Source organism: Murinocardiopsis flavida, assembly GCF_003014485.1.
Taxonomy (GTDB): domain Bacteria; phylum Actinomycetota; class Actinomycetes; order Streptosporangiales; family Streptosporangiaceae; genus Murinocardiopsis; species Murinocardiopsis flavida.
Genome location: NZ_PYGA01000035.1, coordinates 1 through 56069 on the forward strand (window position 1 = coordinate 1; position 56069 = coordinate 56069).

Sequence of the window (56069 nt, forward strand, 5' to 3'; positions counted from 1 at the left end):
TCGTTGCCCCAGGCGCGGGTGGGGGTTTCGCCTTCCAGCCACAGGGCGGTGAAGGCGCGCCGGGCGCGGGAGATCAGCGAGTAGAAGCTGGACACGGGAAGGCCGAGGGATTCGGCGGCCGCGGTGTAGTCGCCGTGGTCGTAGAGGGCGCGGATGAGTTCCTGGTTGCGGGGGGTGAGTGCGGCCCAGATCTGGTCGAGGGCGAGGCGTTCCACGACGCGTTCTTCGGGGCTTCCGGTGGGGGTGGCGGCGAGCATCCAGTAGCGGTGGAACTGGGGTGCGGATCCGTGGGGGGTTTGGCCGTGGGTGGAGCGGTGTTTGCGGGTGTGGGTGGTGATGGTGTTCCACCCGGCGCGGATGAGGTCCCAGTAGGCGGGGGGTTCGGTGGCGGTGTAGAGGTGTTCGGCGATGGCCGACCACGCGGCGTCGCGGCGCTCCTCCCAGGGCACCGGGGTGGGGTAGCGGTACTGGGTGGCGGCGTAGTTGGCCAGGCGGGCGAGGGCGCGGGCGGTGTAGCCGTGCCGCAGAGGCTGGTCCTCGGCGCGCGTCGTGGGGGTGTCGGGGGCGGTTTCGGGCATGGGTGTGGTCCTCGTCGGGCCTTGTGACGGGGCGCCCGGCCCCGCGTGGGAGGGGTAGAGGCGGGGCCGGGCGCGTCAGGGGCAGCCGGTCGTGCGCTCGGCGGGGGTCAGCCGGTGGCGTGGCCGGCGGGGGGTGGCGGCACGTGGAAGTAGCGCTTGGTGCGGTCGCGGCGGGGCAGGGCGGGACGCAGCCGCGGCAGGACGGGGTCGCGTTCGTCGGTGTCGATCTGCTCCAGGCGCGTGCGCAGCCCGCGCAGGGTGTGCACGGTGACGGTGTTGGGGCCGCCGGTGCGGGGGCGCAGGCGGGTCGCGGTGTACATCCGACCCGGATGAGGGCCGGTGATCAGCCAGGCATGACCCCACTCCCGCGAGAGCCGGGCCCGGGTCAGCGCTCCCACCGCTAGACCCCGGTATCCGTGCGGATCTCGGCCCAGACCCGGGTGCCGCCGGTGTCGTTGTCCACGCCCCAGGTGTGGGCGACGGCGGCGACCAGGGCCAGGCCCCGCCCGGATTCGTCGGTCTCCGGTGCCGAACTCGGGCGGGGGGCGGGGACGGGACGGGGGCCGGCGTCGGTGACGGTGATGCGCACCCGGTCCTCATAGCGGGTCAGGGTCAGGGTGTAGGCGCCGCCGGGCCGCGCCGAGCACGAGTGCCGACAGGCATTGGTGGCGAGTTCGGACACGATGAGGGCGAGGTCGGCCGCGGTGTCGCCGGGCAGGCCGGAGGTAGTGGCGGCCCAGGTGCGGGCGGCGCCCACCTGGGCGGGGACAGCGGCGAAGACCGCGGTGTGCACGACGGCGAGGGTGGGGGCGGCGGTGCTCATGGCTGCACCGCCCCGGTCCGGCGGGGCAGGTAGGGGCGGATCCGGGAGGGGCGCCGACGCCGGGAATCCCGGACGCGGTGGGTCCCGGGGTGGTCGGTAGTGTTCGTCATGGTTCCTCTCCTGGTCTGTCCAGGGTGGGGAGCAAGGCCCTGGCGGGTGTTGTGAGCATCCGCCAGGGCCGTTCTGCGTTTCGCAGATAATCGAACTTCACACCCGCACTTCAAGGTGCTGCACACTGTGAGTATCACATTCGATGCACGCAAGTGCAATACACATTTGCGAAACGCAAGTTAGAGATGCTTTGGAAGCCGCAGCACGAGATGCGAGGGTTGGGCCATGACAACGCCAACGGTCAACAGGTGGCAGCTTGCGCGCACCTTGAAGAACTTGAGGGGGAACACGCCGCCCGCTGACGTGGCGAAAGCGCTGAAGACGACTGTCTCGACGGTTCACCGATGGGAGACGTCAGGCGAGGGTGGTTCGGTGCCTTCTCCTGGAGCCCTGGATCGGTTGCTCGATCTCTATCGCGTCCCACCGAGCGAGGCGGAGAGGATCACGGCGCTCCGCCGTAACGCCCGCAAGAACGCCTGGTGGAACCCATATCGCGTTGAGCGCACCTATGGCATGTTCGTTGACCTTGAGTCAGCAGCGACTTCGATCGAGACGTACGAGAGCACCTTGATAGCCGGGTTGGCGCAGACTCAGGACTACGCGCGTGCCGTAATCAGGGCCACCAACATTGATGGTGATGACGCTGACGTCGACCAAGAGGTAACTGTTCGCCTAGCGCGCCAGCAGGCGTGGAGCGAAAGTGACGGGGCCCGCTTGGGGATTGTGCTCGGGGAAGCGGCGGTTCGTCAGTGCGTCGGTGGCTCCGCTGTGATGCGCAAGCAACTTGAGCACTTGGCGGAGTTCTCACACCATCCGAAGGTCGAACTTCAAGTATTGCCGTACAGCGCCGGTGAGCACGCTGCGATCCACGCGGCCGGATTCGCAACTTTGAAGCTCACGAACGATGGTCTCGCTGTCGTCTACAGTGCCAGCCAAACAGGTAGCCTATTTCTGGACGATCCTCCCGTGGTCGAGAGGTATACGACCATCTTCAACAAGCTTCGTATTGCCGCCTCGGGAGAAGGCGCATCGCGCGACCTGATCTCCTCCATCATGCGCGATCTGTAGTAAAGGACGTACACGACATGTCGGCAGACGGGCTCTCCGCCTCGGCGTGGAGCAAGAGCAGCTACAGCGCCAGCCAGAGCAACTGTGTTGAGGTTGCTATGCCGGGTGCCGTACTCGTTCGCGATACACGGAACAGGGAGCTTGGGCACATCGCGTTCACTCGCGCGGAGTGGGCCTCGTTCCTTGAGGACGTCAAGTCAGGTCTGCTGTAGTCGCACCGCTCAGCCCTCGGACGGCCTACGTCCGAGGGCTTTTTGTTGTCTCGATTCAGCCGAGGGTCACGACGTGGGGCGGGTGGGGATCAGGGCGAGGGTTCTGTCCGTGAGGGTGTCGAAGCTGATTCCGTCGAAGCCGGTGAGGGTGCTGGCGATCCGGTTGCGCAGCGGGGCGGTCCAGTAGTCGGGCAGCGCCTCCGCCCCCAGGAGGCCGCCCACGACCGAGCCGACCGTCGCCCCCGCCGAGTCGGTGTCCCACCCCGCCGAGACCACGGCGGTGATGGACGCGGTGAAGTCCCCCGCCCCGTGGACCAGCGCCGCAGCGATCGACGCCGCATTGTTGACCGCGTGCACCCAGTGCAGGTCCCCGTTCCGCTCATGCAGGTGGTCGAGGACCGTCTCGAAGTCCTTCTCGGCCCGCGCCAGCGCGACCGCGTCCCGCACCGCCGCCGCCAGCCGGGACCCGGGCGGGACCACGCGCAGCGCCCCCGCCAGCACCTCGTCAACGGAGTCCGACACCGGCGCCATCGCGCACAGCGCCGCAGCGAACATCGCGCCGTAGACGCCATTGGCGGTGTGGCTGACCACGGCGTCGCGGTGGGCCATCGCGGCGGCGCGCGCCGGGTCGCCCGGGCTCACCCACCCGTAGACATCGGCGCGGATCAGCGCGCCGATCCACTCGCGGAACGGGTTGCGCAGCTCCGCCGTCTCAGGCGGGGTCGCCCCGCTGAGGAGGTTGCGCATCGCGACCCGCTCGGCCGTGAAGATCCGGCCGGGAGGCAGCTCGTCCAGCCATATCTGCGCCACGTCGTCGCTGGTGAAGTCCGCGCCGTGGCGTTCGAGGACGGCCAGCGCGAGCATCGGGAAGTTGAGGTCGTCGTCCTCGGGCGTGCCGTCGATGGTCTCCGCGAGGCTGTTCGACGCGCTGCGCCGGTTCCACGGCCAGCGCGCCGCCACCTCAGCGGGCAGCCCCTGGGCGGTGAACCAGCCGCGCACCGGCCAGTTCCCGGTGGCCTCGGCGATCTCCCTGATGCCCGCGCGCGGGATCTTCTCGACCGGCTTGCCGAGCACGCACCCGGCCGCCCGCCCGGTCCATGCGCCGCGCAGGCGCTCCGCGAGGTCGGGACCCGGTGTCGCGAGAGGGCCGGTCGGCCAGTCGGGGCAGGCGGCGACGATGTCCGGGAGGGCGGTGGGCTCGTCGGCTGCGAGCGGGGACGGGAGCGCCGCCAACTCGTCCATAAGCTCCTCCGCCAGGGCCCGGAGCGGGGGAGCGGCGGGCTCGGGCGAGGCGCCCGCCAGCGGCGGGGCGTCGTGGCCGCCGGCCGCGTGCCACCGCCGGGCCGCCGCCGCGACAGCGGCGGGGTCGCGCCCGTCCTGCGCGGCCTGCCGCAGCTCGTGTCCGATCAGGTCCTCGGGGTGGATCCAGGTGAGTCGCATTGGAGTGTTCCCGTCTAGTGGTCGGGTGGGGGATGGATTGAGGTCTCGGGGCCTGGTGATCGCGCCGTCTGGGTGGGGCGTTGGTGTGCGGGGTGGTCTTCTCAGATCTCCCTGGCTAGAGCGGACATTGGCTGGCTGCGAGGCGGCTGCGAAGCAGCGACCGCCGAAGTACACCCTGAGTCGAAAAACCACGGATGGGCGGTCGCGGTCGGTCCCAGGTGGGGACATGAAATCCCGATCGATGGGCTCCTTGGCGCGGTTGACGATGCGGGTGCCGGTACCGCGGTGGCTGGGCGGGCGGGTTTCGTGTCCGGGCGCCCGCATCCCCCCGTCCGCGTCGCGATGCGTGTCTCCGTGTGGTCGACTGCGAATTGGGGCGGGTGGGCTACCCGGCCAGCTCCGCGAATGCGGCCTCGGCCGATTGGCGGGCGGCGCGGTCGGCCTCCCGGATCCGGACCGCGACGTCCGCAAGGGCCAGGCCAGGCGCCTCGATGTCGGTACGGCTCGCCTCCGCGATCTTGGTGCGCCATTCCTGGGGGACGCAGTCGCGCCCGCCCAACGCACCCGCGATCGCCCCGCCCATGCTCGCGATGGAGTCGGCGTCGCGGCCGTAGTTGACCCCGCCGAGGACGGTGTCGCGGTAGTCCCCGTTAGCGATAAGGAGGAACGCCAGCGCCATCGGCAGCTCCTCGATGGCGTGCACCCGTGAGGGGCGCCGCGCGCCGAGTCCCTGGTCGCGGTAGGTGTCGGCCACCGTGTCGAAGGGAGCCATCGCGGCGCGCAGCTCCGCGGCGGTGCCCCGCCAACCCGTGATGCCGCGCGCCCGCTCGCACACCGCCTCGATGGCGGCGCGGGTGCCGTCCTTGGCGACCGCGAGCGCGGCCGCGACCACCGACTCCGGGTCGGCCCCGCTGCGCATCGCCTCGGCGACGGCCGCAGCGAACACCCCGGCGGCCTCGCGTCCGTAGCTGGACTGGTGGGCGCCCGCGAGGTCGACCGCCTCGGTGTAGGCGGCGTGCGGGTCGCCGGCGTTCACCACGCCCACCGGCGCCATGTACATGGCGGCGCCGCAGTTCACGATGTTGCCGACCCCGGCCTCGCGCGGGTCGACGTGGCCGTAGTGCAACCGCGCCACAAGCCACTTCTCCGCGAGGAACACCCGCTGCAACAGCAGCGCCTCGTCCTCCAGCTCCGGCACCCAGTGCCGCTCGCCGATCATCTCGGGCACCAGGTACTCGGCGGCGGCGTAGGCGTCGAGGTGCCGCCCGGCCTTGACGTAGACGCGCACCAGCGCCTGCGTCATGAGGGTGTCGTCGGTGATGTTGCCGTCGCCCTTGTGGTACGGCGCAATGGGGCGGGCGGTGCGCCAGTCGGGGTTGTACGGGCCGACGATGCCCTCGACGTCGCCGCCGTAGCGCTGGTGGATCTGCGCGACGGTCCAGCCCTCGGTCGCGCCGCCGAGCGCGTCGCCGACAGCGGCCCCTGCGATCACGCCGACGGCCTTGTCCTGGAGTCGGGTCAGCATTCGATGGCTCCTTCGTTGGGTGCGGCACGGGTACGCGCCGCGCAATCGTGTTGTTCTTGAGCGGGTGCCGGTGGCTTTCGGCGTGTCCCGGCGAGCCCTCCGCGGATGTCGGTGGTTCTGAGCGAGCCCCGGCGGTCCCTCCGCGGATACGGGTGGCTGCTGGCGGGTTCCGGTGGTTCCTCCGGCGGGTGTCGGTGGCCTTCAGTGTGTTCCGGCGGTCCCGCTGCGGATGCCGGACGCCACGGTGTCGGCGACGTCCATCAGGTCGGTTCCGGCCAGCTCCGGCAGGCAGCACCCCGCGAGCACGCCGACGCGCTCGCGCCATGCCGGTGCGAGGGCCGCGTATCCGCCCAGGGCTCCGGTCAGCGCCCCCGCGAGAGCAGGGGCGGAGTCCGCGAGAGCGGCGAGGCAGGCCGCCGCGCTCACCGCGGGGGCGAGCGCGCCGTCGGCGGCCGCCGCGAGGGCGAACGCCGCGGGCACCGTCGCCGACGCCGCCGTGCCGTAGGAGTAGACGTGGTCGCAGCAGACGTCCTCCAGCGCGGGCAGCAGCCCGAACGGGTCGACGCCGGACGCCGCCCGCGCACGCTCCCAGAGTCCGGTGTCGCCCGCGGCAAGCCCGGCGACGGCGGCGCTGACCTCGGCTCCGGCAGCGCTCTCCTCACCCCCGGCGGCACTCACCTCAGCCCCGGCGGTGCTCTCCTCACCCCCGGCGATGCGATTGCGGTCCGTTCCCGTGCCGCTTCCCGGGGCCGCGCCCGCGCCGCCGCCGAGTGCAGCGGCCAGGGCCTCGTCCGCGACCGCCCGGATGGCGCTGCCGTCCGGCAGGCGGGCCAGCCCGGCACCCAGCGCCTCGGCGGTCGTACCGCCGCCGCCCGCCACGGCCACCGCCGCCGCCATGGCGCGTGCCGCGCTCACGCCGTCGCCGGAGTTGGTGACCTCGGCGTCGACCGCCGCCCGCTCGGCCGCGCGATCGGGGTCGCCCGGGTGGGCGGCGCCGAACGCCACCGCGCGCACCGCTGCGGCGTCGTCGAAGTGGTGCGGATTGTCGTGTCCGCTGTGCGGCGGGCGTTTGCCGAGCGCGAGGTTGTCCAACGCCGACCGCACGGAGATGCGGGCGCGCAGGTCGGTCCGGTCGAGGAGGGCGGTGAACGCGTCGGTGCGGTCGGTGTCGATGCCGAGCGCGGTCCAGACGAGCCATTCGGCGTCGTCCGACGGGCCCATAGCGAGCGGCGCCACCGGCTGGTTCAGCGCGAACGGCACGGGCAGGGACGTCACCCGGTGCTCTTCGGCGAACAGGTCGAGTTCCCGGCCCAGCCGCCGGGTCCACGGCGCGAGCAGCCCGAACCGGTGCCGCGCCGACGGCCATCCAGCGGCGTCGCCGATGGCGGTCCCGGCGAACGCGCCCCGGATCCGGTCGGCGGCAGGATGCCGCTCCCCGCGCGGTTCTTCCCCCGTTGTCACTTCATCGTCCTCTCACCTCGGATGTGTGGACCGTGGCCCCCCGCGAGCCGCGGTCTGGTATCCGCCATACGTGGCGCGCGCCTGGTTCCCCTGCCACCCGCCTGATGCAGAGTGCGCGGCGCGTTCGGCTCTCCTCCGCCGGGGCTGCTGGGTGCCGGTCTTGCGGTGACTGTGCGGGGTGTGCTTCGGCCGTCGCTGCTGCGCAGGCACCCCGGCAGCCTTGCCTCTGTCCCCTGGGGCAAAGCGTGCTCTGGCCGTGCGGCTCGGCGGCTCCCCCTGCCGCTCTGAATCTCGTCCATGCCAGCCAGGGAAGGGGCCCGGGGTGCTTCGGCCCAAAGAAAGACCAAAGAAAAAGCGAGAGGTCTGAGAAGGACCGAAGTCCACTCGGGTGGGGCGAGGGCCTCCGTGCCCTGGGGGATGCGGAGGGAGGCGGGCCTTTGTCCGGGGAGTGGCGGAAGGGTGGGGTGGTTGTCCGTGCCTTGGCGGAGTGTCGAAAGGGTGGGGTCGGGGCGAGAGCGCCCTTGACCCCGGGAGAGCAGGAGCCAGGCTGCCGGGGAGCCTGCGCAGCAGCGACGGCCGAAACACATCGGTTGGTCGAAAGCCGGACCGTACGCGATGCGGACCCGGCGCCTCGGTATCCGCCAACGGTCGGATGGTCGATGGGGCGGTGCGGGCGCAACGCGGGTTCGGATGTTCAGGCACGGCGCCGTCATGGGCGACCGGTGCGTGCCGCGACGAGCAGGTCGGCGACGTCCACGACGTGGCGGCCGGCGACGGAGGGCAGGCACGCGCCGGTGACAGGGCTGATGGCCGCGGCCCACCGCTCGGGTACCCCGCTCGCGCCGCGCCCCGCACCCGACAGAGCCCCCGCGATGGCCGCCGTGGTGTCGGCGTCGCGGCCCAGGTTCGCGGCCGTGACCACGGACTCCTCAACGTCCCCGCCGGCCACCAGGTACGCGGCGAACGCGAGCGCGACCGCCTCGGGGGCGAGGTCGGTCCACGGGTAGTGCCCTGGGACGACGGCTCGGTGCAGGGCCGCACCGAACTCCGGTCCGGGGCCACTGGACGCGGTGTCGGATCCGCTGTGCTCGCTTGCGATGCGTACCGCCTCGGCCAGGTTGCGGGCGGTCCAGGAGTCGGCGGGGATGTGCGCCAGTGCCGCCTCGGCCACCTGCTCCGGTGCGGCGCCGGTCGCCGCGACCGCGACTGCGGCGGCGACCGCGCGCCCGCCGAGGATCCCCTCGCCGGACTGGCTGACCGACCCGTCCACGGCGACCAGCCGGGCCGCCTCGGCGGGGTCGCCCGCTGCGAAGACCCCGTAGGGCGCCGCGCGCATGGCCAGCCCGTCGGACCAGCCGTGCAGGTGGCGCCGTCCCGACGCCGGTGGCGCGATGCCGCGCCGCAGCGCCTGCGCCGCGCCCAGCTCGGAGAACCCTGCGCCGCGCATGGGGCCCTCGATGCTCAGCACCTGGTCCTCGTAGGCGGCGACGACGTGGGCTGGTGTCAGCGCGCTGCCGTGCTCGCACAGCAGCAGCGCGGCGAAGATCGAGTACTCGGTGTCGTCGGTGCCCGCCGCGACCCCGCCGGGTCCGGCCTCCAGCTCGGTGAGCCGCCCCCAGCGCTCCGCGATCTGCTCCGGGCGCATGTTCTCGGCGGGGCGCCCGAGCGCGTCGCCGCATGCGAGCGCCAGCAGCGCGCCCCGCGCTCGGTCGCGGGCCCGGTCGCTGTCGGACCCCTGATCACGGCCGCGGCCCGGGGCCTGGTCCCGGGCGTGCGGGCCGCCGTTTCCGCGGCCCTGGCCCTGGTCCTGGCCGGGTGTGCCGTCCTTCCCGCGGTCCAGGGCCTGCCCGTGGTCGGCGGGGGCCGCGTCCGGCAGTCCCGGCGTGTTCTCTGCGTTCACTTGGTCTCGTACCTCGCCATCACGACGTTGCCGTCCTCTTCCAGGCGCCGGGCCAGTTCGTCGATGCTGATGCGGTTGCCGAAGTACTCCTGCAACGCGGGTTGCGCCACCCGCGTCTTCCACTCGTCGAAGCCGGCGACTTGCAGGTAGGGGGCCGGTTCGAGGTTGTCGGAGGCGGCCGTTGCGACGTCCCATTGGTTCTTCGCCGTTGTCAGCTCCGGCGCCTTCAGCGCCTCCTGGCTGGTGGGCAGCAGCCAGTCGCCGAGCGCCAGGTCCACCTGGTTCTCGGGTTCGGCGAGGAAGGAGATGAAGTCCGCCGCGTCCTCCCGGTGCGGGCTCTCCGCCGCGACCGACAGGGTCTGCGAGGTGGCGCCCTGCGCGGCGCTGTCGCCGACCAGCGGGGGCAGCATGACCCACTCGAACCCGTCCGGTGCCTGCTCGGTGACCTGCTGGCGGGTGTACACCCCGCCCTGGACCATGGCGTACTTGCCCGCGTAGAACCCGGGGAGCGGGTCGGACGCCGTCATGCCGACGGCGGCGCGGGCGGCGGTCCCGTCCTTGTACAGCTGGTCGTGGATGCGCCGCACGACCTCGCGCTCCTCGTCGCCGACCTTGACGGTGACCTTGTGGTCCGCCCCGATGTCGAAGAACGTGCCCCCGTAGTTGAGGGAGAGGTTCAGCATGCGGTTCACGGCGTTGTCGAGCGGCCACGCCACGGCGTGGCGTTCGCCGGGGACCGTCAGCTCCTTGCTGATCTCCGCGAACTCGTCCCAGGTCCACGGCTTCTCGGACGTCGGGATGCGGACCCCGGCCTCCTTCAGGATGTCGGCGTTGGCGATGAGCACCTGCGGTTCCTGGAGCAGAGGGACGCCCACGACCTCGCCGTCGATGGTGACGGTCTGCCACGCCTCGTCCTTGATGTCGGAGCGGAGGGACTCGGGCAGGTCGCCGCTGAGGTCGGCGAGGTAGTTGCGGTACTGGAAGCTGGTCAGCGCGGGCGACTCGTTGTGGATGATGTCGGGCGGGTCGCCGCCCTCGAACGCGGTGACGAGCTGGTCGTTGACGTTGTCCCAGCTGCCTTGGACGTACTGCACCGGACGGTCGGGGTTCGCCTCGTTCCACTCCTCGACCAGCCGCTTGTTCGCCTCGACGGACTGGGTCTGCCACGCGAGGCTGAGGTAGCGCATGGGTTCGTCGGCGGGGTCGGTCCCGGAGCAGCCGCTGAGCAGCAGCACGGTGCCGAGCGCCGCGGCGGCGGTGGCGCGGGTGCGCTTGGCGGCGCGCGTGCGCATGGCGGCTCCCTTCGTGGGTGGTGGCGGTGCCGCTCCGTTCGGTCCGGGCGCGGGACGGGGGCCGGCGCCGTTCATCCCTTCACCGCCCCGTCGACCAGGCCGCCCTTGAACTGGCGCTGGATGAAGGCGAAGAACAGCAGGCTGGGCACCGTCGCGAGCAGGGACGCCGCTGCCAGCGGGCCGAGGCGGGCGACCCCCTCGGGTCCGGTGAAGGACACCAGGACCAGCGGCAGGGTCTGGATCTCGGGGTCCTTGATGAGGATGAGCGCGAACAGGAACTCGTTCCACGAGGAGATGAACGCGAACATCAGCGCGGCTGCGGTGCCGGGGGCGAGCAGCGGGGCGACGACGGACGCGAGGGTGCGCCACCGCCCGGCGCCGTCGACCGCAGCGGCCTCTTCGAGGCCGCGGGGGATGCCGCGCACGTACCCCTGGAGCATCCACAGGACGAACGGCAGGCAGAACGTGGCGTGCACGATGACGAGCCCGACGAGCGAGTTCACCAGGCCGAACTGGCGCAGGATCATGAACAGGGCGATGATCACCAGGATGAACGGGAACACCTGGCTGACCAGCACCCAGCCCAGCGCGATCCGGTTCAGCACCGACTTGTAGCGCGCCAGCACGTACGACGCCGGGAGCGCGATCGCCACGGTCAGCACCGCGGAGGCCAGGGCGACGAGCAGGCTGCGCTCGGCGGCGCCGATGAGGTCCTGCTCGCCGAACGCCTCGGCGAAGTTCCCGAGGGTGGGCGCGAGCGGGATCCACGTGGGGTCGAGCCGCGCCATCTCCTGTGGGGTCTTCAGCGCGGTCGAGACCAGCCACAGCAGCGGGGCCGCGAGGAACACCAGGTAGCACAGCAGTGCGAGGTACTGGCCGGTGCGCGCCGCTGTGCGGCGGACGCTCATGCTCGCCATCGGCGGGCTCCTTGCCGGACGGCCCGCGTCGGCCGCGGGGCGGTGGGGGTGGCGGTGTGCGGGGTCACGCCTCGGCCTCCTTCAGCTGCCGGCGCAGGTACAGGCCGAGCACGGCGAGGACCACGATGACGATCGCGACGCCCATGGCCGACGCGTAACCGAAGAAGCCGTAGCGGAACGCCTCCTCGTAGGCGTAGAGCATCGGCAGCCGCGTCTGCCCGCCGGGCCCGCCCTGCGTGAGCACGTACACCAGCGCGAACTCGTTCATGTTCCACACGAAGTTGAGCGAGGTGATGGCGATGATGACCGTGCGGAGCTGGGGGAGGGTGACCTGGGTGAAGCGCCGCCACACCCCGGCGCCGTCCATCTCCGCGGCCTCGTGCAGCTCCTTCGAGACGTTCTGCAAGCCGGCGAGCAGCACGATCGTGGTCTGCGGCATCCCGGTCCACACCCCGACGGCGATGATCGCGGGCAGGGCGAGGGCGAAGTCGTTCAGCCAGTCGAGGTTCTCGGAGATGATCCCCAGGTCCATGAGCGTGGCGTTGAGGATCCCCGCCTCGGGGTGGTACACGAGCTTCCACATCAGCCCGATGATCACCGGCGGCATCGCCCACGGGATCATCGCGAGGGTGCGGGCCAGCCAGCGAAGCCGCAGGTCCTGGTTGAGCAGCAGGGCCAGCCCCATGCCCGCGGCGAACTGCAAGGCGGTCACGCTGACCGCCCAGATCAGGCCGATGCGGAACGACAGCCAGAACTCGCCGTCGGCGAGCAGGTGGGCGAAGTTGTCGAAGAAGACGAACGAGGTCTCGATGCCGATCCCCGCGCGGGCATCGGTGAACGCCAGGTAGATCCCGTAGACCAGCGGCGCGACGCTGAACAGCACGACGGGCACCAGGGCCGGGATCATCAGCGAAAGCGCCGATCGGTCCGGTCCGCCGCGGGGGCGCGGTGGCCGCGGCGCCGCGGCCCGGCCGGTGGGGGGTGGGGACGCTTCGGTCAGCGTCATCGGTCGCCTCCTGAGGTCGAAGCGCGCACCACGAGGTGCGGCGCTACGGTGATGACCTGCGCCGGGGGGCCGGTGTCCGGTGTGCGCAGTCGGTCGAGCAGGAGTTCGGCCGCGCGCCTGCCGCGTTCGGCCGAACCCAGGGAGACACTGGTCAGCGTGGGCCACGACACCGCGGCGAGTTCGGTGTCGTCCATGCCGACCACCGCGACGTCGCCGGGGACGTCGCGGCCGGCGGCGCGCAGCGCGTCGAGCGCGCCGAGGGCGATCAGGTCGTTGGCGCACAGCAGTGCGTCCGGGCCGGGGGAGCGGTCGAGGAGGCGCCGGGTCGCCTCGAACCCGGTGTCGCGCTGGAACGCGCCGACGTGCACGAGGCCCTCGTCCACCGGCAGGCCGCCGCGCGCCATGGCCGCGCGGAACGCGGTGTCGCGGTGCCGGCCCGGCACGGTGTCGAGAGGGCCGTTGACGAAGCCGATGCGCCGCCGTCCCAGGTCGGCGAGGTGGCGCAGCGCCAGGTCGATGCCGGTGCGGGAGTCGGCGCGGACGTTGTCGACCCGGGCGCCGTCGGGCAGCGAGCCGATGACCACCGCGGGGGCGGTGAGCCCGTCGATCTCGCGCAGCAGTTCGCCGGTGACCCGGATCGGGCTGATGATCAGGCCGTCGGCGTGGCGCCGCCCGAGGCCCCGCAGCACCTCGATCTCCTCGCCGACGTCGGCACCGGTGGAATGCAGCACGAGCCGGTATCCGCCGGCCTTCAGGACGGGCTGGATCTCGCGCAGCATCGCCAGGTAGACGGGGTTGCCGATGTCGGCGACGGCGAACGCCACCTGCTGGGTCCGGTTGGACTTGAGCGAGCGGGCGACGGCGTTGGGGACGTAGCCGAGCCGGTCGGCCGCCGCGAGGACCCTGCGCTCGGTCTCCGCGCGCACGGGCAGCCCGTTGAACACCCGTGAGACCGAGGCGATGGACACGCCCGCGGCCTCGGCGATCGTGGTGATCGTCGGGCTCGCCTTCGATCGCACGGAAACCCCCTGAACTGGAACGACATCTACCGTAAACGTTTACAGTCGTGCCCCTGTGAACTTCTGTAAACGTTTACGATGATTGACAGGTATGAAACACCCGCGTGTCGCGCCCCGTCAAGCCGGGGGTGAGCGGAATCTTTTCGGCGCGGGCGGGTCAGCCCCGTTCGCCGCCGGGCTTCCAGAGCACCTCGGTGCCGTCGCGGCCCAGGACCCGGCAGAGGATGAACAGCAGGTCGGAGAGGCGGTTCAGGTACTTCGCGGGCAGCGGGCTCACGGTGTCGCCGTGCGCCTCGACCGCCGCCCAGGCGCTGCGCTCGGCCCGCCGGACGACGACCCTGGCCTGGTGCATGAGCGCGACGCCGGGGGACCCGCCGGGAAGGATGAAGCTGCGCAGCTTCGGGAGGTCGGCGTTGTAGTGGTCGCAGGCGGCCTCCAGCCGGACGACGTAGTCGTCCTCGACCCGCAGCGGGGGGAACTCCGGGTCGGGCCGGACCGGGGACGCGAGGTCGGCCCCTGCGTCGAACAGCTCGTTCTGCACCCGGGCCAGCAGCGCGCGGACGTCCTCGGGGACCTCGCCCAGGGCGAGCGCCACCCCGATGGCGGCGTTGGCCTCCTCGACGTCGGCGTACGCCGCGATCCGCGGGTCGGTCTTGGCGCTGCGGCTCATGTCGCCCAGCGCGGTGCTGCCGGCGTCGCCGCCGCGGGTGTAGATGGTGGACAGGACCACGGGCTCATCGGCCTTGTTGTGCTTCATCCGGGCACTCTAAGTGCTGCCGGGAATTCCAAGTGCTGCGGCCGGACCATAACCGTTCGGCAACGGGACACGTCGAACGCGTCAAAAGCAATTGCACGGACTGATACTGTAGGGAATCAGTTAACTACTTAAAGTAACTGTCGGGGATGCCTGTACGCAGTGCGCGCGGACCGCTCGGACGTACCAAGGGGGGCCGTCCGAGCACCGCACCCCGGGAACACAAGCCATCACCGCCCGGGCGGGCGGCGCCGGTTGGGGGACCGGCGCCACCCGCCCGGTTTTTCGTCCGCCCTGCGGAACCGGGTCGGGACAAAGGCGGCGCCCGTGGGAGAGGGGACCCTCCCACGGGCGCCGCGGCTCTGCGATAGGGACGGCTACCGCAGCCAGTGGTCGGCTCGGCGGTCGAACTCGACCGTGCGGGCCTCCTTGGTGCGCAGCACGCCGTTGACGGGCAGGGTGCTGTCGGCGTAGGTCTCCACCGAGTTGGCCATGGCGTCGGTCATGTCGTCGGCGATGGTCCAGTTGATGTTCTCGAGGGTGTCCTCGGCGCTGTGGTAGTACGGGTCGAGCGGCTTGCCCGCGGTCCCGCCGTACTTCGCCACCTGCTCTTCGGTCTTGATCGCGTCGGCGCCGGAGAACAGCCCGCCCGAGGGGATCCCGGCGTTCATGAAGCCGCTGTAGTCGGAGCGGCCGCTGAACTCGGTGGGCTCGTGCGGCAGCCCGCGGCCGTCGTAGTACTCCTCGAACAGCTTCTGGATGGCGGCCGAGCCCGAGGGCGGCGGCACCGAGCCGTCGAGTTCGCCCCGGCCGTCGTAGATCTGGCGGGCGTAGTTGTTCGAGCCGATCATGTCGAAGTTGAGGTACAGGGCGATCTTGTCGCGCTGGGCCTGGGTCAGATTCTCCACGTACTCGGTGGAGCCGATGAGGCCGAGCTCCTCGGTGCCCCAGAACGCGAACCGCACCCGGTTCTTCTGCTTGCCGAGCTTGGGGAGCTGCTTCGCGGTCTCCAGGACGGCGGCGGTCCCGCTGCCGTTGTCGTTGATGCCGGGCCCCTCCTCGACGCTGTCGAGGTGCGCGCCGACGACGACCACGTTGTCCTTCTTGCCGGTGGAGGTCTCGGCGACGATGTTGTAGCCGGTGTCGCTGACGACCTCGGAGTCGACCTTGACGCGCAGTTCCAGCGCCTCGCCCGCGTCGACCAGCGCCTTGCCGACCTCGGGGGTCGCGCCGACGACCGGGATGGTCGAGGTCGCGGAGAGGTCGCCGTTGACGGGGCCGGTGTCGGCGGGGTCGGAGGTGGCGCCGTGGTTGAACACCACGAGTGCGCTCGCGCCCGCCTCGGCCGCGAACTTCTCCTTCTCCGCGAACAGGCAGGTGCCGCGCTTGACCACGGCGACGGCGCCCTTGGGGAAGCCGGCGTAGTCGGCGGCGGCGCAGCCGCTGGCGTTGCTGTCGGCGTTCACCGGCACGCCCGGCGCGGTGACGTCGCCGGAGGTGGAGTACCGCATGGTGAGGAAGTCCTCGCCGTTGGCGAAGTCGCGCGCCTCGGGCTTGGTCTGCGCGAACTCGGGGGTGGTCCGCTCGACCCACGACTCGAATTCGTACTCGTTGCGCTCCGGTTTGTACCCGGCCCGCTTGAGCTGGTCGACGACGTATTTCGCGGCGACGTCGTAGCCGGCGGTCCCGTGGGCCCGATTGCCGCCGTTGTATTCGGCGATGGTGTTCAGATTCTCCAGGTGCTTGCGCACCTTTCCGATCTTGACCAGGCCGGGGAGTTCGGTCTCGGCGGCGTTCGCCGGGCTCGCGCTCAGACCGAGCGCGAGCGCGATGGCGGCGGCGCCGGCGACACCGCGTTTCGCCGCACCATTGCGGCGAACGGAAGCTGAAGAAGTCCTGCGCACGAAGTCGTCCTCCTGGAACAGGTGTCCGTTCACCAGGGGTTATGGTGCGGACGCGAATGGTGCGGGGTTCCGTGCAGCTTGTCACCCGGCGATACGGCTGGGCAAGAATGCGGGCACCCTGTTGCCACATTCAGCCAAGAGGCTTCCGCGCAGCAGGAGGTCTGTGGTTTTATTGCACGTTCACATCGGTGTGTTCGGGATTATCTTCCCAAAAAGGCATTATTCGGCATTGCCGTGGCCCAGTTTCTTCTGCTGCGCCTTGGTCTGGTGCTGGCGGGGCCTGCGCTCCACACCCACACCGCCCATGACCGCGAGGCCCACGACCCGCACCACGGGGGTGCCGGGCTCGGTGACGCTGGAGGGGGTGGCCTCCTGCCCGTAGCCGCCCATGATCCCGATGCCGCTGACCTGCACCTCGATGTCGTCGGGCACGATGATCCCGATGCCGCCCATGATGGTGTTGGCGTAGATGGTGGTCTCGCGCTCGGCGAAGCGCGCCTCGCGGAGGTCCAGTTCGATGCCGCCCATCAGCGCGAAGGCCGTGTAGTTCTTCGGCACGGTCCAGTTGCCGCCCCTGGTGGAGCCGCCCATGACCGCGAGCGAGGCGTAGCCGGTGGGCTCGCCGCCGACCCGTTCGCGGCCGTAGACCGGCCGCGCGGCGGTGGAGGCGGAGATCGGCGCGGGGGCGTCGCGGGCGCCGGACCCGGCCGGTTCGGGCAGGTCGTGCGTCACGGGCACCAGTTCGCCCATGGTCTTGGCGCCCAGGACGATGTCGAGGCGCTCCGAATGCTCTTCGGCGTCGAGGCGCCCTTCGGCGAGGGCCTCGCGGAGCCGCGCGGCGACGGCGTCGCGGTCGGCGTCGGAGGCGCGCATTCGTTCGGGTTCGGCGGGGATCGGCTGATTCACACCATTGACCTTAGTCCGCACACGTGCGCAGCGGCAGTGCCGGACAACTCGGGGATTACCCCGGATTCCCCCTGACGGCGCACCCGGACGAGGGCGCCGGCGCGGCCCTGTTGGCGGCGCGGCACGGGGGGTGCCGCCGGACGCCCGGTGCCCGCGCGGCGACCGCGCAATGGAAACGCAATGTGTGCACATCGACACGCTGCGGAGGCATGAACGGCCGCCGCCCGGGCAGGCGGGGCGGCATGAACGGCAGAGGCCAGGCAGCGGAGGAGGCGCACCCGCAGGTGCGCAAGGCCGTCGCGGCGGCGGCGGTGGGCAACTGCACCGAATGGTTCGACTTCGGCATCTACGCCTATGTGGCGGTCATGGTGGGCGCGGCGTTCTTCCCGTCGGGCGACCGCGCCGTGGAGCTCATGGCGGCGTTCGGCGTCTTCGCCGTCGCGTTCCTGCTCCGCCCGATCGGCGGGTTCGTGTTCGGGCCCCTCGGCGACCGGTGGGGCCGCCAGCGCGTCCTGGTGCTGACCATCCTGCTGATGTCGGGCGCGACCTTCCTGATGGGGGTCCTGCCGACCTACCATCAGGTCGGCATCGCCGCCCCGATCCTGTTCCTGCTGCTGCGCATGACCCAGGGGTTCGCAGCGGGCGGCGAGTACGGCGGCGCGGCGACCTACATCGCCGAGTCGGCGCCGACGAAGCGGCGCGGGTTCTACGGGAGCTTCCTCGAACTCGGCACGCTCGCCGGATTCGCCCTCGGCGCGGGGATCCCGACCCTGCTGATCCTGGTGCTGTCCGACGCCGACATGTTCGCATGGGGCTGGCGCATCCCGTTCCTCATCGCCGGCCCGCTCGGCGCCGTCGGCCTGTACCTGCGCTCCCGGCTGGAGGACACCCCGGCGTTCAGCGCGATGTCGAAGGAGAAGAAGCGCTCCACGGCCCCGTTCGCCGAGATCTGGCGGTACCACTGGCGGCGGCTGCTGATCCTCATCGGCGTCGTGCTCATCCTCAACATCGGCAACTACACGCTGCTGACCTACATGGAGACCTACCTGGCCGAGGTCCTGCACGTGACCAAGCCGGTGGCGCTGTTCTCGGTGCTGCTGGCGATCCTGCTGATGGCGTGCCTGGTCGTGCCGGTGGGTTCGCTGTCGGACCGGATCGGCCGCCGCCCGCTGATGATGTCGGCCTGCGTCTGCTACCTGGTCCTGCCGCTGCCGGCGTTCTGGCTGATCATCCAGGGCACCTGGCTGTCGGCGACGGCCGGCCTGATCATGCTGGCCGTGAGCCAGGTGCAGATGCTGGGCGTGCTGGCGGCGACGCTGCCCGCGCTGTTCCCCACGCAGGTGCGCTACGGCGGCTTCTCCATCGGCTACAACATCTCGACGTCGCTGTTCGGCGGGACGGCGCCGCTGGTGATCCAGGCGCTGGTCACCTGGAGCGGCTCGGACCTCGCCCCGGCGTTCTACCTGATGGCGGCCGCCGCGATCTCGTTCATCCCGATCCTGCTTATCCCCGAGACCGCGGGCAAGCCGCTGATCACCGAGAGCGCCCCGGGCAAGATCGTGCAGCCGACCGCCTGACCCGGCGCGCCGGGTCAGGGCGGTCTCGCGGCGGGCGGAATCGAGCCCTGTCGGCGCGTGCTCGCCGGGTGCGGGCGGCTCAGAACAGGCGCGGGGTGTCGGGTTCGATGCCGCGCAGGGCGTCGTAGTCGAGGGTCACGCAGGAGATGCCGCGGTCGGTCGCCAGCACCCGCGCCTGCGGCTTGATCTCCTGGGCGGCGAACACGCCGGAGACCGGTTTCAGCGCGGGGTCGCGGTTGAGCAGCTCCAGGTACCGGGTGAGCTGCTCGACGCCGTCGATGTCGCCGCGCCGCTTGAGCTCGACCGCCACCGTGGCGCCGCCGCCGTCGCGGCAGAGGATGTCCACCGGCCCGATGGCGGTGGGGAACTCCCTGCGGATCAGGGAGTAGCCCTCGCCGAGGGTGGTGATGTGCTCGGCCAGCAGCTCCTGGAGGTGCGCCTCGACGCCGTCCTTCTGGAGCCCGGGGTCGACGCCCAGCTCGTGCGAGCTGTCGTGCGTCACCTCCTCGATGGACAGCACCAGCTTCTCGCCCGACTTGCCGTGCGTGACGGTCCACACCGCCGTGCCGTCGTCGTTCACCGACTCGCGCACGGTGCAAGGGGGGTTCATCCAGTTCAGCGGCTTGAAGGCGCGGTCGTCGGCGTGGATCGACACCGACCCGTCGGCCTTCATGAGGATGAGGCGGGGTGCCATCGGCAGGTGTGCGGTGAGCCGGCCGACGTAGTCGACGCTGCACCGGGCGATTACGAGGCGCACGGGAGGTCACGTTACCGGCATCGCCGGGCCCGTGCGGCGCATGGGGCGAAAAGGGGTGCGAGGGTCGGCGGCCGGATTCCCGTGTTCGACTGAGAGAAACGAAAATGAAAACAATTTTCTTATGGCGCGGAGGGCAGCCATGTGTGGCCCCCGCGTCCCGTGACGCGACCGCCCGCGGGATCTAACGTCACAACTGGTGCACGCGGCGCGACCGCCAGCGGCGTCCACGGCACCAGCCGCCTCAAGAAGGGAATTACATGTCGTTGACGGTTTCCCCCGAACTGCTCGACAAGGCCCACCAGGGTCCGATCAGCGATGCGGACTTCATCGCCTGCATCCGCGAGTCCCTGCCCTACGCGTGGAGCGTTGTCAACGAGGTCGCCGAAGGCGCCAAGGCCAGTCCCACCGGTACCGACGCCAACGAGGTCCCCCCGCCCGGCGAGGCCGAGCGCGGCCAACTGCTGCGCCTGCTGGCGAGCGACGCCATGCGCGCCGCCGTCGAACGCCACTTCGGCATGCGGCTCGCCTTCCAGAACTGCCACAAGGTGGCGTTCTTCGCGCCGGGGACCGAGGACGCCTACGCGGAGTTCGTCACCCCGCGCGCGCAACTGCTGAACCAGTCCCCGGAACTCGTCGACTGCTGACCGCAGTACCTTCCGCACGCGGCCGGCCGGGTTCCAGGAGGCCCGGCCGGCACGCCGCCTCCGCTCGGTGACCGTAGGTGGAGCCGGTCCAGGCCGGACCGGCACCCCGACAGCCGCTCAGGCCAAGGCGGCGCGCACCGCCGGGAGCACCTCGGCGCCGAGCCGGGCGATGTTGTCGAGGACGGCGCGGCGCTCGCCCGCCGCCTCCACCATCAGCATCACCTCGGCGGCCCCGGTCGTGCGCACCTGCTCGACCAGCCGCGCGGCGCAGTCCGCCGGCGCGCCCACCGCATGGGTGTCGCACAGGAACCGGGCGTAGCCGTGCGGGTCGCGCCGCGGCCGGGGGCGGCCGTCGACCGGCACGTACCCCGCTAGCCCCGGCTCCAGCCAGCGCGGCAGCGCGGCGAGGACGGCGGCCCGCGCGTCCTCCCCGCTGTCCGCGACATGCGCCAGCGACGCCACGAGCGGCCCCGGCGGCTCGTGCCCGGCCTCGCGCGCGGCCTTGTCGTACACCGCGGCCAATTCGGCCTGCTCACGCGGCGACCGGTGCATCCCCAGCAGGACGGGCAGGTTGTTGTCGGCCGCCAGCCGCAGGCTCGCCTCGGACTCCGCGGCGAGGACGACGTCGGGCCGCGGCCGGGTCCGCGGCGGCGGCACCACCCGCACCTCGCGGAACCCGAAGGTCGCGCCGTCGGCGCGCATCGGCGCGCCGCTCACCCCGGCGAGGAGCAGCTCCAGCGACTCCTCGAACCCCCGCTCGTAGCGGTCCATTCCGGTGCCGAACACCTCCAGGTCCACCCACGGCCCGCCGCGGCCCACACCGAGCCGGAACCGGCCGCCCGACACCTGGTCGAGCAGCGCGGCCTGCTCGGCGAGCGCGACCGGGTGCGCGGTGCTGAGCACGCTCACCGCGGTGCCCACGCTGATGCGGCCGGTGAGCCCCAGCAGGTATCCGGCGAGAGTCGCCGCCGAGGGGCACACCCCGTAGGACATGAAGTGGTGCTCGGCGAGCCAGACGTCGTCGAACCCGGCCTCCTCGGCGGCGACCGCCGCCGCCACGGTCGAGTCCAGTACGTCGGTGTGGTCGCGCCCGGGGAACTGGGCCGCGAGTAGCAAGACTCCGATTCTCACGCGGCAATTCTGGGCCGTCGCACAGCCCCGCTGCCGGGAAACCGCAAAGAATCCCGCTGCGCATCGGTGGTCTGCGGGCGTTCGTAGGTGTTTGTTCGGTGGCCGGGGCGCGGTCCCCGGCGCGCGAATCGCCGCGCCACCCGGGCGCGGCCGCGCATTCAGGCACCCTTTAGGCTGGTCGGCATGGTGCAGGAATTTCACACGGTCGGTGTCGTCGGGCTCGGGGCAATGGGCGCGGGGATCGTCGAGGTCTTCGCGCGCGCCGGGTTCGCGGTCACCGCCGTCGAGATCGACGAACCCGCCCTGAAGAGGGGACGCGGCCACCTGGAGCGGTCGCTCGCCCGCGCGGTGAGCAAGGGCAAGCTCACCGAGGAGGAGCAGTGGGCCGTCCTCGACCGGGTCCGGCTCTCCACCGTGCGCGAGGAGCTGCGGGACGCCGACTTCGTCGTGGAGGCCGTGCCGGAGCGCATCGACATCAAGCGCGAGGTGTTCGCCGACCTCGACCGCATCTGCGCGCCCGGCACGATCCTCGCCACCAACACCTCCTCGCTGTCGATCACCGAGATCGCCGCGCTCACCAGCAGGCCCGGCAAGGTCGTCGGACTGCACTTCTTCAACCCCGCCCCGGTGATGAAGCTGGTGGAGGTCGTGGGCACGGTGGTCACCGACCCTGCCACCATCGACATCGCCACCGAGGTCGCCAAGCGCATCGGCAAGACCCCCGTCGCCGTCGCCGACCGCGCCGGCTTCGTCGCCAACGCGCTGCTCGTCCCCTACCTCAACCACGCCATCGAGGTGTACGAGCGCAAGCTCGCCTCGCGCGAGGAGATCGACGCGGCCCTCACCGGCGACGCCGGCCTGCCCATGGGCCCCCTGACCCTGCTCGACCTCGTGGGCCTGGACGTCTGCCTCGCGGTCATGGACGTGCTCTGGGACGAGTTCCGCGCGCCCCGCTACGCGGCGGCGCCGCTGCTGCGCCGCATGGTCGCGGCGGGCCTCCTCGGCCGCAAGAGCGGCCGCGGCTTCTACACCTACGGCGCCGACGCGCGGAACCCCGCCGAAGCGCTGCCCGCCGGGCCCCTGGCGGTGCCCGTCCGCGAGCGCGCCCACGGCTTCGGCCTCGCCGACCTGCTCCTGGTCCGGCACATCGACGACGCCCTGCGGATGGTCGGCGACGGCTACGCCTCCGCCGACGACGTCGACACCGCCATGCGGCTGGGCTGCGGCTACCCCAAGGGCCCGATCGAACTGCTGGAGGAGCGGGGCGCCGACGCCCTGGCCGACGCACTGGGCGGCATGGCGAACGCGCACCTCGTCCCGGCCTACGACCCCGCCCCGCTCCTGGCCCACCTGCTCCGCGCGGGAGGGGCCGACCTGCGCGCCCCGAAGGACCGGACGACGGGTCCGTGAGCGCCCGGCCACCGCGCCGACCGAGCCCTGCCCGGCGCCTCCTACCCTGGACGGGTGAGTCCGCGCCGCAACGATCCACGCCGCAAGCGGGCCCGCGACCAGCGGGCCCCCTCGGGCGATGACGCCTCCGACGCCCTGATCCTGCGCATCACCGGCGGGGAGCGCCGCGAGACCGGCCCCGACGGCGTATGGGCGATCCGGCGCATCAGCGGCGCCGCCGCGACCAAGGCCTACCGGTGCCCCGGCTGCCACCAGGAGATCCCGCCGGGCATGCCGCACGTCGTCGCGTGGCGGCCCGGCGGTGACGGCGACGACCGCCGCCACTGGCACACGTCCTGCTGGGAGCGCCGCACCCACCGCGGTGTGCGGCTGCCGCGGCGCTGACCCCGCCCCGTCCGGGCCCGCCCGGCACCGTCCCGACCACGCCGACCCCGGCCGGGCACGCCTGTCGAACCGACCACGCAACCAGCCCCCACGAGGAGCCATGGACATCCGCGCGAGCACCATCCTCCCGGCCGAGCGCCGCCCCCTCACCTTGCACACCGCGGACGGCCTTGCGCTGGTCGGCGAGCTCGCGCTGCCCGTCGGTGCCGAACCGGTGGCGACCCTGGTCTGCCTGCACCCGCTGCCGACCGCCGAGGGGATGATGGACAGCCACGTGCTGCGCAAGGCGTCGTTCCGGCTGCCCGCGCTCGCGGGGATCGCGGTGCTGCGGTTCAACACGCGCGGCACCACGTCGCGCCACGGCACCAGCCAGGGCGCGTTCGGCGACGGCGAGTCCGAGCGGCACGACGTCGCCGCCGCCATCGCGTTCGCCGAGAAGGAGGGCCTGCCGGCCCCGTGGCTGCTCGGCTGGTCGTTCGGCACCGAGTTGGCGCTCAAGTGGGGCTGCGAACCCGGGATCGAGGGCGCGCTCCTGCTGTCGCCGCCGCTGCGGCGCGCGGCGGATTCCGACCTCGATACCTGGGCCGACTCCGGCAAGCCGGTGGTGGCGCTGGTCCCGGAGTTCGACGACTACCTCCGCCCCGCCGAGGCGCGCGACCGGTTCGCCCGGATCCCGCAGGCCGAGGTGATCGGGGTCGACGGCGCCAAGCACCTATGGGTCGGCGAACCCTATGTGCGCACCGTGCTGAACGAGGTCGTCGCCCGCGTCGCCCCGGCGGCCGCGCTGCCGCTGCCCACCGAGTGGGACGGCCCGGCGGAGAAGGACGTGCTCTGAGGCCCCTGCGCGGGCCCGTTCCGTTCCGATGCGGAGACGGCGGACGCGGTCCGGGCCGCGCCCGGACCGACGCGTGACCGGACCAACAGGTAGTTCGATATTCAATTCACCCAGCGCTGCGGCCCCTGTGGCACGAGTGACCCATTCGTGACGCGAAACTCCTGCGCTGTGAAGTAACCCACCCCTTACGCTCGTGTGGTGCCCGCCATACCGCCGTCCCCACGCCGGGCCGGCGCCTTGCTCGCTCCATGAGAGAGGGGTAAATTCATGTCCTCCGCCTCCAGGGGCTCACCGGACCACGGGACATCGGCCGAGGCCGATCTCGCCCGGCGCTCCGTGGCGATGCACAGCGATCCGCGGTTCATCGAACTGAAGAGACGCCTCCGGATCTTCATCTTCCCGATGAGTGCCGCGTTCCTCGCGTGGTACCTGCTGTACGTGCTGATGTCGGCCTACGCCCGCGACTTCATGGCGACCGTGCTGTTCGGGCAGGTCAACGTCGCACTGCTCTTCGGGCTGTTGCAGTTCGTCACCACGTTCGGCATCGCGATCCTGTACTCGCGCTACGCCGGGGCGCGGCTCGACCCGCTCTCCGAGAAGCTCCGCGACGAGCTGAACAACGGCTCCGGACCCGGACCCGCCCCGGCCGGCGGCGCCTCGCCGGCGCCGGCCCCGACCGATGGCGACACCGCTGCCCCAACCGACAGCAGTGCCCCCCGCGCCGACGACGAGAAGGGCAGGGGCGCATGAATCTCGCAGCCGAAGCCGCCCCCACAAACGGCAACCCGATCATCACGATGTCGCTGTTCCTGGTGCTGGTGGCGGCCACACTCGGGATCACCATCTGGGCCAGCCGCCGCACCAAGACGGCCACCGACTTCTACGCCGGGGGACGCGGCTTCTCCGGCGTGCAGAACGGCCTCGCCATCGGCGGCGACTACATGTCGGCGGCGTCCTTCCTCGGCATCGCCGGCATCATCGCGCTCTACGGCTACGACGGCTTCCTGTACTCCATCGGATTCCTGGTGGCGTGGCTGGTGGCGCTGCTGCTGGTCGCCGAGCTGCTGCGCAACTCGGGCCGGTTCACCATGGCCGACGTGGTGTCCTACCGGATGCGCCAGCGCCCGGTGCGCACCGCCGCGGCGTTCTCCACCATCACGGTGTCGATCTTCTACCTGCTCGCCCAGATGGTCGGGGCCGGTGCGCTCATCGCGCTGCTCCTCGGCATCCAGCCCGACGAGACGTTCCTCGGGCTGACCGCCGAGCAGGCCAAGATGGCGACGATCGTGCTGGTCGGCATCCTGATGATCGTCTACGTCACCTTCGGCGGGATGAAGGGCACCACCTGGGTGCAGATCGTCAAGGCCGTGCTGCTGATGGCCGGTGCCGGGCTCCTCACGGTGCTGGTGCTCGCCCACTACGGCTTCAACTTCGGCGAGCTCCTCGCCGACGCGTCGCAGCGCAGCGGGCAGGGCGGCGCGTTCCTTGAGCCCGGCCTGCGCTACGGCGTGGAGTCCGACGACGCCCTCGCCACCCTCTGGAGCAAGCTCGACCTGGTCAGCCTCGGTGTCGCACTGGTGCTGGGCACGGCCGGCCTGCCGCACATCCTCATCCGCTTCTACACCGTGCCCACTGCCAAGGCGGCGCGCACCTCGGTCAACTGGGCCATCGCGCTCATCGGCACGTTCTACCTGCTGACCCTGGTCCTCGGGTTCGGCGCGGCGGCGATCGTCGGCAGCGACGCCATCAAGACCCAGGACGCGGCAGGCAACACGGCGGCGCCGCAGCTCGCCCAGGCGATCGGCGGTCTGCTCGGCGGCGACACCCTCGGCGCGGTGATGCTCGCGTTCATCGCCTCGGTCGCGTTCGCGACGATCCTCGCCGTGGTCGCCGGGCTCACCCTGGCGTCGTCGTCCTCCCTCGCGCACGACTTCTACGCCAACGTCGTGCGCAAGGGGCAGGCGTCGGAGCAGCAGGAGGTGCGGGTCGCCCGCTTCTCCGCGCTCGGCATCGGCGCGGTCTCGATCGTGCTCGCCGTGTTCGCGCAGAGCCTCAACGTCGCCTTCCTGGTGGCGCTGGCGTTCGCCGTCGCGGCGTCCGCGAACCTGCCCGCGCTGCTGCTCAGCCTGTTCTGGCGGCGCTTCAACACGGCGGGTGCCGTCGCCGGCATCTACGGCGGCCTCATCGCCGCCGTCGGGCTGGTGTTCTTCTCACCGGTGGTGTCCGGCAAGGTCGACCCCGCCACCGGCGACAGCCTGTCGCTGTTCACGGCAGGCGTCGACTTCGCCTGGTTCCCGCTGGAGAACCCCGGCCTCGTCTCCATCCCGTTCGGGTTCCTCTGCGCTGTCGTCGGCACACTGATGTCGAAGGAGCACGACGAGGAGAAGCACGCGGTACTGGAGGTCCGCTCCATCACCGGAGCCGGCGCCCACTGACCGCACGGTGCCGCGGCGGTGCCCTCGGGTACCGCCGCGGCACACCTCCCCGCACACATCATCCGGCGCGGCACACGCATCAGGCCCGGCCCCTTTCGAGGGGCCGGGCCTGATGCGTATACGGGGGGCGGGCGCTGCTACTCCTGCCACCAGTCTTCGTCGTCGGCGCCCTTTCCGGACTTGGCGCTGACCGGCTGCTTGCCGCCGCCACCGCCGCCCTTGGCCTGCTGCTGCTGGGCCTTGGGCGCCTTGGCCTCGATGGCGGCCGGCTCCTCGGCGGCGGGGGCCGCCGCGACCGGGGCGGGACCGCCGGCGAACTCGCCGCCGCCGCCCAGGAGCTGGCGGAGCTGCTGGAGGTGCGACTGGATGCTGTCGCGCTGCCGGTTGAGCTCGTCGACCTGCTGCTGCGCCGCGGTCATGATGCGGTCGGCCTCGGACTTGGCGTCGCCCACCAGGTGCTCGGACTTCGCCCGCGCCTCGGCGCCGACCTGCTCGGCGTTCTTCTTGGCGTTGGCGACGACCGTCTTGGCGTGCTGCTCGGCGTCGCGCCGGGTCTGCTCGGCCTGCGAGCTGGCCTTGGTGGCGCGGTGCTCGGCGCTGGCGGCCCGCTCCTCGGCCTCGGAGACGAGCTTCTGGGTGGCGGCCTGTGCGGCGGCGAGGCGCTCGGCGTCCTGGCGCTCCGCCTCCTCGCGGCGGCTGGCCAGTTGGATGTCGAACTCGGCTTCGTCCTGGGCCCGCTTGGCCTCGGACTCCTCCATGCTGCGCTGCGCCTGCGCGCGCATTTCGTCGGCCTGGCGCTTGGCGGCCTGGAGGGTTTCGTCGCGCTCACGCTTGGCGGAGGCGCGGGCCTGTGCGCACTCCCGCTCGGTGGTGGTGCGCAGCTTGTTGATCTCACCCTCGAAGGTGGCGCGCTTCTCGGCGATCTCGTGATCGACCGCGGAACGCTTCTTCTGCACCTCGCGCTCTGTGGTGGAGGTCAGCTCGTCGGACTCGCGACGCGCCGTGGTGCGGATCTCCTCGGAGTCGGCCTCGGCGGAGGCGCGGGACTCGTCGGCTTCGCGCTGGGCGACCGTGCGGAGGTCGGTCGCCTCGTTCTCGGCCGCGGCCCGCATCTCGGCGGCCTCGATCTTCGCGGCGGCCTTGAGGTCGTTGGCCTCGGCGCGGGCGGCCTGGACCAGTTCGGTGGCCTGCTCCTCGGCGAGGCGCAGGAGCTGCTCGATGCGGGCACCGAGGCCGGAGTAGGTGGGGCGCTCCTGCTCCTCGAGCTGCTGGCGGGCGTTGGAGAGCTCAGAGTGGTTCTTCTGGCCCTCCTCCTTCGCGCGCTGCAACTCGCTGGCCTGCTGCTTCACGTAGTTGTCGACCTGGTGCCGGTCGTAGCCGCGCAACACCACGTCGAACTCGGTGGGTTGACTGCTTTCCTCGAAGAAGTTGCTGAGCTGGGCGTCAATATCGGACGACATGTGGCGGAATCCTGAACGGGTTTCGAGACGGCTACAATACGTACAGATGTTTGTTTCGGGGCGGGCACGGGCGCCGAGGCGTCCGGCTGAATCCACTTCTCACGTTTCGATCCGATGGCAGCTCCCGGCTTGAGGAGGGTACTGCGCGGGCTCCACCTCGCGTGGTGATAACGACTCATCCTGCTCGGAGGGGACCGCTGGTCGGCCGGTTCTGCTGCGCGGATCACGCGTGATTCATGACCAACCCGGAACTTGTGGGCCTGCACCGGCGAGGAACAGGGATCGTGCCAGGACATCAGTCCCATGGCTAGCAGACTTTATCAAGCTCCACTCCACCCGTAAGGGGGTTTGTGAGAAATGAGGGAGCCGATTCCGTTCTGTGAGCCTGCGGACGTGCGATAACGCCCAATGTGACGGTTCAGTTACACATTCTTGACCGACTGGTGCGCGCCCGCGCCGCCGGGCACCGCGGAAACGGCCGCCTCGACCAGCTCGGTCAGCACGCCCCCGCAGTCCTTGGGGTGCAGGAACACGATGCGCGACCCGCTCGTCCCCTGCCGCGGTTCGGCGTCGAGCACGCGCACACCCGTATGGCCCACCGCGGCCGCCGCGGCGGCGACGTCACCGGTGCCGAACGCGATGTGGTGCACGCCCTCGCCCCTGCTGTCCAGGAACTTCGCCACCGGGGAGTCGGGGCGGGTGGGTTCGAGCAGTTGCAGGCACGTCGCGTGGCCGTCGTCGGTGCCGTTGACGCGGAGCATCGCCTCGCGTACGCCCTGCTGCTCGTTGACCTCTTCGTGCGCCACCTCGAAACCGTACGTGCGACGGTAGAACTCCGCGGTGGCGTCGAGATCGCGGCACGCGATCCCCACGTGATCGATTCGGCTGAACAAGGGGCGGACCTCCTACGGTTCGGGTGACGCCGTGTATGAATGGTGGCAGACCGACGCGAGCGCCGCGCGTGCGGCGCATGCGCGGCGGAGCGGCACGCCAGCGCCGGGGCGGAGCACCCGCCCCCAGCACCACCGGAGGCCAGCACAATGCCCGGTTCCGTCATCGTCAGCGGGGCTCGGACCCCCATCGGCCGCCTGCTCGGGTCGCTCTCCGGCTTCGGCGCCGTCGACCTGGGCGCCGCCGCCGTCAAGGAGGCGCTCCAGCGCGCCGGAATCAGCGGCGGCGACGTCGACTACGTCGTCCTAGGCCAGGTCCTCCAGGCCGGGCAGGGGCAGATCCCGTCCCGCCAGGCCGCCGTCAAGGCCGGCATTCCCATGCACGTGCCGTCGCTGACCATCAACAAGGTGTGCCTTTCGGGGCTCGACGCCATCGCGCTCGCCGACCAGCTCATCGCCGCCGGCGAGTTCGACGTCGTCGTGGCCGGCGGCATGGAGTCCATGACCAACGCCCCGCACCTGCTGCCGAAGTCCCGGCACGGGTACAAGTACGGCTCCATCGAGGTGCTCGACTCCACCGCGCACGACGGCCTCACCGACGCGTTCGACGAGGAGTCGATGGGCGCCTCCACCGAGCGGCACAACACCCGGCTCGGCATCGGCCGCGCCGAGCAGGACGCCTTCGCCGCGCGCTCCCACCAGCGGGCCGCCGCCGCGCAGAAGGACGGCCGGTTCGACGCCGAGATCGTGCCCGTCGCCATCCCGCAGCGCAAGGGCGAACCGCGGCTGTTCACCGCCGACGAAGGGGTGCGGCCCGACACCACCGCCGAGGGCCTCGGCGGGCTGCGCCCGGCGTTCTCCGCCGACGGCACCATCACCGCGGGGTCGTCCTCGCAGATCTCCGACGGCGCGTGCGCCGTCGTCGTGATGAGCCGCGCGAAGGCCGAGGAGCTGGGCTGCGAGGTCCTCGCCGAGATCGGCGCGCACGGCAACGTCGCCGGACCCGACAACTCCCTCCAGTCCCAGCCCTCCAACGCAATCGGCCACGCCCTCGGCAAGGCCGGGCGCCAGGTGGCCGACCTGGACCTCATCGAGATCAACGAGGCGTTCGCGAGCGTGGCCGTGCAGTCGGTGCGCGACCTCGGCGTCAGCGAGGACATCGTCAACGTCGACGGCGGCGCCATCGCGCTGGGCCACCCCATCGGGGCCTCGGGCGCCCGGATCGCCCTGCACCTCGTCTACGAGCTGCGCCGCCGCGGCGGCGGTCTGGGCGCCGCCGCGCTGTGCGGCGGCGGCGGCCAGGGCGACGCCCTGCTGCTGTCGGTGGCGGGGGAGTGAGCGGGGCGGAGCAGGGCCTGGAGCGCGCCGAGTTGCGGGCGGTCCAGGCGGCCGCGGCCGGTGAGCGGGAGGTGCTGGAGTCGTTCCTCGACTACCTGCGCGAAGCGGTGCTGGCGAAGGCCACCGGGCTGTCGGACGCCGACGCGCGGCGCGCCCTCGTGCCGTCCGACACCACGCTCGCGGGGATGCTCGTGCACCTCGAGATCGTGGAGCGCCGGTGGTTCCAGATGACGCTGCACGGCCGCACGCGCGAGGAGTTCGGGCTCGACTTCAGCAAGGGCGACACCACCTGGGAGGTTCCCCCCGAAGCCACGCTCGACTCGCTCGCCGACGCCTACCGCGCCGCCTGCGCCGACTCGCGCGCCTCCGCCGCCGAGTTCGGCCTCGACCACACCGTGCCCGAGGCCGAGCTCGGCCGGGTGTCGCTGCGCTGGATCATGGTCCACATGATCGAGGAGACGGGGCGGCACGCCGGCCACGCCGACATCCTGCGCGAGCAGACCGACGGCCGCACCGGCCAGCGATGACCGTTCCCGACACCGGCCGCGGCGGTCCCGCCGCCCCGACCGGCTGGTCGCGTCGGTCGGCATTGACGCCCGATCCCGATACCGGCCGCGGCGGTCCACCGGACCCGAGCGGCCGGCCGCACCGCTGAGGAGTCCCATGGAGGTTCCCGCGCTCGTCGAGCGTGTCCGCAACGGCGACGTGCGCGCCATCGCGCGCGCCATCTCGCTTGTGGAGAACGCCGCCGCCGAGCTGCGCCCCATCATGGCCGGGCTCGCCCCCGGCACGGGCCGGGCCCGGATCGTGGGGCTCACCGGTTCGCCGGGGGTCGGCAAGTCCACCTCCAGCAACGCGCTCGTCGCCGCGCTGCGCGCCCGCGGGCGGACCGTCGCCGTCCTCGCCGTCGACCCGTCGTCGCCGTTCAGCGGCGGCGCCCTGCTCGGCGACCGGATCCGGATGCAGGAGCACGCCCTCGACGGCGGCGTGTTCATCCGCTCCATGGCCAGCCGCGGGCACCTCGGCGGGCTCTCGTGGGCGACCCCGCACGCGCTGCGGGTGCTCGACGCCGGGGGGTTCGATGTGATCCTGGTCGAGACCGTCGGCGTGGGCCAGGCCGAGGTCGACGTCGCCGGGCACGCCGACACCACGCTCGTCCTCGTCGCGCCCGGCATGGGCGACAGTGTGCAGGCCGCCAAGGCGGGGGTGCTGGAGGTCGCCGACATCTTCGTGGTCAACAAGGCCGACCGCGACGGCGCGCACGTCACCGTCCGGGAGCTGCGGCAGATGACCGCGCAGGCCGACCGCGGACCCGACGCGTGGCGCCCGCCGATCGTCAGCACCGTCGCCGCGAAGTCCGAGGGCGTCGAGGAGCTGCTCGACCGCCTGGACGAGCACGACGCGCACCTGCGCGCCTCGGGCGAGCTCGACCGCCGCAGGCGCGCCCGGGCGCGCGCCGAGGTCGAGGCGATCGCGCTGCGGGCGCTCCAGGACCGCATCGGCGGCATCGGCGGCCACGCCGACCTGGACGAACTGGCCGACGCCGTCGTCGCCGGCCGTAGCGACCCCTACGCCGCCGCCGACGCCCTCCTCGCGGCCCTCTCGGAACAGCAGGGCTCAGAACAGCAGGGCTAGGGACGGCTCCGACGACCGCCGCACACGGTCACCTGGAACGATCCCGCGGGACCCGATCCCCCGCACGGCACCGGGCCTGTGCCCGGGCCCTGGTGCCCCGACCGGACCGTGGTGCTTCGCGCCAGAGCCCGGGGATCCGGGTGGGCCGCGGTGGCTCTTTGCCTGAACGTGGACATGGACCGGCGGCGGTTCGCCGCACCGAACCGCCGCCGGTTGGGATCAGGAGGCCCGGGGGGACTCTCACCTGATCCCGGTCTGTGCCGGGTGGTCCCGACGGCCTACCGGCCGTTCAGCTCCCGGTCGATGGCGCCGTAGAGGCTGCCGTCGGCGTCGTCGCCGTCGAGCGACCACGACATGGCGCCGGCCAGCCCCTTCTCCCTGGCCCAGGCGGCCTTCAGGCCGATGGCCTTCGGGTCGTCGAAGTTCCAGAACTCGGTGCCGTTGTAGAGCCAGGCGGTGCCCGCCCGGTCGTCGCGGTGCACGGTGAAGCCGTCTTTCCCGACGCGCTCCTTGAGCACCTTGTAGTCGTTGAACCCCGGCTCGTGGACGCCGGGCGCCGCGCCCTTGGCCGCGCCGTACAGCCCGTCGCCGTTCGCCCCCGGCTCGACACCGGTCCAGCCGCGGCCGTAGAACGGCATGCCGAGGACCAGGTCCTCCGGTTCGGCCCCGCGGTCGAGGTAGGCCTGCACGACGGTCTCGAGGCTGCGCTCGGGCGCGTCGGGGTGATCGGGCTTGACCAGGTTCGACTGGTGGCCGGTGGCGGGGTTCCAGGCGCCGGCGAGGTCGTAGCCCTGGACGTTCAGGAAGTCGAACTCCTCGACCAGCGCGTCGACCTCGTATCCGGCGTCGATCGCGGCCTCGGAGGCGGGGACGAACGCGGTCAGCCCGTAGTCGCGGCCCTTCTCCTCCTCCAGCGCGTCGAGTTGGCGGCGGAACTCCTGGACCCAGGCGGTGTAGTTCTCCTTGTCCTCCGGGCGGATCACGTTGCCCGGCTCGCCTTCGGTGCCCGGCCACTCCCAGTCGAGGTCGATGCCGTCGAAGACGCCGGCGGCGCTGCCCGGCCCGCCGGCCCCGTTCATCTCGGGCAGGTTCCCGCGCAGGTACAGGTCGATGCAGGACTTCACGGAGCGCTCGCGGTTCTCCGGGAGCGCGGCGTTGGACAGGTAGTCCGACCACTCCCAGCCGCCGATGGCGATGGACACCTTCATGCCGGGGTTCGCGCGCTTGAGCTTGCGCAGCTGGTTGAAGGTCCCGCGCAGGGGCTGGTCGGCCTTGTCGGCGCGGCCGTCGACGCTCTCGGAGGCGCTGTAGGCGCGCCCGTAGTCGGACGCCGCGTCGCCCTTGCCGTCCTCGTCGGAGACGAAGCACTCGCCGTTCTCGCCGGTGTTGGCGAAGGCGTAGTTGAGGTGGGTGAGCCGGCCGGCGTTCCCGGTGTCGGCCAGGTCCTTGACGGTGTACCCGCGGTCGGCGACACCCCATTGGGTGAAGTAGCCGACCTGGCGGTACTCCTCGCCGGAGCCGGAACCGGCGCAGGGCGCGCCGTTGACGGTGCAGTAGACCGGAGTGCTCGCGGGGCCGCCCTTGGCGAGGGTGCCGGTGTAGCCGAACGTGTAGCTCTTGCCCGCGGGGACGGCGGCGCCCCAGCGGGGAGGGGTCGCCGAGTAGCCGCCGCCGTCCCGCTCCAGGGAGGCGTTCCACATCTCGTGGACCTTGGCGCCGTCGGGCAGACCGAACTCGATGGCCCAGTCCTTCAACGGGGCGCCGGTGCCGTTGGTGATGGTGACCTCGGTCTGGAAGCCGCCGGACCAGCGGGACTGCTCGGTGGCCGTCACCGTCACCTCCCCGCTGTCGTCGGCCGCAGCGGGGGCGGTGAGGGGGCTGAGGCTGAGGGGGATGAGCAGCAGTGCGCCGATGACGGCCGCGGGGCCGATCCGGGATCGGGGGATCTGCATCGTGCGGTGTCTTCTCTCTCTGGTCCGGGGTGCACACGGGTGCCGGTCAGTGGGAGTGCGATGCGGTGCGTTGTCGGGGGAGGGGCGGCCGGAGGGACCGGTGTCACGGGAAACCCTCGGGCCTTAATTTTTAGGAAACTTAACTAATAGATTTCGAGCGGTCAACGGTACAGGGGTGGTTGCGTTGCGTGATCATGGCGGCGTTCCGTGGCGGTCAGGTGCTGAGCTGGGCTGGTGCCGGTCTGTTCGGCGCGGCCGGCTCCGCTGACCGAAGTCGGCCACCGCGAATCTCTTGACAGGGATTTCGGGATCGCTTTTCGGGGCGACCCGTGTCGCCGCTAGGGTGACGGTGTGGGAAACCCGCTCAGTCTTCCGTTCGACCCCATCGAGCGCGCGCACGACAACTGGACGCGCCGGTGGGGTCCTTCGCCTGCCATGGCGGCCGTCACCTCGATCATGCGTGCGCAGCAGATCCTCATCGGCCGGCTCGACGCGACGCTCAAGCCGCACGCGCTGACCTTCGCGCGCTACGAGGCCCTGGTCCTGCTGACCTTCAGCGCCACGGGGGCCCTGCCGCTCGGCAAGATCGGCGAGCGGCTCATGGTGCACCCCACCAGCGTCACGAACTCCATCGACCGGCTCGAACGCCAGGGGTTCGTGCGGCGCACGCCCAACCCCAGCGACGGCAGGGGGATCCTCGCCGAGATCACCGAGCCCGGCCGCCGCGTGGTCGAAGGCGCGACCGTCGACCTGCTCGCCATGGACTTCGGCCTCGACTGCTACGGCGAGGACGAGCTGTGGCACATCCACGAGCTGTTCAAGGAGCTGCGCGTGGGCTTCGGCGACTTCCCCGGCACGCCCTCCGGAGCGGCGGCCGACTGAGCCGCGCCGCGCCCCCGCGGGCGGTGCCCTATGCACAATTAGTTGGACGTCCTACTATTAGGGCATGGACCCGATCATCGAGGAGGGGCGCGCCCGCTGGCAGGCACGCTACGACTCCGCCCGCACGCGCGACGCCGACTTCAGCACGCTGTCCGGTCGCGAGGTCGCCCCGGTCTACGGCCCGCCCGAGGGCGCCGACCAGCCCGGGTTCGAGCGCATCGGGTGGCCGGGGGAGTACCCCTACACCCGCGGCCTGTACCCCACCGGATACCGCGGCCGGTCCTGGACCATCCGGCAGTTCGCCGGATTCGGCAACGCCGTGCAGACCAACGAGCGCTACAAGATGATCCTCGCCTCGGGCGGCGGCGGGCTCTCCGTCGCCTTCGACATGCCCACGCTCATGGGGCGCGACTCCGACGACCCCCACTCCTTGGGCGAGGTCGGGCACTGCGGCGTCGCCATCGACTCGGCGGCCGACATGGACGTCCTGTTCGACGGCATCCCGCTCGGCGACATCAGCACCTCGATGACCATCAGCGGCCCCGCCGTCCCGATGTTCTGCATGTACCTGGTCGCGGCCGAGCGCCAGGGCGTCGACCCGGCGATCCTCAACGGCACCTTGCAGACCGACATCTTCAAGGAGTACATCGCGCAGAAGGAGTGGCTGTACCCGCCGGAGCCGCACCTGCGACTCATCGGCGACCTCATGGAGTACACCACCGCCGAGATCCCCGCGTTCAAGCCGCTGTCGGTCTCCGGGTACCACATCCGCGAGGCAGGGGCCACGGCCGCCCAGGAGCTCGCGTTCACCCTCGCCGACGGCTTCGGCTACGTGGAGCTGGGGCTTTCGCGCGGGCTCGACGTCGACACCTTCGCGCCCGGCCTGTCGTTCTTCTTCGACGCGCACGTCGACTTCTTCGAGGAGATCGCGAAGTTCCGCGCGGCCCGCCGCATCTGGGCGCGGTGGATGCGCGACCACTTCGGCGCCACCAGCCCCAAGGCCCAGTGGCTGCGCTTCCACACCCAGACCGCCGGCGTCTCCCTCACGGCCCAGCAGCCCTACAACAACGTGGTGCGCACCGCCACCGAGGCGCTGTCCGCCGTCCTCGGCGGCACCAACTCGCTGCACACCAACGCGCTCGACGAGACCCTGGCGCTGCCCACCGAGCAGTCCGCCGAGATCGCGCTGCGCACCCAGCAGGTCCTGATGGAGGAGACCGGCGTCGGTAACGTCGCCGACCCCCTCGGCGGCTCCTACTACGTCGAGGCCCTCACCGACCAGATCGAGGCCGATGCCGAGCGGATCTTCGAGAAGATCCTGCACATGGGCGGCGGCGCAGCGGCCGAGCACGCCATCGGCCCCATGACGTCGGGCATCCTCGCCGGCATCGACAACGGCTGGTTCAGCTCCGAGATCGCCGAGTCCGCCTTCCAGTACCAGCAGGCGCTGGAGAAGGGCGACAAGCGCATCGTCGGGATGAACTGCCACACCTCGACCGTCTCCGGCGAACTGGAGATCCTGCGGATCAGCCACGAGGTCGAGCGCGAGCAGAACCGCGTCCTCACCGAGCGCCGCGCGGCCCGCGACGACGCCGCGGTCACAGCGGCGCTCGACGCCCTGCTGCGCGCGGTCCGAGACCCCGCCGGGGGCAACCTCATCCCGGTGATCATGGACGCCGCGCGCGCCGAGGCCACCCTCGGCGAGATCTGCCACACCATGGGCGAGGAGTACGGCACCTACACGGAGGTCCCCCGCTTCTGACCGGAGCCGCCGGTGCGTCCGGGGCCGCCCCGGCGCGCCCGGCGGCGGCGCGGAGCGCGGCGCGCTTCACCCGGCCCGGCAGCGCCGCGGGAACCCGTCCGGGCTCGCCCGCCGGTTCCTCGACGGTGCCTGCGATACGGCAGGATGGAGGCATGCAGCCTTCGGACTTCTCCATGCATAGCGCGGTCGACCTCGGGGCCCGTAAGGCGGCCCTGGAGCGCGACGCCAAGCGGCAGGCCGAGCAGAGCTCCGGCACCGCCAACCCCTATTCCGTCGACGTCACCGAAGAGAACTTCCAGGCCGAGGTCCTGGAGGGATCCACGAGGGCGCCGGTCGTCATCGCCCTGCTGCAAGCCCGCTCCGAGCAGTCGGCGCAGGTCGAGAGCGCCCTCGACCGGCTGGCCATCGCCGCGGGCGGCCAGTGGCTGGTCGCGAAGATCGACGTCCAGGCGAGCCCGCAGCTCGCCCAGGCGCTCCAGGCGCCCGGCGTGCCCATGGTCGCGATGGTCATCGGGGGCCAGGTCGTGCCCGGCCCCACCGGCCCGGCGACCGAGGAGCAGCTGCGCGAGTGGCTCCAGCAGGTCTTCGACGCCCTCCGCCAGCAAGGCGTACTCCCGCAGGACTACACCGGGCTGGGGGCGCCCGGCGAGGCGGCGGAGGAGCAGCAGGCCGGCGAGGCGCCCGACCCCGTCCAGTCCGAGGCCGAGGAGGCCATGCGGCGCGGCGACATCGCCGCAGCCGAGGCCGCGTTCGCCAAGGCGCTGGAGGCCGACCCCGCCGACGAATCCGCCAAGCTCGGGCTCGCCCAGGTCCGCCTTGTCGACCGGGTGCGGTCGCTCGACCCCGACGCCGCCCGCGCGTCGGCCGACGCCGCGCCCGACGACGTCGCGGCCCAGTTGGCGGCCGCCGACGTCGACATGTACGGCGGGATGTTCGACGCGGCCTTCGAGCGGCTCATCGCCACGGTGCGCCGCACCCGCGACGACGACCGCGACAAGGCCCGTACGCACCTGCTGTCGCTGTTCGACCTGCTCCCGGCGGGCGACCCCCGCATCGCCAAGGCCCGCAGGGGCCTCACCTCGGCGCTGTTCTAGCGACGGCGCGCGGGGCGGGCCCGCCGCGGCCCGCCCCGCCCCGCGGCACCGCCGGTGCCGCGCGCGTCCGGCGGCGCCGGGTGCGGCCCGGCCGGTCACGGCGTCATATTCGGGCGTTCGCAGGGTAGGACCACCCCCGAACGGTGTTCTCCCGGCGGTGCGGTCCCGACGCATCGGCAGAACACGGTCCGCGACAGGACGGCGGTCCGCGACCGGCAGGCGGTGAACCGATGAACTACGTGGTGACGATCTCCGCGACCTTTGGTTCGGGGGGCAGCGTGATCGGCCCCGCCGTTGCCGAACGACTCGGCGTGCCCTTCCTCGACCGCGCCATCCCCGGTGAGGTGGCCCGCGACATCGGCTGCTCGCTGGAGGACGTACTCGAACACGACGACCGCGCCCCCACGGGCTTCGACCGGCTGCTGGCGAGCGCGGCCCGCCTGCCCAGCGTCACCATGGGCAGCGTCGACACCACCTTCATCGGTGCGACCGACGGCGACGGGCGGCTGCTCTACGACCAGGAGTTCGTCGAGAACACCGAGCGGGTCATCGGCAAGGTCGCCGCCGACGGCGGGGTCGTCCTCGGCCGCGCGGCGGCCCTCGTCCTCGCCGAGGACGACCGCGCGCTGCACGTCCGCCTCGACGGACCCAAGGAGCAACGGCTGAGCCGCGCGATCGCCATGCGCGAGGGCGCGAGCAGGGAGGCCCTCGCCTGGGGTGCGCCGCCGGCCGACGAGTGGCGCGAGCCCACAATGCGCGAACTCGACGACAACGACCGCGCCCGGTCGGCCTACGTCCGCCGGTTCTACCGCGCCGACGCCGCCAGCCCGCGGCACTACCACCTCGTTGTCGACTCCACCGCGATCGCGGTGGAGAGCTGCGTGGATATCGTGGTACGACTCGCCCGCGAACGCGCGGGCGCCTGACCGCACGACGCACGTCCCCGGTGCAGGCCCGGCGGTGCCCGCCGCACGGCCCGCGCCGTCCGGGCGCGCGTCCCGATCCGGCCGCACCAGAACCGAACATGCGCCCCGCCCCGAATCACGTCCGATCCGGGTGCAGGTCACGTCGTGGCAATGGCACCATTACGAGTGCATCCGTGCGGAGCAGCCGTGAATTGAGGAGCAGAGCGTGGCCAGCCTTCCCAGTGTTTCCTACTCGATCACCGTCCGCCTGGAACTGGACGGTGGCGGCGGCACGGTCAGCAGCCTGACGAACGCCGTCGAACATGTGGGCGGCGTCATCACGGCGCTCGACGTCACATCGGCCGGGCACGAGAAGATCCGCATCGACGCCACGTGCGCCGCGCGCGACACCGACCACGCGCAGGCCATCGTCGACGCACTCGGCGCCATCGAGGGCGTCACCGTGCACAAGGTCAGCGACCGCACCTTCCTCATGCACCTCGGCGGCAAGATCGAGATCAAGTCGAAGGTGCCGCTGCGCAACCGCGACGAGCTCTCCATGGCCTACACCCCCGGTGTCGCGCGCGTGTCCTCCGCCATCGCCGCCAACCGCGAGGACGCCCGCCGGCTCACCATCAAGCGCAACAGCGTGGCCGTCGTCACCGACGGCTCCGCGGTGCTCGGCCTCGGCAACATCGGCCCCGAAGCGTCCATGCCCGTCATGGAGGGCAAGGCCGCGCTGTTCAAACGCTTCGCCGACATCGACGCCTGGCCCATCGCCCTCGACACCCAGGACGTCGACGAGATCGTCCGCACCGTCCAGGTCATCGCCCCCGGGTTCGGCGGCATCAACCTGGAGGACATCTCCGCGCCCCGCTGCTTCGAGGTCGAGGCGCGGCTGCGCGAGCTCCTCGACATCCCGGTGTTCCACGACGACCAGCACGGCACGGCGATCGTCGTTCTCGCCGCGCTGCGCAACGCCCTGCGCGTGGTCGAGAAGGACCTCAGCGAGGTCCGCGTCGCCATGTCCGGGGCCGGCGCGGCGGGGACCGCCATCCTGAAGCTCCTCATGCACGCGGGGGCCAAGGACATCGTGGTGTGCGACGTGCACGGCGCCGTGTACAAGGACCGCCCCGACCTCGACGCCAACCTCTCCTGGATCGCCGAGAACACCAACCAGGTGGGCTACCGGGGCGACCTCAAGGGCGCGGTGCGCGGCGCCGACGTGTTCATCGGCGTCTCGGCGCCGAACCTGCTCACCGGCGACGACATCGCCGAGATGAACGACGGGTCGATCATCTTCGCGCTGGCCAACCCCGACCCGGAGATCGACCCCGAGATCGCCCACCTGCACGCCTCGGTGGTCGCCACCGGGCGCAGCGACTACCCGAACCAGATCAACAACGTCCTGGTGTTCCCCGGGTTCTTCCGCGGCCTGCTCGACGCGCAGAGCCACAACGTCGACTCCGACATGATGGTGGCCGCCGCCGAGGCGCTCGCCGACGTCGTGAGCGACGACGAGCGCGGGCCGCACTACATCATCCCCAGCGTCTTCCATTCCGGACTGTCGCAGAGGGTCGCCGAGGCGGTCCGCAAGGCCGCCACCAAGAGCGGGGCGCCTGGCCGCTAGCGGACGTCGGCCGGCTCGCGCCGACCGCGGGCGGTCGCTACCCTCATGGGCATCCGGAGGTGCCCTCGGCCAGGTGCCGGACGAAGCCGTTCAGGGTATGGGGTGGGCATGGACCAGCGGAGTCTGACCGGTCACCTGCTGGTGGCCACGCCCTTGCTGGAAGACCCCAACTTTCGGCGATCGGTCGTCTTCATGATCGACGACGACACCTCCGAAGGCTCCATCGGAGTGATCGTCAACCGGCCCTCCGACCTCCCGGTCTCCGACGTCCTCGCCGAATGGGGCGGCTACACCAGCTCTCCCTCGGTCATGTTCTCGGGCGGGCCGGTGGGCGCCGGCTCCGGGCTCGCACTGGGCGTCCCCGGCGCCGAGTCCGCGCCGCTGGGCTGGCGGCCCCTGGCGAACGTGGCGGAGTCCTCGCAGGTGGGCGGCCTCGGCACCATCGACCTCGACACCCCGCCGGAGCTCCTGGGCGACGCGCTCGGCCGGCTGCGCGTCTTCGCGGGCTACGCGGGGTGGAGCGCCGGCCAGCTCGGCGACGAGATCGAGGAGGGCGCGTGGTACGTGCTGTCCGCGACCCCCGACGACGTGTTCTGCGACGAGCCCGGCGGGCTGTGGGCGCAGGTGCTGCGCAGGCAGGGCGGCGAACTCGCGCTGTTGGCGACGTTTCCCGACGACCCCACGTTGAATTAGGCATGCCCGTGCTGCGGCTAACGTGTGAGCAGACACAGGAGGAGTGAGCGAGCCGATGCCCATGGATCAGGTAATCGTCAACAAGGTGCTGCCGGACAGCGACACCCGGCCCGACATCTCGCACGACGACGGCGACCGCGAGCGGTTCGCCCATTACGTGCAGAAGGACAAGATCACCGCGAGTGCCGTCTCCGGCGACCCTGTCATCGCCCTGTGCGGCAAGGTCTGGGTGCCCAACCGCGACCCCAAGAAGTTCCCGGTGTGCCCCGAGTGCAAGAAGATCTACGAGGAGATGATGTCCTGATCCCGGGACACCGGCAGCCGATCCCCACGTCCTAGTCCCTGCCCCGCGGTGGCGTGCGACCACGCAGGCCGGGGTACCTCCAACGGCCGCGAGCCGACCGCGCGCCGCACCCCGTGCGGCGGGCCGCGCAGCGGCCGCGATACAGGTAGGTCACATGGTTTCCACGTCCGAGCGCCGTTCGCATCGCGGGGGCCGGCGGCGCGGCGGGCGCGCCCGGGGCGGGCGGCGCCGCGGCCCGTCGCGGCGCGCACCCACCACAGCGGGCGACGTGGTGCGCGGTGTCTTCCGCACCATCGGCGAGCTGATGTTCACCGCCGGCCTGGTCATGCTGCTGTTCGCCGCGTTCCAGGTCTACGGCAAGCAGTTCGAGACCGACAAGGAGCAGGACCAGCTCGCCAAGGGCCTGGAGAGCCAGTGGGAGAAGGGCCCCGACTCCAAGCCGCTGCCGGGGTCGGCGAACAGCCGCATGTACATCCCGAGCCTCGACCTCGACTGGGTCGTCGTGAACGGGGTGGAGCAGGAGGACATCAAGTACAGCCCCGGCCACTACCCCTACACCGCCGACGCCGGGCAGAAGGGCAACTACTCCGTGGCGGGGCACCGCACCCCCGGCATCTTCTGGGACCTCGACCGGTTGCGCGACGGAGACGACATCGTCCTCGAGGACGCCGAGAACTTCTACACCTACAAGGTGGTCGAGGACGAGGTCATCACGCCCGACCAGATGCGGGTGGTGGCCCCCGACCCGTTCGCCGACGGCGCCGACCCCTTCGACAAGGCGCAGCGCAAGACCGCCGACAAGGCGATGCTCACCCTCACCACCTGCCACCCCAAGTTGCAGAACGCGCACCGCTACATCGTGCACGCCGAACTCGCCGAGACCCGGTCCAAGGACAAGGGCATGCCCGACAACATCGCCGACATGGCGCCCGAGGAGGGCGCCATGGCCGAGAAGAAGGGGGAGTGAGGCGACCGTGTACGGCCTGATCTGGCGCATCCTGCCCGGCCCGTGGTTCGTGAAGTTGGTGTTGTTCCTCGCACTCGTCGCGGCGGCGGTCTGGGCGCTGTGGTTCGTCGTGTTCCCGTGGGCCGACCCGTACATGCCGTTCAACGACGGCGCCGTCGACACCGGGGGCGCCGGCGCCCCCGCCGACTGAGCGGGCGGCCCCGCCCGGCGGCGCGCCGCCGGGCGCCACGCCCCCCGGGCGCGCACGCCCGACGTCGGCACGGGCCGATACCCTCGTCCTCGTGAGAGCACAGGGACCCCGGGGATGACACTGCTGTACACCGAAACCGACGAACGCCTGCGCGGCCTGCGCACATGGCAGCGCGACGCCTACGAGGAGTACTTCCGGCGCGAACCGCGCGACTTCCTCGCAGTGGCCACACCGGGGGCGGGCAAGACCACCTTCGCGCTGACCCTCGCCGCCGCGCTGCTGGCCCGCCACACCATCCGCGCGGTCACCATCGTCTGCCCCACCGAGCACCTGAAGAAGCAGTGGGCCGACGCCGCAGCCCGGTTCGGCATCGCCATCAACCCCGAGTACAAGAACGGCGAGGGGGCGCTGGCCCAGCACTACGTCGGCGTCGCCGTCACCTACGCCCAGGTCGCGGCGCACCCCATGCTGCACCGCAACCGCACCGAGGCGCGCCGCACCCTGGTCATCTTCGACGAGGTGCACCACGCCGGCGACGCCCTGTCGTGGGGCGAGGCGGTGCGCGAGGCGTTCGACCCCGCCGCGCGGCGGCTCTCGCTCACGGGCACCCCGTTCCGGTCCGACGTCAACCCGATCCCGTTCGTCGACTACGTCCAGGACCACAACGGCGTGCGGCGGTGCTCCTGGGACTACAGCTACGGCTACGCCCCCGCGCTGGCCGACGGCGTGGTGCGGCCCGTCATCTTCATGGCCTACTCCGGCGAGATGCGCTGGCGCACCAAGGCGGGCGACGAACTCGCCGCCCGGCTCGGCGAACCCCTCACCCAGGACGCCCTCGCGCAGGCGTGGCGCGCCGCGCTCGACCCCAAGGGCGACTGGATCAAGAAGGTCCTCGCCGCGGCCGACCGCCGCCTCACCGAGGTCCGCAACACCACACCGGACGCCGGCGGCCTCGTCATCGCCAGCGACCACGAGAACGCCCGCGCCTACGCCCGCATCCTGCGGCAGATCACCGGCAAGGGCGCCACCGTCGTGCTGTCCGACGACCCCACGGCGTCCAAGAAGATCAAGCAGTTCACCGAGTCCGACGACCGCTGGATGGTCGCGGTGCGCATGGTCTCCGAGGGGGTCGACGTGCCGCGCCTGATGGTGGGCGTCTACGCCACCTCCACCAGCACCGCCCTGTTCTTCGCCCAGGCCGTCGGCCGCTTCGTGCGGGTGCGCCGCCGGGGCGAGTTCGCGTCGGTGTTCCTGCCGTCGGTGCCCACCCTGCTGGAGTACGCGGGGGAGATGGAGCGCGAGCGCGACCACGCGCTCGACCGCCCCCTCAAGGAGGGCGAGTTCCCCGAGGAGGACCTGCTCCAGGAGGCCCGCCGCAAGCGCGACACACCCGACGTCGGCGAGGTGCTGCCGTTCGAGACCATGGAGGCGTCGGCGGAGTTCGACCGCGCGCTCTACGACGGCGGCGAGTTCGGCGGCGGCAGCCCCGACTCCCCCGAGGAGGAGGACTTCCTCGGCCTGCCGGGGCTCCTCGAACCCGACCAGGTCGCGCACCTGCTGAGCAGGCGCAAGGCCGACCAGAAGGCGAACCAGCGCAAGGCGCCCGTCGAAGAGGGCCCTGCGGTCCACGAGCGGGTCGCCGAGCTCCGCAAGGAGCTGAACGGACTCGTCGGCGCGTGGCACCACCGCACCGGCCAGCCGCACGGCATGATCCACACCGAGCTGCGCCGCGCCTGCGGGGGGCCGCCCATCGCCCAGGCCAGCGAGGCGCAGATCCGCGACCGGATCCGGAAACTGCGGACCTGGGCCACCGGCGGCGCCTAGGCTCGGCGCCTGGGCCCGGCGCGCGGGCGCCGGGCCCCGTACGGCACCAAGTGGCAAAAACCTCGCAATGCGACCGAGTCGGAACGAGACCATGCGCAATCAACTCACTACAGTCCGTAGCTATGGTTAACCGTCTGCACACCCGCGTATCCCGCAATGTCGGAACGTGGTCGGGATTGGCGTTCGGCGCGGTCGCCCTGGCCGGCCTCGCCTCTGGGCTGGCGGCGCCGCCGGAGGCGGCCCCGGCGCGGCCCGCAGTCCACGCCGCACCGAACGAGTGCCCGCCCACTGATGGCGGCACTGCCAGCGGCGCCCGGCTCGGCACGCCGGGCGTCCACGATCCCAGCACCATCACCCCGGAGGAGGCGGCGGAGCTCGACCGGATGCTCGACGCCGCCACCGTCACCCAGAGCGCGCCCGACGCGCGGAACCCGCAGACGGTCCCGGTGGTCATGCACGTCATCTCGGCGAAGGACGGCACGGGAAAGATCAGCGACGCCGTGGTCAAACGCCAGATCGACGTCATGAACAAGGGGTTCAGCGGCGGCTACAAGGGCGTCGACACCGGGTTCCGGTTCACGCTGAAGGACGTCACCCACTCGGTCGACGACACCTGGTTCCGCGACTTCTCCGGCAACGAGGACGCCGCGAAGCGGGAGCTGCGCAAGGGCGGCGCGGAGACCCTCAACCTGTACAGCACCGACATGGGGCAGGGGATCCTGGGCCGGTCGACCTTCCCGCAGGACTACAAGGACGCGCCCGAGACCGACGGCGTCGTCATCGACTACCGCTCGGTCCCCGGCGGCGGCCGGGCAAAGTTCGACCTGGGGTTCACCGCGGTGCACGAGACCGGGCACTGGCTCGGCCTCTTCCACACGTTCCAGAACGGCTGCGCGAGCCCCGGCGACTACGTCGACGACACCCCGGCCGAGCGGGAGCAGGCCGCCGGGTGCCCCGAAGGCCGCGACACCTGCCCGGACGACCCCGGCGCCGACCCCGTGCACAACTTCATGAACTACAGCGACGACAAGTGCCTGAACCAGTTCACCGCCGGTCAGGCCGAGCGCATGGGCCGCACCTGGTCGGCCTTCCGCGGCTGAGCACCGCGGTGCGGGGGCCCGGGCCCCCGCACCGCGGCGGACGGCCTGATACGGCCACGATCCGGTATTGAACCGTCCCCGCGCGGCTGGGATAGTGCAGTCGTCCAGGACCGAGTCCCCATAAGAGGCCGTGCGGGCCCGCCGTGCGGGCCCCGAATACGGAATGCGCGATGCCCCCGAACGCGGACACCCCTCCCGGCTCCGAGCCGCCCCTCCCGGTCGGGTTCGCCCCCCTCGCCCCCGACGACCCGCGGACCATCGGCCCCTTCGCCGTGGTGGGGCGCATCGGCGCCGGCGGGATGGGCATCGTCTACGGCGCGCTCGACGGCGCGGGGACCCACATCGCCGTCAAGGTCATCCACCCCCGCTACGCGGGCGACCCCGACTTCCGCGCCCGGTTCGCCCACGAGGCGGACCTGCTGCGCAGGGTCGACGCCGAGTGCGCGCCCGCATTCCTCGGCGCCGACCCCGAGGCGGCCCTGCCGTGGCTGGCCACCGAGTTCGTCCCCGGGCGCACCCTCAAGGAGCACGTCGCCGAGTTCGGCCCCCTGGACGGGCCGGAGCTGCTGTCGTTCGCCGCCGGTACGGCCGAGGCGCTGGCGGCGATCCACGCGGCCGGTGTGCTGCACCGCGACATCAAGCCGGGCAACGTCATCCTGTCCCCGACGGGACCCCGCGTCCTGGACTTCGGGATCGCCCGGCTCGACGGCGACACCGCCGACGAGGCCGGTGTGTACGGCACCCCCGGCTGGCTGGCGCCCGAACGGCTCGACGGGCGGCCCGCGACCGACCGCACCGACGTGTTCGCGTGGGGCGGACTCGTCGTCCACGCGGCGACGGGGCGGGGCCCCTTCGGCGCCGGGACAGGACGGGAACTGCTCGAACGCACGCGGACCGGGCAGCCGGAGTTCGACGCCGCACCGGCCGAGCTGCACCCCCTCCTCGCCCGCGCCCTCGACCGCGACCCCGTGCAGCGGCCCGGCGCCGCCGAGGCGTTCGGCACCGTCCTCGACCTCGCGGCCGGCGCCGCCGGTCCGGCCGCCGACCCCCGCGAGCGGCTCCGGTCGCTGCTCGCCCAGGCGTGGCGCGGCTTCGAGGCCGCGGGGCGCGGCGCGGGGCCGTGGATCGCGGCAGGGTCGGTCGCCGTGCTGTCGGCGTCCTCCGTTGGTGCTGCGGCAGGAGCCGGTGCGGTCGGCGCGGCGGCGGGCGGGGGCGCGGGCACCGCGGCCGGTGCGGGCACCATCGCCGGCATGAGCAAGGCGACCGCGCTGATCCTCGCGGGCGCCACCGCCACGACGGTCGTCACCGGCGGCTGGGTCGGCGGCCGCATGGCGGCCGGGCAGCCCGTCCTGCCGTTCACCGAGCAGGCGGCGAGCGAGGACGCGCCCCCGCGCGACGGGAAGAAGGTCGAGTTCCGCGGGATGAGCATCTGGATCCCCGAGAGCTGGACCGCGAAGACCATCAACGACGACTTCGTCAACTTCAGCGAGAACGACCACGCCGGCTACGGGCCGCAGGACTGGGTGCTGCTCTACCCGGGTGGCCAGCCGGAATGCGCGGACGTCGACTGGGAGTGGACGGTCAACGCCCCGCCGTGCCGGCACGTCAAGCTCATGGGGAACATCGGAATCGAGAACGGGGGTCCCGGATTCGGGCCCATCACCGACGATCCCGAGCAGGCGCTGTTCAACCCGTCCACGAACCCCATGCCCTGCCCCGATGCCGAGGACAGCTACCGGCGCGAGGGCGAGTGGTACGCGACCAACCAGGTGAAGGACTCCGGGTCCGCCCCGGTCGGCGACCGCAAGGCGCTGCACCGCGTCGCGCCCTCACTGTGCGTCGACCCCGAGGAGACCGCGCCGTCCGACGGCGGGCTGGTGACCCGGTTCTTCGACCAGGAGAGCTGGCTCATGGCGGACGCCGGCATCCTCGTCGTCGACGACTACGGCATCGACGGCCTCGCCGGAATCCTCGCCGACGCCGAATGGGGCAAGACCATGGAGCTGAAGTCGGAGCAGGTGCGCTTCCGCAACCTCACCTTCCAGGTGCCCGCCGAGTGGCGGCCCCGGCGCGACGAGCGGACCTACGAGCCGCTGGGCGGGGGGCAGCCCACCACAGAGGACCTGCTGATCCTCGGCACCGACCCCGACGCCGACTGCGCGGAGCCGGCCGAGGGGCGGCTGCACTACAACTGCCCGCACGTGAAGGTGATGGCCGCCGGCGGCATCTCCACCGGCTACGCGCAGTCCCCACTGGACGAGACCAAACCGTTCCACCCCGCCACCCAGCCCTACACCTGCGACCCCGCCCTCGACACCAGGGCGGAGCCCGCGCCGGGGTCGTCCCCCGAGGAGCCGATGACGGCCGATCTCGGCGACATCGGCAGCCGCCGCGCGTTCTACCGCGTGTTCGACGCCTCCTGCCACGATGGCCCCGACGACGAGGTCAACACCGAGGGCCCGCCCCGCTACTACGAGCAGCGGTACTGGCTGCTGCCAGAGTCGGAGATCCTCATCGTCGACGAGTACCGCACCGAGGGCCTCGCCGACATCCTCGCCAAGGCCGAGGTGGACGAGTAGCGGTGCCCGCGCCACCGCCGGGCGCCCCGCCGAACGGCTCCGGGCCCCGCCGCGCCGCGGGCACCGCGGGTCAGCCCCCGCTCCCGCGGTTCCTGGCCCGGACGGCGAGGAGGGCGCAGGCGATGACCGCGACGCCGCCGAGGACCGTGGGCCAGGTGACCCGTTCGCCCAGGAGCAGCGCGGCCCAGCAGATGGTCATGACCGGTTGGGCGAGTTGCACCTGGCTGACCTGCGCCATCGGACCGATCGCCAGGCCGCGGTACCACGCGAAGAAGCCGAGGAACATGCTCACCGCCGCGAGATAGGCGAAGGCGCCCCACTCCACCGCGGTGCCGGTCGGCGGCTGCTGCGCGACCGCGACGCCGGTGAGCACGGCCATGAGCGGCGCGGCCAGTACGAGCGCCCAGGAGATGGTCTGCCACGAGCCCAGCTCCCGGGAGAGGAGGCCGCCCTCGGCATAGCCGATCGCGCACGCCGCGACCGCGGCGAACAGCAGCAGGTCCGACCAGTGCAGCCCGGCGAGGCCGCCGCCGTGCAGCGCGGCGAACACGACCGCCGCGGCGGCGCCGGTCGCGGCCGCGGCCCAGAAGGAGGCCCGGGGCCGCTCGCGCGCCCGGACGACCGCCATCGCGGCGGTCGCCGCGGGCAGCAGGGCGATGACGACGGCCCCGTGGCTGGCGGGCGCGGTGGTCAGCGCGTACGAGGTCAGCAGTGGGAACCCGACGACCGCGCCGCCCGCCACGATCCCCACCCGGATCCACTGGGCGCCGCGCGGTGCCCGCTGCCGGGTCAGCCGCAGCGCGACCGCAGCGAGCAGCGCCGCGATGACGGCGCGGCCGGAACCGACGAACAGCGGCGACATGGCGCCGCCCTCGACCGCGAGGCGGGTGAACGGCACCGTGAAGGAGAACGCGGCCACCCCGAGCAGGCCCCACCCGAGACCGGCGTGCGCCTTCGATAGCGGTGGCGCCGAAACGACAGTAGCGCTACTATCTCTATTCATGTCCGATGGTAGCAGTGGGCGAATCGCCGAGGAGCTCCGCGCCTGGGTGGCCGCAGCCCCCGCGGGGGCCCGGCTACCATCGACCCGGGCCCTCGTCGCGCAGTACGAGGCGAGCCCGGTGACCGTGCAGAAGGCGCTGCGGGCGCTGGCGGCGCAGGGTCTCGTCGAGGCCAGGCCGGGCGCGGGCACCTTCGTCCGCGCGGTCCGCACGGCCCGGCCGAACGACTACGGGTGGCAGACCGCCGCGCTCGGTTCGCGGCCGCACCGGATGCCGGGGCCGTCCGCCGCGCTGCGCACGACGCCGAACGACGTGATCGCCCTCCACGCGGGATACCCCGACCGGGAACTCCTCCCCGAACGGCTCGTGCGGGCCGCGTTCGCCCGCGCGGCCCGCGGCGACGCCGCCGTCGGGCGCCCGCCTGAGGCGGGGCTGCCCGAACTCCAGGCGTGGTTCGCCGCGGAGTTGGGTGCGGCGGTTCCGACCGGCCTCGCACCCCCGACAGCGGGCGATGTGGTGGTCCTGCCCGGCAGCCAGAGCGGGCTGAGCACGCTGTTCCACGCCCTGGTGGGCGCCGACCGGCCCGTCCTCGTCGAATCGCCCACGTACTGGGGCGCGATCCTCGCCGCGGAGCAGGCCGGGGTGCGGCTGGTGCCCGTCCCCAGCGGAATCCGCGGGCCGGACCCCGACGAACTCGACCGCGCGTTCGCGCTGACCGGAGCCCGCGCGTTCTACGCCCAACCGAACTTCGCCAATCCCACCGGCGCCCAGTGGCCCCCCGACGTCGCCGACCGGGTACTGGCACTCGTGCGCGCGCACGGGGCCTTCCTGATCGAGGACGACTGGGCGCACGACTTCGGGATCACCGCCGAACCCGCGGCGCTGGCCGCGCACGACGACAGCGGCCACGTGGTCTACCTGCGCTCACTGACCAAGAGCGTGTCGCCCGCCGTCAGGGTCGCGGGGCTCGTCGCGCGCGGGCCGGCCCGCGACCGCATCCTCGCCGAGGTGCGGGCCCAGTCCATGTACGTCAGCGGCGTATTGCAAGCCGCAGCGCTCGACGTCGTGTCGCAGCCCGCCTGGCGCACCCATCTCCGCGGGCTCCGGCACCAGCTCGCCGCGCGCCGCGACCTCCTCGTCGGCGCGCTCCGGGAGCACGCCCCCGACACGCATCTGGCGGCCGTGCCGCGCGGCGGCCTGAACCTCTGGCTCCGGCTGCCGGACGACACCGACCCGGCACGCGTGGCCCGCGACTGCGAGAGCCGGGGCGTCCTCGTCGCGGCGGGCGACGAGTGGTTCCCCGCCGAACCGGCCGGCCGGTACCTCCGGCTGAACTACTCCGGCCCCAATCCCGGTGCCCTCCCCGATGGCGCACGGGTGATCGGACGCGCGGTCGCGGCCGACCGGCGCGGGGCCCGATAGGCTTGCGGCCATGGCAGCGACCAAGACCTATCTGACGGGGATCCAGACCTCGGGGCAGCCCCATCTCGGCAACTACATCGGCGCGATCAACCCGGCCCTGGCCGCCGCGCAGTCCGCCGATTCGCTCTACTTCCTCGCCGATTACCACTCGCTCAACTCGGTGAAGGACCCCGCGGTCCTCCGCGAGAACGTCCGCTCGGTCGCCGCCACCTGGCTCGCCTGCGGGCTCGACCCCGAGCGCACCTGCCTCTACCGGCAGTCGAGCATCCCCGAGGTCTTCGAGCTGACCCTCATCCTGGCGTCGGTCACGTCGAAGGGTCTGATGAACCGGGCGCACGCCTACAAGGCCGCGCGCGACCGCAACACCGCGGCGGGGGTCGCCGACCTCGACTCCGGGGTCAACATGGGGCTGTTCAACTACCCCATCCTCATGGCGGCCGACATCCTCGTCATGGAGACCGACCTCGTCCCGGTGGGGCGCGACCAGGCGCAGCACATCGAGTACGCCGCCGACATCGCGGGCGCGTTCAACCACCTCTACGGCGGCTCCTACGCGTTCCCGATCCCCAAGGGCGTCTACCCCGAGGGCGAGGGGAGCATCCTGCCGGGCATCGACGGCCGCAAGATGAGCAAGTCCTACGACAACCACATCCCGCTGTTCGTGCCGGAGAAGCAGCTGCGCAAGCTCGTGCGCCGCATCACCACCGACAGCACGCCGGTCGAGGCGCCCAAGGACCCCGACACCTCGGTGCCCTTCCAGCTCCTCGCCCAGTTCGCCGACGCCGAGCGCACCGCCGACGTCCGCAAGCGGCTCGAAGCCGGCGGCATGGGCTGGGGCACGCTGAAGGACGAGCTGTTCGACGTCCTCACCACGCTCATCGCGCCGATGCGCGACCGCTACGACGCCCTCATGGCGCCCGGCAGCGAACTCGACGCCATCCTCGACTCCGGCGCCGAGCGCGCCCGCGAGCGGAGCCGGGCGACCCTCGCCAAGGTGCGGGCCGCCATCGGCATCGACTAGGTCGTGTTTAAAAAGTCATTTCGGGCTCGCGGCCGTCCAGACACCGCCTCGCGGCACCGATGTCACTCGAACAGCCAACCAGGCTGAACTTCGTGAATCGGCTTGCGACGCGGCGCCTGGACGGCCGCTCGCTGACCCGAAAGCACTTTCTAAACACTCCCTAGACCCGCCGGGGCGGCCGCTCAGGCCGCCAGCGGTTCGCCGTCGAGTTCGACCCCCGCCGCGGCGAGCTGCTCGCGGGCCGCGGCGACGCTCGCCGCCGCCACACCCGCGGTGTGGCCGAGCAGGATCCTGGTCCGCAGACCCTCCCTGCGCGCGTCGAGCGCCGTGGCGCGCACGCAGTGGTCGGTGGCGATGCCCACGATGTCGACCGCCTCGACCCCGCGGTCGCGCAGCCACCCCGCCAGGTCGGCGCCGTCGGACCCCTCGCCCTCGAACCCGCTGTAGGCGGCGGTGTAGGCGCCCTTGGAGAACACCTCTTCGACGGCGTCGGTATCGAAGGAGGGGTGGAACTCGGCGCCCGGGGTGCCCTTGACGCAGTGCGGCGGCCAGGAGTCGGTGAAGTCCGGTTCGGTGGAGAAGTGCGCGCCCGGGTCGATGTGCAGGTCGCGTGTTGCCACGATGTGCGCGTAGTCGCCGGAGTGCGCGGCGATGAACGCGGTGACCGAGGACGCGACCGCCGCCCCTCCGGCGACACCGAGGCTGCCGCCCTCGCAGAAGTCGTTCTGCACGTCGACCACGATCAGCGCGGTCCGCTGGGTGTGCATCGTCGGATCCCTTCCCGCGTCAGACGCTGACGCGCTGCTCGAAACGTGTGGGCAGGGCGGGTTCGCCCCGCGACATCTGCTGGGCGGTCACCGGCAGCTCGCTCATGGCGCGCTCGTGGCGGTCGCGCGCCGCCGACAGCGGCTCGGCGCCGACGATCTCGCCGCGGGACACCAGCTTGCGCAGCAGCGGCCGGTCGAGCGGCCCGGGCTCGGGCTCGTGGTCGTAGACCAGTTCGGCGGTCGCGGTGCCGTCGCCGTCGAGGCGGCGCATCGGCCATTTGCGGCCGCCCTTGCTGGGCTTGCCCACGGAGCGCTTGGCGACCGGGCTCAGCGGGGACCCGGGTTCGCCGCTCTGGGACCGCGCCACGAGCTTGTACACGAGGGACGCGGTGGGCGAGCCGGAACCGGTGACGAGCGAGGTGCCCACCCCGTAGCCGTCGACCGGGGCGATGGCCAGCGCCTGGATGGAGTGCTCGTCGAGGTCGCCGGTGACGACGATGCGGGTGTCGGTCGCGCCGTAGCCGTCGAGGAGCGCGCGGACCCGGGAGGCGAGCACGCCGAGGTCGCCGGAGTCGATGCGCACGGCGCCGAGTTCGCCCCCGGCGAGGTCGATCCCGGTCTTGACGGCGCGCATCACGTCGTAGGTGTCGACCAGCAGGGTGGTGCCGTTGCCGAGCGCTTCGAGCTGGGCGGCGAACGCGCTGCGCTCGTTGTCGTGCAGCAGGGTGAAGGAGTGCGCGCTGGTCCCGGCTGTCGGCACGCCGTAGCGGCGCCCGGCCTCCAGGTTGGAGCTGGTGGCGAAGCCGCAGATGTAGGCGGCGCGCGCGGCGGCGACCGCCGCCATCTCGTGGGTGCGCCGCGACCCCATCTCGATGAGGGGGCGGCCGCCCGCGGCGCGGACCATGCGCGACGCCGCCGAGGCGATGGCGGAGTCGTGGTTGTAGATCGACAGCGCCACCGTCTCCAGCACGACGGCCTCGGCGAAGCCGCCCTCGACCACCAGGATGGGGGAGCCGGCGAAGTAGCTCTCGCCCTCGCCGTAGCCCCAGATGTCGCCGGTGAACCGGTAGTCCGCCAGCCACTCGACGGTGCGGTCGTCGACGACCGCGGCGTCGGAGAGGTAGTCCAGGACAGCGGTGTCGAAGCGGAAATCGGCGAGCGCTTCGAGGAACCGCCCGGTGCCGGCCACCACCCCGTAGCGCCGCGACTCCGGGAGCCGGCGGGCGAACATCTCGAACACCGTGCGGCGCTGTGCGGCGCCGCTGTGCAGCGCGCCCTCCAGCATCGTGAGTTCGTAGCGGTCGGTGAGCAGCGCACTGCTCGACTGGTCGGTCATGGAACGCAAGCCTAGTTTGTGTCTCGCAGGAATAAAATCCCGGCCCGGTCTTGGCGCGGCCGCCCGGCCGCGCGGCGCGGGGCCCCCGCCCGGATGGAACAATGTCCAACGGGCACAGCGACGGGGGTGCCCCTCGGGGGAGAAGCAGGGGATCGAAGAGGGTGATCGAGCCATGACGACCGCACCGGTCGAGCTGGAGCGGCCGGAGACCGACCAGGACCCGCGGCCCGACCTGCCCTGGGTGACGATCGTGTGGAACGACCCGGTCAACCTGATGAGCTACGTCACCTACGTGTTCCAGACGGTCTTCGGCTACTCCAAGGCCAAGGCGAACAAGCTGATGCTCGACGTGCACCACAAGGGGCGGGCGGTGGTGTCCAGCGGCTCGCGCGAGGAGATGGAGCGCGACGTGTCGATCCTGCACGAGTACGGCCTCTGGGCGACCCTCCAGCAGGACTAGCCCCGCTGGCCGCCGCGCGCCCGACGGCACGGGCGGCGACCCACCGACGCAAGCGAACCTCCACAACGGGCTGGACTCTCTCACCATGACCAACGGATTCCGCCGCGGCGCCAAGGGCGCCGTCCTCATCGACCTCACCGCCGACGAGGCGGCCGTCCTGCGGTCCATGGCCGCGCTGGTGCTGGAACTGGTCGAGGAACCCGAGGAGCAGGACGAGTTCGCCACGATGGTCGGCATCGGCACCAGCAGCGAGCCGCACGAGGACCCCGTGCTCGCCCGGCTGTTCCCCGACGCGTACGGCGACGACGCCAAGGCCGCGTCGGACTTCCGCCGCTACACCGAGGACGAACTGCGCCGCCACAAGCGCGAGAACGCGCAGACCATGCTGGAGTCGATCCCCGCCGAGGTGCCCCGTACCGGGTGCCGGGTCGAGCTCGACCTCGCCGACGCGCACGCGTGGCTGAAGGGCCTCAACGACGTGCGGCTCGCGCTGGGCACCCGCCTCGGAGTCTCCGAGGAGACCGACCAGGACGTCGACGCGCTGCTCTCGGGCGCGCGCGGGGTCGACCACCCCGACGCGGCGGCGCTGCACATATTCGGCTGGCTCGGCGGGGTGCAGGAGTCGCTGGTGCTCGCGATCCAGGGGGAGTGACCCCGCACGTGTGACGCCGGCCGCTCCCCAGGGGACGGGGAGCAGCCGGCGCCGGCTCGGAGCGGGCGAGCCGGATCAGGTGTTGTTCGCCAGCGCGAGGAGCCGCTCCTCGCTGCCGTTGAACACGTTGAGATCGGTGTTGCCACCGATCCCCGGGACCGAGCCGCTGTCGGTGTACTGCCAGAAGGTGTAGGTCGGGAAGCCGCCCGGCATGGTCGGCTTGTCGCCGTTGTTCCAGCTCGCCGCCCACAGCGGGTTGGTCTTGGCGAAGGCGCCGCTGCCGCCCGCGCAGTCGTTCCACCAGCCCGCGCTGGTGTAGATGACGGCGTCGCGGCCGGTGCGCTTGCGGTAGGTGTCGCTGAAGTCCTTGATCCAGGAGACGATCTGGCTCGGGCTCTTGCCGTAGCAGTGGGGCGCCGCCGAGGTGTCCTCGATGTCGAGGACGCCGGGCAGGGTCTGGTCGTCGGCCGACCACGCGCCGCCGTTGTCGGCGAAGTAGTTCGCCTGGGCCGCGCCGCCGGAGGTGTCGGGTCGGGCGAAGTGGTAGGCGCCGCGGATGAGCCCCGCCTTGTGGGAGCCGGTGTAGTGGGAGTTGAACGCGGGCGACTTGTAGCCGGTGCCTTCGGTGGCCTTGATGTAGCTGAACTTGACGCCGGACTTGGCCACGGCGCCCCAGTCGACGCTGCCGTTGTGGTGGGAGACGTCGATGCCCGGCACGCCGGCGGGGGCGGCGCTGATCTGGGAGCGGTCGGGGGAGTCGGGCGCTTCGCGTGCGTGGAGCGCCATTGCGGGGGTGTCGGTGGGGGCGGGGGCTGCGGCGGCCGCGGGGGCGAGCAGGGCCGAGGAGAGCGCGAAAGCGGCGCCGAGGCCGAGCCCCGCCGTCGCCAACCGGGAGGTGTGTCCCATCGTCGGTGCATCCTTCCTGACGGGCCCGGGCCGGCGGGTACTCGTGGTGAGCCGGCCCCGGCCTTGTGCGGGGGGAAGTCGAGGGGGAACGCGCTGTGTGACGGTTCCCTCTCGTGCGGTGTCCGCAATGGCATTGGACCCAAGGTGCGCACCGGGCGGCAATGAGTTCCCCGCCTCAATTTGCCGCCGCGACGTGGGGCCATGGGCCCAGGACTAGGCGTTGACCTGCATGGACACGACCCATCCTGTGGCAGGTTCCGATTAGCCATACCTAGTCGGTGGGTAGGAATCCGGTGTCGGCTACGCTGAGTCCATGCTCAGGATCGACCGCGCGATCTACGACCGGATCGTCGCCCACGCCCGCCGCGATCACCCCGACGAAGCGTGCGGCGTGGTCGCCGGCCCCGCCGGGTCCGACCGCCCCGAGCGCTTCATCGCCATGGCCAACGCCGAGCGCTCACCGACCTTCTACCGGTTCGACTCCCTCGAACAGCTCAAGGTGTGGCGGGAGATGGACGACCGCGACGAAGAGCCGGTGGTCGTCTACCACTCGCACACCGCGACCGAGGCGTACCCGTCGCGCACCGACGTGTCCTACGCGGCGGAGCCCAACGCCCACTACGTCCTCGTGTCCACCCGCGACCCCGAGACCGCGGAGTTCCGGTCGTACCGCATCCTCGACGGCGAGATCACCGAGGAAAAGGTCGAGATCCAGTAGCGAGGGGCGGGCCGCCGGAATCAGCGCGCCCCCGCCTTTGTTGCACCCAGCCAGTAGCAGCGACGCCTGCCGACATCCGCACCCTGATCTGCACGGAGTGACCCACATGGCCATCGAGGTCCGCATCCCGACCATCCTGCGCAACCTCACCGACGGCGCCAAGGCCGTCGAGGCGGACGGCAGCACCCTCGGCGAACTCATCACCGGCCTCGACACGAACCACCCCGGCATCGCCGAGCGGGTCGTCGAGAACGGCAAGCTGCGCCGGTTCATCAACGTCTACCTCAACGACGAGGACGTCCGCTTCCTGGGCGGGATCGACACCCCGGTCGCCGACGGCGACAGCGTCACCATCCTCCCGGCCGTCGCCGGCGGCATGCGCTGACCATGCGCTTCGACTCCCTTCTCGCCTCGGTCGGCCACACGCCGCTCGTCGGGCTGCCGAACCTGTCGCCCGGCCCCGACGTCCGGCTGTGGGCCAAGCTGGAGGAC

Annotated in this window: 53 protein-coding genes and 1 pseudogene (1 of these 54 running past the window's edge); 31 read left to right on the top strand and 23 right to left on the bottom strand. The window is 71.9% G+C overall.

Going from position 1 to position 56069, the window contains the following annotated elements; translation table 11 throughout:
• The 3 genes from CLV63_RS30585 to CLV63_RS30595 all read right to left on the bottom strand — a co-directional run.
• Positions 1–578: RNA polymerase sigma factor (locus tag CLV63_RS30585; protein WP_146165713.1), on the bottom strand; the 578-nt coding region annotated here is incomplete at its 3' end.
• 107 nt (positions 579–685) lie between these two features.
• Positions 686–898, bottom strand: coding sequence for a hypothetical protein (locus tag CLV63_RS30590; protein ID WP_106586730.1), 213 nt, complete (start codon positions 896–898; stop codon positions 686–688).
• 80 nt (positions 899–978) lie between these two features.
• Positions 979–1401, bottom strand: a complete 423-nt coding sequence (locus tag CLV63_RS30595; protein ID WP_106586731.1) for an ATP-binding protein — start codon at positions 1399–1401, stop codon at positions 979–981.
• Between the two features lie 336 nt (positions 1402–1737).
• Between CLV63_RS30595 and CLV63_RS30600 the strand changes: the two genes are divergently transcribed.
• Both CLV63_RS30600 and CLV63_RS35090 read left to right on the top strand, forming a co-directional pair.
• On the top strand, positions 1738–2580 hold the full coding sequence (locus tag CLV63_RS30600; protein WP_106586732.1) for a helix-turn-helix domain-containing protein: 843 nt from the start codon (positions 1738–1740) through the stop codon (positions 2578–2580).
• Positions 2581–2597: 17 nt separating this feature from the next.
• A complete protein-coding gene (locus tag CLV63_RS35090; protein ID WP_106586733.1) occupies positions 2598–2792 on the top strand; it encodes a DUF397 domain-containing protein in 195 nt (64 codons plus the stop codon).
• 66 nt (positions 2793–2858) lie between these two features.
• Here the strand turns inward: CLV63_RS35090 and CLV63_RS30610 are convergent, their stop codons facing one another.
• The 11 genes from CLV63_RS30610 to CLV63_RS30660 all read right to left on the bottom strand — a co-directional run bounded on the left by CLV63_RS30610 (position 2859) and on the right by CLV63_RS30660 (position 16916).
• Complete coding sequence (locus CLV63_RS30610; RefSeq protein WP_106586734.1) at positions 2859–4232, bottom strand: ADP-ribosylglycohydrolase family protein; 1374 nt, start codon at positions 4230–4232, stop codon at positions 2859–2861.
• 385 nt (positions 4233–4617) lie between these two features.
• On the bottom strand, positions 4618–5757 hold the full coding sequence (locus CLV63_RS30615) for an ADP-ribosylglycohydrolase family protein (protein WP_106586735.1): 1140 nt from the start codon (positions 5755–5757) through the stop codon (positions 4618–4620).
• A gap of 201 nt (positions 5758–5958) precedes the next feature.
• Positions 5959–7218, bottom strand: a complete 1260-nt coding sequence (locus tag CLV63_RS30620; RefSeq protein WP_106586736.1) for an ADP-ribosylglycohydrolase family protein — start codon at positions 7216–7218, stop codon at positions 5959–5961.
• 709 nt (positions 7219–7927) lie between these two features.
• Positions 7928–9118 (bottom strand): ADP-ribosylglycohydrolase family protein, encoded by a 1191-nt coding sequence (locus tag CLV63_RS30625; RefSeq protein ID WP_245929215.1) that lies wholly within the window; start codon positions 9116–9118, stop codon positions 7928–7930.
• Positions 9115–10410: an ABC transporter substrate-binding protein gene (locus CLV63_RS30630; protein WP_106586737.1), complete on the bottom strand. Its 1296-nt coding sequence runs from the start codon at positions 10408–10410 to the stop codon at positions 9115–9117. The genes CLV63_RS30625 and CLV63_RS30630 overlap by 4 nt, the downstream gene beginning before the upstream one ends.
• A gap of 71 nt (positions 10411–10481) precedes the next feature.
• Complete coding sequence (locus CLV63_RS30635; RefSeq protein WP_106586738.1) at positions 10482–11327, bottom strand: carbohydrate ABC transporter permease; 846 nt, start codon at positions 11325–11327, stop codon at positions 10482–10484.
• 64 nt (positions 11328–11391) lie between these two features.
• Positions 11392–12333, bottom strand: coding sequence for a carbohydrate ABC transporter permease (locus CLV63_RS30640; RefSeq protein WP_106586739.1), 942 nt, complete (start codon positions 12331–12333; stop codon positions 11392–11394).
• On the bottom strand, positions 12330–13352 hold the full coding sequence (locus CLV63_RS30645; protein ID WP_211301555.1) for a LacI family DNA-binding transcriptional regulator: 1023 nt from the start codon (positions 13350–13352) through the stop codon (positions 12330–12332). Before CLV63_RS30645 ends, CLV63_RS30640 begins: the two co-directional genes overlap by 4 nt.
• A gap of 157 nt (positions 13353–13509) precedes the next feature.
• Positions 13510–14109 (bottom strand): cob(I)yrinic acid a,c-diamide adenosyltransferase, encoded by a 600-nt coding sequence (locus CLV63_RS30650; protein WP_106586740.1) that lies wholly within the window; start codon positions 14107–14109, stop codon positions 13510–13512.
• A gap of 374 nt (positions 14110–14483) precedes the next feature.
• A complete protein-coding gene (locus CLV63_RS30655) occupies positions 14484–16043 on the bottom strand; it encodes a M20/M25/M40 family metallo-hydrolase (RefSeq protein WP_245929217.1) in 1560 nt (519 codons plus the stop codon).
• Positions 16044–16229: 186 nt separating this feature from the next.
• Positions 16230–16916 carry a DUF1707 SHOCT-like domain-containing protein gene (locus CLV63_RS30660; RefSeq protein ID WP_245929219.1) on the bottom strand — a complete coding sequence of 229 codons (687 nt, stop codon included), beginning with the start codon at positions 16914–16916 and terminating at the stop codon, positions 16230–16232.
• Between the two features lie 242 nt (positions 16917–17158).
• On the opposite strand from CLV63_RS30660, the gene CLV63_RS30665 reads away from it, so the two are divergent.
• Positions 17159–18493, top strand: coding sequence for an MFS transporter (locus CLV63_RS30665; protein WP_106586785.1), 1335 nt, complete (start codon positions 17159–17161; stop codon positions 18491–18493).
• Between the two features lie 79 nt (positions 18494–18572).
• Here CLV63_RS30665 and nucS read toward each other — a convergent pair whose 3' ends face one another.
• Positions 18573–19250 carry an endonuclease NucS gene (gene nucS, locus CLV63_RS30670; RefSeq protein ID WP_106586742.1) on the bottom strand — a complete coding sequence of 226 codons (678 nt, stop codon included), beginning with the start codon at positions 19248–19250 and terminating at the stop codon, positions 18573–18575.
• A 257-nt stretch (positions 19251–19507) separates the two neighbouring features.
• Between nucS and CLV63_RS30675 the strand changes: the two genes are divergently transcribed.
• Positions 19508–19894, top strand: coding sequence for an SCO5389 family protein (locus CLV63_RS30675; RefSeq protein ID WP_106586743.1), 387 nt, complete (start codon positions 19508–19510; stop codon positions 19892–19894).
• A gap of 117 nt (positions 19895–20011) precedes the next feature.
• Here CLV63_RS30675 and CLV63_RS30680 read toward each other — a convergent pair whose 3' ends face one another.
• Positions 20012–21025 carry an LLM class flavin-dependent oxidoreductase gene (locus CLV63_RS30680; protein WP_106586744.1) on the bottom strand — a complete coding sequence of 338 codons (1014 nt, stop codon included), beginning with the start codon at positions 21023–21025 and terminating at the stop codon, positions 20012–20014.
• A 183-nt stretch (positions 21026–21208) separates the two neighbouring features.
• Between CLV63_RS30680 and CLV63_RS30685 the strand changes: the two genes are divergently transcribed.
• The 5 genes and pseudogenes from CLV63_RS30685 to CLV63_RS30705 all read left to right on the top strand — a co-directional run bounded on the left by CLV63_RS30685 (position 21209) and on the right by CLV63_RS30705 (position 26089).
• The gene (locus CLV63_RS30685) at positions 21209–22435 is read left to right on the top strand and encodes a 3-hydroxyacyl-CoA dehydrogenase (protein ID WP_106586745.1); all 1227 of its coding nucleotides are present in this window, start codon (positions 21209–21211) and stop codon (positions 22433–22435) included.
• Between the two features lie 54 nt (positions 22436–22489).
• Positions 22490–22819, top strand: coding sequence for an ATP/GTP-binding protein (locus CLV63_RS30690; RefSeq protein ID WP_211301556.1), 330 nt, complete (start codon positions 22490–22492; stop codon positions 22817–22819).
• 100 nt (positions 22820–22919) lie between these two features.
• Positions 22920–23654: an alpha/beta hydrolase gene (locus tag CLV63_RS30695; protein WP_106586746.1), complete on the top strand. Its 735-nt coding sequence runs from the start codon at positions 22920–22922 to the stop codon at positions 23652–23654.
• Between the two features lie 267 nt (positions 23655–23921).
• Positions 23922–24281 (top strand): annotated as a pseudogene (locus CLV63_RS30700) (DUF485 domain-containing protein); the annotation flags it as partial.
• 119 nt (positions 24282–24400) lie between these two features.
• The gene (locus CLV63_RS30705) at positions 24401–26089 is read left to right on the top strand and encodes a solute symporter family protein (protein WP_106586747.1); all 1689 of its coding nucleotides are present in this window, start codon (positions 24401–24403) and stop codon (positions 26087–26089) included.
• A gap of 137 nt (positions 26090–26226) precedes the next feature.
• Here the strand turns inward: CLV63_RS30705 and CLV63_RS30710 are convergent, their stop codons facing one another.
• Positions 26227–27549 (bottom strand): DivIVA domain-containing protein, encoded by a 1323-nt coding sequence (locus tag CLV63_RS30710; RefSeq protein ID WP_106586748.1) that lies wholly within the window; start codon positions 27547–27549, stop codon positions 26227–26229.
• A 422-nt stretch (positions 27550–27971) separates the two neighbouring features.
• On the bottom strand, positions 27972–28442 hold the full coding sequence (mce, locus tag CLV63_RS30715) for a methylmalonyl-CoA epimerase (protein WP_106586749.1): 471 nt from the start codon (positions 28440–28442) through the stop codon (positions 27972–27974).
• Between the two features lie 147 nt (positions 28443–28589).
• Here mce and CLV63_RS30720 point away from each other — a divergent pair, with 147 nt between their 5' ends.
• The 3 genes from CLV63_RS30720 (at position 28590) to meaB (ending at position 31412) form a co-directional block, all read left to right on the top strand.
• Positions 28590–29777, top strand: a complete 1188-nt coding sequence (locus CLV63_RS30720; protein WP_106586750.1) for an acetyl-CoA C-acetyltransferase — start codon at positions 28590–28592, stop codon at positions 29775–29777.
• The gene (locus CLV63_RS30725) at positions 29774–30304 is read left to right on the top strand and encodes a DinB family protein (protein ID WP_245929221.1); all 531 of its coding nucleotides are present in this window, start codon (positions 29774–29776) and stop codon (positions 30302–30304) included. Before CLV63_RS30720 ends, CLV63_RS30725 begins: the two co-directional genes overlap by 4 nt.
• Before the next feature lie 136 nt (positions 30305–30440).
• On the top strand, positions 30441–31412 hold the full coding sequence (gene meaB, locus CLV63_RS30730; RefSeq protein WP_106586751.1) for a methylmalonyl Co-A mutase-associated GTPase MeaB: 972 nt from the start codon (positions 30441–30443) through the stop codon (positions 31410–31412).
• A gap of 278 nt (positions 31413–31690) precedes the next feature.
• Here the strand turns inward: meaB and CLV63_RS30735 are convergent, their stop codons facing one another.
• Entirely contained in the window at positions 31691–33364 is a 1674-nt protein-coding gene (locus tag CLV63_RS30735) for a glycosyl hydrolase family 18 protein (RefSeq protein ID WP_106586752.1), read from the bottom strand.
• A 351-nt stretch (positions 33365–33715) separates the two neighbouring features.
• Here CLV63_RS30735 and CLV63_RS30740 point away from each other — a divergent pair, with 351 nt between their 5' ends.
• From CLV63_RS30740 to CLV63_RS30795, 12 genes are all read left to right on the top strand, one after another.
• A complete protein-coding gene (locus CLV63_RS30740; protein WP_106586753.1) occupies positions 33716–34246 on the top strand; it encodes a MarR family winged helix-turn-helix transcriptional regulator in 531 nt (176 codons plus the stop codon).
• A 64-nt stretch (positions 34247–34310) separates the two neighbouring features.
• On the top strand, positions 34311–36008 hold the full coding sequence (locus CLV63_RS30745) for an acyl-CoA mutase large subunit family protein (RefSeq protein WP_106586754.1): 1698 nt from the start codon (positions 34311–34313) through the stop codon (positions 36006–36008).
• Positions 36009–36160: 152 nt separating this feature from the next.
• Positions 36161–37102 (top strand): tetratricopeptide repeat protein, encoded by a 942-nt coding sequence (locus tag CLV63_RS30750; RefSeq protein ID WP_106586755.1) that lies wholly within the window; start codon positions 36161–36163, stop codon positions 37100–37102.
• 230 nt (positions 37103–37332) lie between these two features.
• Positions 37333–38028, top strand: coding sequence for a cytidylate kinase-like family protein (locus tag CLV63_RS30755; protein ID WP_106586756.1), 696 nt, complete (start codon positions 37333–37335; stop codon positions 38026–38028).
• Positions 38029–38233: 205 nt separating this feature from the next.
• Positions 38234–39637, top strand: coding sequence for an NAD-dependent malic enzyme (locus CLV63_RS30760; protein ID WP_106586757.1), 1404 nt, complete (start codon positions 38234–38236; stop codon positions 39635–39637).
• 108 nt (positions 39638–39745) lie between these two features.
• Positions 39746–40330 (top strand): YqgE/AlgH family protein, encoded by a 585-nt coding sequence (locus tag CLV63_RS30765; RefSeq protein WP_106586758.1) that lies wholly within the window; start codon positions 39746–39748, stop codon positions 40328–40330.
• Positions 40331–40385: 55 nt separating this feature from the next.
• Positions 40386–40634: a DUF3039 domain-containing protein gene (locus CLV63_RS30770; protein WP_106586759.1), complete on the top strand. Its 249-nt coding sequence runs from the start codon at positions 40386–40388 to the stop codon at positions 40632–40634.
• Positions 40635–40788: 154 nt separating this feature from the next.
• Positions 40789–41601 carry a class E sortase gene (locus CLV63_RS30775; RefSeq protein ID WP_106586760.1) on the top strand — a complete coding sequence of 271 codons (813 nt, stop codon included), beginning with the start codon at positions 40789–40791 and terminating at the stop codon, positions 41599–41601.
• Between the two features lie 7 nt (positions 41602–41608).
• Positions 41609–41791 (top strand): hypothetical protein, encoded by a 183-nt coding sequence (locus tag CLV63_RS30780; RefSeq protein ID WP_106586761.1) that lies wholly within the window; start codon positions 41609–41611, stop codon positions 41789–41791.
• A gap of 114 nt (positions 41792–41905) precedes the next feature.
• Positions 41906–43615 carry a DEAD/DEAH box helicase gene (locus CLV63_RS30785; RefSeq protein ID WP_106586762.1) on the top strand — a complete coding sequence of 570 codons (1710 nt, stop codon included), beginning with the start codon at positions 41906–41908 and terminating at the stop codon, positions 43613–43615.
• Positions 43616–43737: 122 nt separating this feature from the next.
• Positions 43738–44715: a zinc metalloprotease gene (locus CLV63_RS30790; protein ID WP_106586763.1), complete on the top strand. Its 978-nt coding sequence runs from the start codon at positions 43738–43740 to the stop codon at positions 44713–44715.
• Between the two features lie 170 nt (positions 44716–44885).
• Positions 44886–47294 (top strand): serine/threonine protein kinase, encoded by a 2409-nt coding sequence (locus tag CLV63_RS30795; RefSeq protein ID WP_106586764.1) that lies wholly within the window; start codon positions 44886–44888, stop codon positions 47292–47294.
• Positions 47295–47364: 70 nt separating this feature from the next.
• Here CLV63_RS30795 and CLV63_RS30800 read toward each other — a convergent pair whose 3' ends face one another.
• On the bottom strand, positions 47365–48297 hold the full coding sequence (locus CLV63_RS30800) for a DMT family transporter (RefSeq protein WP_106586765.1): 933 nt from the start codon (positions 48295–48297) through the stop codon (positions 47365–47367).
• Between CLV63_RS30800 and CLV63_RS30805 the strand changes: the two genes are divergently transcribed.
• Both CLV63_RS30805 and CLV63_RS30810 read left to right on the top strand, forming a co-directional pair.
• Positions 48296–49717 (top strand): aminotransferase-like domain-containing protein, encoded by a 1422-nt coding sequence (locus CLV63_RS30805; protein WP_106586766.1) that lies wholly within the window; start codon positions 48296–48298, stop codon positions 49715–49717. The two genes, CLV63_RS30800 and CLV63_RS30805, sit on opposite strands and share 2 nt — an antisense overlap.
• A gap of 10 nt (positions 49718–49727) precedes the next feature.
• Entirely contained in the window at positions 49728–50738 is a 1011-nt protein-coding gene (locus CLV63_RS30810) for a tryptophan--tRNA ligase (protein WP_106586767.1), read from the top strand.
• Positions 50739–50920: 182 nt separating this feature from the next.
• Here CLV63_RS30810 and CLV63_RS30815 read toward each other — a convergent pair whose 3' ends face one another.
• Both CLV63_RS30815 and CLV63_RS30820 read right to left on the bottom strand, forming a co-directional pair.
• Positions 50921–51505, bottom strand: a complete 585-nt coding sequence (locus CLV63_RS30815) for an isochorismatase family protein (RefSeq protein WP_106586768.1) — start codon at positions 51503–51505, stop codon at positions 50921–50923.
• 19 nt (positions 51506–51524) lie between these two features.
• Positions 51525–52841 (bottom strand): nicotinate phosphoribosyltransferase, encoded by a 1317-nt coding sequence (locus CLV63_RS30820; RefSeq protein ID WP_106586769.1) that lies wholly within the window; start codon positions 52839–52841, stop codon positions 51525–51527.
• Positions 52842–53013: 172 nt separating this feature from the next.
• Here CLV63_RS30820 and clpS point away from each other — a divergent pair, with 172 nt between their 5' ends.
• Together clpS and CLV63_RS30830 are read left to right on the top strand one after the other, a co-directional pair.
• Complete coding sequence (gene clpS, locus CLV63_RS30825; RefSeq protein WP_106586770.1) at positions 53014–53301, top strand: ATP-dependent Clp protease adapter ClpS; 288 nt, start codon at positions 53014–53016, stop codon at positions 53299–53301.
• Between the two features lie 85 nt (positions 53302–53386).
• Positions 53387–53953: a DUF2017 domain-containing protein gene (locus CLV63_RS30830; protein ID WP_106586771.1), complete on the top strand. Its 567-nt coding sequence runs from the start codon at positions 53387–53389 to the stop codon at positions 53951–53953.
• A gap of 75 nt (positions 53954–54028) precedes the next feature.
• Here CLV63_RS30830 and CLV63_RS30835 read toward each other — a convergent pair whose 3' ends face one another.
• The gene (locus CLV63_RS30835) at positions 54029–54859 is read right to left on the bottom strand and encodes a lysozyme (protein WP_106586772.1); all 831 of its coding nucleotides are present in this window, start codon (positions 54857–54859) and stop codon (positions 54029–54031) included.
• Positions 54860–55172: 313 nt separating this feature from the next.
• Here CLV63_RS30835 and CLV63_RS30840 point away from each other — a divergent pair, with 313 nt between their 5' ends.
• The 3 genes from CLV63_RS30840 to CLV63_RS30850 all read left to right on the top strand — a co-directional run.
• Positions 55173–55577: a Mov34/MPN/PAD-1 family protein gene (locus tag CLV63_RS30840; protein WP_106586773.1), complete on the top strand. Its 405-nt coding sequence runs from the start codon at positions 55173–55175 to the stop codon at positions 55575–55577.
• Between the two features lie 106 nt (positions 55578–55683).
• Complete coding sequence (locus CLV63_RS30845; RefSeq protein ID WP_106586774.1) at positions 55684–55962, top strand: MoaD/ThiS family protein; 279 nt, start codon at positions 55684–55686, stop codon at positions 55960–55962.
• A gap of 2 nt (positions 55963–55964) precedes the next feature.
• A protein-coding gene (locus CLV63_RS30850; RefSeq protein WP_106586775.1) for a PLP-dependent cysteine synthase family protein crosses the window boundary here: on the top strand, positions 55965–56069 show its beginning. Its footprint extends 843 nt past the window's final position; 105 of the gene's 948 nt are visible here — the first part of the coding sequence; its start codon is at positions 55965–55967; its stop codon lies off the right edge, out of view.

What these genes read in the sequence shown, in the direction of transcription:
- CLV63_RS30650 (WP_106586740.1), bottom strand. Translation starts at nt 14,109, where the DNA reads ATGAAGCACAACAAGGCCGATGAGCCCGTGGTCCTGTCCACCATCTAC.
- CLV63_RS30705 (WP_106586747.1), top strand. Translation starts at nt 24,401, where the DNA reads ATGAATCTCGCAGCCGAAGCCGCCCCCACAAACGGCAACCCGATCATC.
- CLV63_RS30745 (WP_106586754.1), top strand. Translation starts at nt 34,311, where the DNA reads ATGGACCCGATCATCGAGGAGGGGCGCGCCCGCTGGCAGGCACGCTAC.
- CLV63_RS30830 (WP_106586771.1), top strand. Translation starts at nt 53,387, where the DNA reads ATGACCAACGGATTCCGCCGCGGCGCCAAGGGCGCCGTCCTCATCGAC.
- CLV63_RS30755 (WP_106586756.1), top strand. Translation starts at nt 37,333, where the DNA reads ATGAACTACGTGGTGACGATCTCCGCGACCTTTGGTTCGGGGGGCAGC.
- clpS (WP_106586770.1), top strand. Translation starts at nt 53,014, where the DNA reads ATGACGACCGCACCGGTCGAGCTGGAGCGGCCGGAGACCGACCAGGAC.
- CLV63_RS30810 (WP_106586767.1), top strand. Translation starts at nt 49,728, where the DNA reads ATGGCAGCGACCAAGACCTATCTGACGGGGATCCAGACCTCGGGGCAG.
- CLV63_RS30630 (WP_106586737.1), bottom strand. Translation starts at nt 10,410, where the DNA reads ATGCGCACGCGCGCCGCCAAGCGCACCCGCGCCACCGCCGCCGCGGCG.
- CLV63_RS30635 (WP_106586738.1), bottom strand. Translation starts at nt 11,327, where the DNA reads ATGGCGAGCATGAGCGTCCGCCGCACAGCGGCGCGCACCGGCCAGTAC.
- CLV63_RS30785 (WP_106586762.1), top strand. Translation starts at nt 41,906, where the DNA reads ATGACACTGCTGTACACCGAAACCGACGAACGCCTGCGCGGCCTGCGC.
- CLV63_RS30590 (WP_106586730.1), bottom strand. Translation starts at nt 898, where the DNA reads ATGTACACCGCGACCCGCCTGCGCCCCCGCACCGGCGGCCCCAACACC.
- CLV63_RS30600 (WP_106586732.1), top strand. Translation starts at nt 1,738, where the DNA reads ATGACAACGCCAACGGTCAACAGGTGGCAGCTTGCGCGCACCTTGAAG.
- CLV63_RS30845 (WP_106586774.1), top strand. Translation starts at nt 55,684, where the DNA reads ATGGCCATCGAGGTCCGCATCCCGACCATCCTGCGCAACCTCACCGAC.
- CLV63_RS30840 (WP_106586773.1), top strand. Translation starts at nt 55,173, where the DNA reads ATGCTCAGGATCGACCGCGCGATCTACGACCGGATCGTCGCCCACGCC.
- CLV63_RS30815 (WP_106586768.1), bottom strand. Translation starts at nt 51,505, where the DNA reads ATGCACACCCAGCGGACCGCGCTGATCGTGGTCGACGTGCAGAACGAC.
- CLV63_RS30835 (WP_106586772.1), bottom strand. Translation starts at nt 54,859, where the DNA reads ATGGGACACACCTCCCGGTTGGCGACGGCGGGGCTCGGCCTCGGCGCC.
- CLV63_RS30720 (WP_106586750.1), top strand. Translation starts at nt 28,590, where the DNA reads ATGCCCGGTTCCGTCATCGTCAGCGGGGCTCGGACCCCCATCGGCCGC.
- CLV63_RS30805 (WP_106586766.1), top strand. Translation starts at nt 48,296, where the DNA reads ATGTCCGATGGTAGCAGTGGGCGAATCGCCGAGGAGCTCCGCGCCTGG.
- CLV63_RS30750 (WP_106586755.1), top strand. Translation starts at nt 36,161, where the DNA reads ATGCAGCCTTCGGACTTCTCCATGCATAGCGCGGTCGACCTCGGGGCC.
- CLV63_RS30795 (WP_106586764.1), top strand. Translation starts at nt 44,886, where the DNA reads ATGCCCCCGAACGCGGACACCCCTCCCGGCTCCGAGCCGCCCCTCCCG.
- CLV63_RS30665 (WP_106586785.1), top strand. Translation starts at nt 17,159, where the DNA reads ATGAACGGCAGAGGCCAGGCAGCGGAGGAGGCGCACCCGCAGGTGCGC.
- CLV63_RS35090 (WP_106586733.1), top strand. Translation starts at nt 2,598, where the DNA reads ATGTCGGCAGACGGGCTCTCCGCCTCGGCGTGGAGCAAGAGCAGCTAC.
- CLV63_RS30800 (WP_106586765.1), bottom strand. Translation starts at nt 48,297, where the DNA reads ATGAATAGAGATAGTAGCGCTACTGTCGTTTCGGCGCCACCGCTATCG.
- CLV63_RS30710 (WP_106586748.1), bottom strand. Translation starts at nt 27,549, where the DNA reads ATGTCGTCCGATATTGACGCCCAGCTCAGCAACTTCTTCGAGGAAAGC.
- CLV63_RS30685 (WP_106586745.1), top strand. Translation starts at nt 21,209, where the DNA reads ATGGTGCAGGAATTTCACACGGTCGGTGTCGTCGGGCTCGGGGCAATG.
- CLV63_RS30695 (WP_106586746.1), top strand. Translation starts at nt 22,920, where the DNA reads ATGGACATCCGCGCGAGCACCATCCTCCCGGCCGAGCGCCGCCCCCTC.
- CLV63_RS30790 (WP_106586763.1), top strand. Translation starts at nt 43,738, where the DNA reads ATGGTTAACCGTCTGCACACCCGCGTATCCCGCAATGTCGGAACGTGG.
- meaB (WP_106586751.1), top strand. Translation starts at nt 30,441, where the DNA reads ATGGAGGTTCCCGCGCTCGTCGAGCGTGTCCGCAACGGCGACGTGCGC.
- CLV63_RS30820 (WP_106586769.1), bottom strand. Translation starts at nt 52,841, where the DNA reads ATGACCGACCAGTCGAGCAGTGCGCTGCTCACCGACCGCTACGAACTC.
- CLV63_RS30770 (WP_106586759.1), top strand. Translation starts at nt 40,386, where the DNA reads ATGCCCATGGATCAGGTAATCGTCAACAAGGTGCTGCCGGACAGCGAC.
- CLV63_RS30735 (WP_106586752.1), bottom strand. Translation starts at nt 33,364, where the DNA reads ATGCAGATCCCCCGATCCCGGATCGGCCCCGCGGCCGTCATCGGCGCA.
- CLV63_RS30595 (WP_106586731.1), bottom strand. Translation starts at nt 1,401, where the DNA reads ATGAGCACCGCCGCCCCCACCCTCGCCGTCGTGCACACCGCGGTCTTC.
- CLV63_RS30675 (WP_106586743.1), top strand. Translation starts at nt 19,508, where the DNA reads ATGTCGTTGACGGTTTCCCCCGAACTGCTCGACAAGGCCCACCAGGGT.
- CLV63_RS30610 (WP_106586734.1), bottom strand. Translation starts at nt 4,232, where the DNA reads ATGCGACTCACCTGGATCCACCCCGAGGACCTGATCGGACACGAGCTG.
- CLV63_RS30640 (WP_106586739.1), bottom strand. Translation starts at nt 12,333, where the DNA reads ATGACGCTGACCGAAGCGTCCCCACCCCCCACCGGCCGGGCCGCGGCG.
- CLV63_RS30775 (WP_106586760.1), top strand. Translation starts at nt 40,789, where the DNA reads ATGGTTTCCACGTCCGAGCGCCGTTCGCATCGCGGGGGCCGGCGGCGC.
- CLV63_RS30615 (WP_106586735.1), bottom strand. Translation starts at nt 5,757, where the DNA reads ATGCTGACCCGACTCCAGGACAAGGCCGTCGGCGTGATCGCAGGGGCC.
- CLV63_RS30765 (WP_106586758.1), top strand. Translation starts at nt 39,746, where the DNA reads ATGGACCAGCGGAGTCTGACCGGTCACCTGCTGGTGGCCACGCCCTTG.